The sequence below is a fragment of the Holophagales bacterium genome, assembly GCA_016719485.1.
GTDB lineage: Bacteria > Acidobacteriota > Thermoanaerobaculia > UBA5066 > UBA5066 > UBA5066.
The window spans coordinates 1-48,164 of record JADJZB010000024.1; the positions used below are offsets into that span (position 1 = coordinate 1).

The following is a 48,164-nucleotide window of genomic DNA, read 5'->3' on the forward strand; positions in this document are numbered from 1 at the left end:
GCGTCCGTCGCGCAGACGCCGCCTCCGTCACGCGCGGGTCGGCGAGCACCTTCTTCACCGCCTCGAACTGGTCCTTCACCGGTCCTGGACGACGAGGGCCTGACCTGCGGGAGGATCGGCAGCCGGTCGCGCCTCCAGCTCTGCCACGCCAGGGATGCATCTGCCCCGGCTCCCGGCGAGCGCGACGAGATGCCCGATCGCCCAGGTCACGTGCTCCGCTCCACGAGGCACCCCGCCCCCCGCTTCGTCGCGCCGAGCACGGCCGCCACGTCCCGGGCGACGGACGGCTTCTCGGCGACGACGGCGACGAACGCGGGTCTCCGCATACCCGGCGGAGTATGGGTCAGGCGCCGCAGTGCCGGCGGGAGCTGCCCGCGGGAGCTTTCGCGGCCTGGACGGACTCGGGGGCCGCCTCCGGACCGCGCGTCACGGCGTCACGGCTTCACCTCGTCTCCCTGCGAAATGGCGATGCCGGACGCCCACGTCCGGGGATATTCTCGGCAGGCGGAGGGAAGTGTCATGGCCCGACTCGTCATCCTCGGGGCCGGGATCGCGGGGCAGACGGCGGCCCTGCACGCCCGGCGCAAGCTCGGCCGCGACCACGAGGTCGTCGTCGTCTCTCCCAACAGCAAGTGGAACTGGATCCCCTCGAACATCTGGGTCGGCGTGGGGGTGATGACGCCCGAGCAGGTCACCTTTCCGCTGCGTCCCGTGTACGAGAAGACCGGGATCGCCTTCGTGCAGGGCAGGGCCGTCAGCGTTCACCCCGAAGGGGACGGCGACGCCGGCAGGCCCTACGTGAGGGTCGAGCTCACCGAGGCCGGGAAAGCGGGCCAGGAGGAGCGGGTCCCCTACGACTGGCTCGTCAACGCCACCGGCCCCAAGCTCAACTTCGCCGCCACGCCGGGCCTGGCCCCAGAGGAACAGCGTCTCCGTCTGCACCTTCGACCACGCCGCGCACGCCGTCGAAGGCGTTCGACGAATCGGTCGCCCGGATGAAGGCGGGGAGAAGCGCAGACGCTCCTCGTCGGCACCCGGCCACGGCAACTGCACCTGCCAGGGGCGGCGTTCGAGTACATCTTCAACGTCGAGTTCGAGCTCCGCCGGCGCGGCGTCCGCGACAAGGCCCGGGTCGTCTGGATCTCGAACGAGCACGAGCTGGGCGACTTCGGGATGGGCGGCATGTTCATCCGGCGGGGCGGCTACGTCACCCACAGCCGCGTCTTCACCGAGTCGCTCTACACCGAGCGCGGCATCGAGTGGATCACCCGCGCCGGCGTGAAGGAGGTCGCTCCGGGCGAGGCCTCGTACGAGACCCTCGACGGCGACGAACGCTCGCTGAAGTTCGACTTCGCGATGCTCCTTCCGCCGTTCTCCGGCGTCGGGCTCAAAGCGTTCGACAGCTCGGGCGCCGACATCACTCCGACCGTCTTCGCCCCGAGCGGCTTCATGCTCGTCGACGGCGACTACGCGAAGAAGCCCTACGAGGAGTGGTCCCCCGACGACTGGCCCCGGACCTACCAGTCTCCGAAGTACCCGAACGTCTTCGCCGTCGGCATCGCCTTCGCGCCGCCGCACGCCATCTCCAAGCCGATGACGAGCCCGAAGGGGACGCCCATCTTCCCCACGCCCCCCCGCACGGGAATGCCCACCGGGGTCATGGCCCGAGAGGTCGCCTTCAACATCGTCGACATGATCAAGGGAACCGCCACGACCCCGACGCGCCAGGCGTCTCTCGCCCACATGGGCGCGGCCTGCATCGCCTCGGCCGGCGCGGGTGTCTTCCGCGGGACCGCCGTCTCTATGACGCTCTTCCCCATCGTCCCCGATTTCAGGAAGTACCCCGACACCGGGCGCGACCTCGGCTGGACCTTCGGCGAGATCGGCCTCGCCGGGCACTGGATCAAGCACCTCCTCCACTTCGGTTCTCTACAAGGCCAAGGCGAACCCCTCTGGGCGATGGTGCCGGAATGAGCGCGACGAAGCCCCCCGCCGATTCGAGGACCCCCTTCGAGCAGACCTACTACCCGCCCGTCCCGACCGCGTTCACGAAGAGGATGCGGACGAACCTCCTCTGGCAGCTCTTCCGGTTCGCCGTCATCAACGTGAAGATCCTGAGGATGGTCCGCAAGCACTGACGGCCCGGGCCAGGGCACTCCTACACCGGCACCGTCCAGGCATCCCCGACGCGATGTGGCGGCCGGCGATCTCCGCGGGCTCTGGCTGGGCGAAGTAGAAGCCTTGCGCGAGATCGCACTTCATCTCGCGCAACGCGCGCGCGCTGTCGCGTTCCTCGATGCCCTCCGCCACGACGCCGAGGTCGAGGCTGTGCGCGAGCTGCACGGTCGACTGCACGATCGCACGGCTCCGCGACCCGGTCGTCATGTCGGCGATGAAGGAGCGGTCGATCTTGAGGACGTCCACCGGCAGGCGCTTCAGGTAGGAGAGCGAGGAGTACCCGGTGCCGAAGTCGTCGATGGCGAGCCGCGCCCCCGACGCCGTGATGCGGGCGAGGGCCGTCATTGCCGTCTCCGGGTCGGCCATGATCGCCGTCTCGGTCAGCTCGAACTCCACGACAGCCGGGTCGACGCCCGCTTCCCGAACGATTCCCGCGATCGCGTCGGGGCAGCTCCGGTCGAGGAGGTTCCGCATGGAGAGGTTGATCGCCATCGTCAGGCGCGGCAGATGCCGGTTCCAGAACGTCAGCTGCTCGAGGGCGTTCTTCACCACCCAGCTGGTCAGAGGCAACATCACGTCCGTCGCCTCTGCGAACGGCACGAACCTCCCCGGCGCGAGGAGTCCCAGCCGCGGGTGCCGCCACCTGACGAGCGCCTCGAACCCCTCGATGAAGCCGTACTGCAGCGCCACCTTCGGCTGGAAGTGAAGGACGAGCTCCCCCTCGCGGATCGCTCGTCCCAGGTCCGACAGCATGGCGAGGCGCTCCGGCGTGTGCTCGTACAGCTCGCGTGCATAGCAGGCCACGCTTCCGGGGGCCCTTTTGGCCCTGTGGAGCGCCACGTCCGCGCTGCGGAGGAGCTCGTGGCTGTCGCACCCCTGCTCGGGGGAAAGAGCGACGCCGGCGCTCGCTCCGATCTCGAGCCCCATGCCGCCCACCCGGAGAGGCTGCGAGAGGGCCCTGATGATGCGGCGCGCCGCGGCGTCGACCTCGGCCAGGCTCCCGGCCCCCGGAACCACGATGCCGAACTCGTCGCCCCCCAGGCGGAAGACGTCGTTCCGCAGGCCGTCGGTGCCGTGGACGAGTCGCGAGACGACCTGGACGAGAAGCTCGTCTCCCACGGTATGGCCGAGGGTGTCGTTGATCTCGCGAAAGCGGTCGAGGTCGAGCAGGATGAGCCCGACCTGAGAGCTTCCTTCGCCCCTCTCCGCGAGGCGCGTGAACCTCCTGTGGAACCCGGCCCGGTTCGGGAGCCCGGTGAGCAGGTCGTGGAAGGCGAGGTGCTCGAGATCGGCGACGAGCCGGGCGTTCGCCAGCGCGAGGGAGACGGCACGGGCGATCCCGTGGAACGTGTCGACCTCGAGCGGGCGGAGCTCGCGGTGGGCCGGGAAGATGAGGTTCACGGTGCCGAGAGGCGAGCCCCCGTGGGAGAGCGGGATACAGAGGCCGGTCGAGAGACCCCGTTCCGCGAGCGCCGTCACGACCGGATGGGCATGGCCCTCGTCGATGGTCCCCTGCCGCACCGTCACGATCCGTCGTTCCCGCACCGCGAGCCCGCTCGCGCTCCCCAGCAGCGGCAGCACGGCTCCCAGCTGCATCTCCCGCTCGTTGAACCCGTGCCCCTTCACCATCCGCAGGGGCCCCTCTTCACCTTCGAGGAGGTAGAAGGCCACGAGCGGCGCCTGGCTGTGGCGGGCCAGCAGGTCCACGGTCTCCGCCGCGATCGCCTCCACGTCGAGCCGCCTCTGGAGCCGCCAGGTGAGCTCGTTCACGAGCTGCAGCGCCTCGTTGCGCGCCTCGAGATCGGCCTTCGCCGCGATCAGGTCGCCGAGGATCCCTCCGATCGGCGTCGCGTCACGCTCCCCGCCCTTCTCGCCCTCATCGGTGGTGGGCCTGTACATCGAGCCCTCCCCCCGCGAGCCGACGGTTTCCGGCTCCAAGGCGCCGCGTCCGTCCGGCCAGCTCTCCCGCTTCTCGCTGGAATCATATCGCCGCGACCGGCCGGCCCCTTTCTTCTGCCCCGGCCGGCGCCTCGCCTCAGCCTTCGCGGCGCAACACCACGAGCGTCTTGTCGTCGGCCGGATGCGAGCCCGCCTCGAACGCGGTGACTCCGGCGAGGATCCCGGCCGCCAGCTCGGGGGCCGGCAGCGCCGCGAGCGACGTCGCGAGCGACGAGAGGCGCTCGCCCCCGAATTCCTCGTCGTCCGGCGCGGTGGCCTCGGTCAGGCCGTCCGTGTAGAAGACGATCGAAGCACCCGGCGCCAGGACAACCTTCGCCTCCCTCCACACCCCGTTCGGGAGGAGACCGACCGGAACACCCGTGCTCCCGAGGGTGTCACCTGGCCGTCGCACAACATCAGCGGCGGGTTGTGCCCCGCGTTGACGTAGCGCAGGCGCCCCGTCGCCGGGCTGTAGCAGCCGAAGAAGAACGTGACGTACTTCCGTCCCCCCGCCAGCTCGCGGATCAGCGTGTCGAGGCGCGCCGTCAGCCGGACGGGGCTCTCGTCGAGCGGCGCGGCGACGCGAAGGGCCGCCTGCAGGCTGGACATGACGAGGGCCGCCGCCACGCCCTTCCCCGAGACGTCGGCGATGGCGAGGCCGAGGTCGCCGGACGGAAGCTCGAGGAAGTCGTACGCGTCGCCGCTCACCTCGAAGCAGGGCACGCTCGTCGCGGCGATCTCGGTCCCGGGAATCCCCCGCGGCGGCTCCGGCAGGAGGCGCTTCTGGATCTCCTTCCCGAGCGCGAGCTCCCGCTGCATCCGGTCCTTCTCGAGGAGGCTCAGGTGCAGCGTAGCGTTCTCCATCCCGATGGCGACGTGCCCGGAGACGAGCTCGAGGAACTCGAGGTCCGATGCGCCGAACCCGCCCTCGCGCTTGTTCAGGAGCTGGAGGACGCCGACGATGCGCCCGCCGCGGTTCCGGATCGGAACGCAGAGGATCGACCGCGTCCGGAAGCCCGACCGGCGGTCCACCGACGCGTCGAACCGCGGGTCCGCCCACGCGTCGGCCACGACGATCGTCTCTCCGGTCGCCGCGACGGTCCCGGCGATCCCCTTCCCCATCGGGAGTCGGATCTCGGAGACGTCGCCCTCCATCGGGATCCGGGCCCAGATCTCCTGCGTCGCCTCGTCGACGAAGAAGAGCGTCCCCGCTCGACGCCGAGCTTCTCCCTGGCCAGCGTCACGATCGTGGAGAAGAGGACCGTCGGCTCGATCGAGGAGTTGATCAGCTTCGACGCCTCGACGAGGACGCGGAGCCGCTCGAGCTCGAGGCGATCGGCGGCCGCGGAGGCCCTCGTCACGGCTTGGGGATCCGGATCCTGCTGACCATCAGCGAGCCCGAGATTGCGAAAACGAGGACCAGGGGATGAAGGTCGAAGCCGCCCGGCTGGACGACGCCGAACCAGAGGTCCTGCCCCACGGCGCCGGACCTCGCGGCGAACGCCAGGAGCAGGACGAGGAGGATGGAGGTGGGGATCGGCGTCCCTTCGAAGTACTTCACCTTGCCCGTTCCCTCGGACAGGGCCTCGGCGGTGACGTTGTACCGGGCGAGGCGCGAGACGCCGCAGGCGACGAAGCAGACCAGGACGATGCGGTCGTAGAGCCCCTGCATGCCACAGCCGTACGCGATGATCGCGGGGGCCACGCCGAAGGAGATGACGTCGGCGAGCGAGTCGAGCTCCTGGCCCATGGGCGACGACGTCTGCCGCCACCGGGCGATGCGGCCGTCGAGGACGTCGAATACCAGTGCGGCGAAGACGAGCGCGCTGGCCCAATAGACGTGCCGGACGTCGGCCGTTTCCAGGTAGGTCATGACGGAGAAGATCGCGCCGACGCCGCAGACGGCATTCGCGAGCGTGAACCAGTCCGCCAGGTGGAACTCCCGGATCATCGAGAAGTGCTTGCGCGGTGTCGCGGTCGTCATCGAAGGCATCCCCCGTCCCCGCCGGCCTGCGGTCGCAGGCCCGGCGAGGATAAGGGATTCGGAACGCATCCCCGGCCGGGCTGTTCGGCCCGGTTGTTCGTCGCGCCTCAGCCCGGCAGGTGGAGGTCGATGATCTCGGGCGGGACGAGAGCGCCGATGAGAGGCGCGAAGAGGCCGATGAGAAAGAGGACCAGCCCAGCCCCGGCGGCGGCGGCGAGGCCGAGCAGCGTCGGGATTCGCGAGAGGCGGGCCCGTTCGTAGTTGTTCACGCGGGCGACGAGGTTGTCTGCGACGACGGGCACGTCGGCCGTCTTCTGCTTGAGGACGAGCCGGCCCTCCCCCGCCGCCTTCAGGATCGGCTCGTTGGCGACGAAGACCTCGACACGGTCGGACACGGTGGCAAGGGTCGGTGACACGGCCGCAGCGGTCCAGTAGGCGTCGGCCGGCTGTTCCCAGAGATGCAGGACGCCGTAGCAGGCGCCTCCGCAGAGGAGCAGCCCGACGAGGATGGCGAACGAGCGGAAATGGTTACGCTTCACGATGCACCTCCCGAGGTGTCCGGCTCGGCCGGTGGGAGGGCCTGTTCGCCCGGGAGCCGAGGGGAGCCGGCGAGACCATCGGCGACCGCGGCGGACAAGGCTGCCGGAGAGGATGTCGGCGGCTCCGGCGGCACTTGGGATTGTAAGCCTTTCCGGGCTCCTCAGAACCGTATCGAGACTCCTCCGATGGCGTACGCGAACCAGGCGAAGCTGTACACCTCGTCGTTGTCGGCGCCTCCCTCGAGCGTGCGCGCGCCGACGAAGAGGTCGACCTTCGGAGAGACTTTCGCCTCCCGGCGGAGGGCGACGTCTTCGGCGCGGCCCTGGCTGGCCGCGGCGGCGTCGACGTCGAGGTCGAGCGCGAGGGCGTCGGTCATCTGCCAGCGGACGCCGCCGTAGAGGAGCGGCACGAAGCCGGTATTCGTCTTCGCGTTCCGAAGGCCCGATCCGTCCAGCTCGATCTTCGCGTCGCGGATCTTGGCGGTGAGTCCCGCGCGAAAGGAGACGGGGCCGGAATGCTTGAAGCGGTAGACGTACGAGAGGCGATAGGAGTCGAAGACGTAGGTGACGTCGAGCGGCTGGCCACCGGGGAAGGTGGTTCCGTTGAAATCGACGGGGGTGTCGGGCGTGAGGGAGGCCGTCGTGCGAAGGGGCGCTGCCAGGAGCCGGATGGAGCTGCGCCGGGAGATGTCGGCCCAGAGCGTGCCGCGGAAAGCGGCGAAGGGGCCGTCGGTCGCGTCGTCGAGGGAGAGGCGTGTGCCGGTGTCTCCCGGGACGGCGAAGTCGTTGCGCAGCTGCCAGGCGGCTCCCCCTTCGAGCTCGAGGCGGAAGCGGTCCTCGGCCGCGGCGGGGGCGGCGGCGATTGAGCCGGCGACGAGGAGCACGGAGACGGCGAGGACGGCGTTTCGGTTCACGCCCCCTTTTCCGCCGGGCGAACGGTTTCGGATTCCGGGTCGGGGCCGGCGCCGCTTGCGCCTTCCGGGGCGTTACGGCAGCGGCACGTCCTTCAGGACGAAGCGGTAGCGGCGCAGGTACCGCGGGTCGCTCGCGGCGGCCGCCGGATCGCCGCCCGGAACGAAGAGCTCGATCTCGCCCGAGACCTCGCGGAGGGAGGTCGCCGAGCGCGCGGCGAGCTTCAGCGGGACCGGGAGGACGACGGGCGCTTCGGGGTCCTCGGCCTTCAACGGCCGTGCCGCCACCGAGGCGGCGTTCTCGAGGACGAGGTTCGCGCCGAGGTCGTCGACGGCGGTGAGGACGACGACGCGGGCCCGCTCCACCTCGCTCCGTTTTGCGCCGACGAGCTCGATGTCGATCTCGCAGAGCGCGGTGCCGGCGCTGCCCCGCACGCGGTCCTCGCGGATCCGGACGAACTCCATCTTCAGCGGGGGCACGGGAAGCGGCGTGGGCAAAGGCGTGGATACGACGGTCGGCGAGGGTCGGGGCGACACGAGCGCGCGGGCTTTCTCCGGGAGGCCGCAGCCGGCCGTGGACGCTGCGACGGCGGCGAGGAGGAGGGCGAGCACGACGCGGACCGGACAGGACGTCATGGCGGCGGAACCTCGGCAAGCCCGCATCACGGGAGGGGAACGCCCTTCAGCGCGAACGGCACGGAGACGACGGACTTCTTCGTCGGAGTGGGGCGCCTGGGATCGCGCTTCGGCATCCAGAGATCGACCGTGCCCGTGACGGTCACGGCCGTGGCGCCGCGGGCCGGGTTCGCGAGGTGAATCCAGAGGCCCTCTCCCGCCGGGTTCTCTTCCCAGGAAGCGGTCGCGAGCTCCTCCGGAAGGAGGTCGCGCCCCGTGTCGTCCGCTGCCGCGGTCACGCGGATGCGGTAGGCCTTCGCGTCCGCGAGCCCTTCTCCGTCGAGCCTCGGCATGAGCGTGAGCCGTCCGCTCGTGTCGTTGGCGGCGGTGCGCGTGCGCGCGTCGGAGACGGAGTCGACGACGATGCGGAACGTCTCCTCTGCGGCGAGGGGCGGGCCCGGGGCGGCGAGAGCGACGAGGACGAGGAGGGAGAAGAGGGCGCGCGCCGCAACGGCGGGGCCCGCAAGGACTGAGCGCCGGGAACGATTCATCGGCACCTCGGTGGGCATCGGCGAAAGTCTACGATGCCCTCGTCACTCCCGCGAACCGCCGCTCCTTCCGGCCCGAGCGGGCGCACACTCCGGCCACAGTCCGATGCCGTTCGCCGATCGCGGAACCCACCACCTCTCGTACGAGACGCTCGGGCGCGCCAACGCGCCGCCGCTGCTCCTCGTCATGGGGATGAGCTTCTCGGCGCGGGCATGGGGGCCGCTGCCGGAGCGGCTGGCGCAGGAGTTCCGCGTCGTCGTCTTCGACAACCGCGGGGCGGCGGGTCGACGGCGCCGCTGCGGCCGTTCGGGATGGGCGACCTCGCCGACGACGCCGCGGCGGTGATGGAAGCCGCCGGAGCCCGGCCCGCCTCCGTCTTCGGGATCTCGATGGGCGGGATGATCGCGCTCGAGCTGGCGCTCCGGCACCCGGGCCACGTGAGTGCGCTCGCGCTCGGCGCGACGTTCGCGGGATACAGGGAGAGCCGGAAGGCGCCGCTTTCCGTGATGGCAGAGCTGATTGCCGGAGGAGCGCTGTCGCGGATGGGCTCGCACCGGCTCATCGCCGGCGCCCTCGTCTCGAAGGAGCTGGCCGGAAGCGACCTGGCGCGATTCGGGGCATGGGTCGAGGCCACAGGCCGTGTGAGCCCGCGCGTCCTCGCGCAGCAGCTGGCCGCGGTGACGGTCTGGGACGCGACGACCCGGCTCGGGGAGATCCGCGTCCCGACGCTCGCCCTCACGGGAGACGCCGACCAGCTCGTGCCGGTGGAGAACTCGCGCCGGATCGTCGAAGCGATCCCCGGCGCGCGGCTCGTCCTCCTCCCCGGGGCCGGGCACTGCTTTCCCCTCGAGCGGTTCGAGGAGACGGCGCGCGAGGTGACAGGGTTCTTCCGCGGGGCCGCCTCCCGCACTCCCTGATTGCGGCGCTCCGCGCTCCCGAGCAAACTTGCCCGATGGACGAGATCGAGATCGGCGAGGCGACGGCGGACGAACGGGAGTGGTGCGCGCGGCTGATGGCCGCGAGCGAGCCGTGGATCACGCTGAGGCGCGGGCTCGACGTCCTCCTTCCCGCGGCTCTCGACCCCGGCTACCTCGTCCTCGTGGCGCGGCGGGGCGGAGCGCCGTGCGGGTTCATCCGGATTCACCCGCGCGGCGTGGCCGGGTCGCCGTACGTCGCGAGCGTGGCCGTGGCGGAAGAGGAACGCGGGCGCGGCGTGGGCAAGGCGCTCCTCGATGCGACCGAAGCCCGCTACCCGAAGGCGCGCTACGTCTTCCTTTGCGTGTCGTCGTTCAACACCCGTGCCCGCGCGCTGTACGAAAAGCATGGGTACCGCCTGGTGGGCGAGCTGCCCGACTACGTCGTCGACGGGTACTCCGGAGCTGCTGATGGGCAAGAGGCTCGCGTGAAGAAGGGTAGGGCAAACGGGGTCAGTTCCGTCTTCCGTGTTTCAACACGGAGAACGGATCATACCCCGCATGCCGTGAAACCGTCAGGCCGGCTACGGCTTGATCTCCTTCACCGCCCCGTAGAGCTCGAGCTGGGAGCGGACCTCCTTGGCGTCGCCGACGACGACAACGGTCTGGGTGCTCGAGAGGAAGTGCTTCCTGCCCGCGGCCTGCACGCCCTCGGCCGTGACGGCGTTCACCTTCGGCACGAAGTCGGCGAGGGCCTCGGGCGGGAGGCCGTTGACCCAGTTGCGGGCGAGGGTTCCCGCGACCGCGCCCTGGAGCTGGTTGCGGATGAGGTAGAGCCCGCCCTGGTAGCGCTTCGCCCCCGCGAGCTCGTCGGCCGTCGGCTTCGTGGCGGCCATCCGGTCGAGCTCGTAGAAGACCTCGAGGAGCGTCGCCGCGGTGACGTCGTTGCGGACGTCGGCCTGCATCTCGAGAAGGCTCCCGGCGCGGCGCGTAGAGAAGTCGCCCGAGGGGGAATAGGTGTAGCCCTTCTCCTCGCGGATGTTCTTGACGAGGCGGCTGCCGAAGGCGTCGGCGTAGACGGTGTTCGCGACGAGGACGTCGTACCAGTCGGCATCCGAGACGGCCGGGCCGGGCCGGCCGGAGACGACGGTCGACTGGACCGATCCGGGACGGTCGACGAGAAGGAACTCGCGGCCTCGGGCGGGAGGCGACGCAGGCACTGGCGGCAGCGGGGCGCCGGCGCTCTTCCACGCCCCGAAGGCGCGGACGATGGAGGCCTTCACGACGGATTCGTCGAGGTCTCCCGCGACGACGAGGAGCGCCTGGTCGGGGCGGAAGCGGCGCGCGTGCTCGGCACCCAGGAGCGCGGGCGTCGTCTTCGCGATGGTCTCGCGGGTCGCCGTCACGACGTGGTACGGGTGGCTGCCGTAGACGGCCTTCGCGAAGGCCTTCGACGCGAGGAAATCGGGAGTCGCTTCGGCGGCTTCCAGCTCCTGCAGGGCGTTCTCCTTCGCAAGCTCGACCTCGGCCGGTGGGAAGGCGGGGGCGAGCGCGACCGCGGCGAGGAGGTCGAGGAGACGGGGGGTGCCGGTCGCGAGGGCGCTGGCGCGCAGGGTGATGGCGTCGGCGCCCGCCGAGACGCCGAGGTCGCCTCCGAGGCCCTGCAGCTCCTCGGCGATCTGGCGCGAGGTCTTCTTCGCCGTCCCTTCCTTGAGCGTGACGGCGAGGAGGTCCGAGATGCCCTCCATCCCGGCGGGGTCGACGGCCGAGCCGCCGCGGACGGCGAGGACGGCCGAGACCTTCGGGAAGCCGGGGCGCTTCACGAGCCAGACCGTCAGGCCGTTCGGAAGGGTCGACTTCGAGATGGCGGGAACGGGGAGCGGCCGGTCGGCGCCGTAGCCGGGAAAGTCCTTCGGGAGCGGCGGCGGCTCGGCGCCGAAGGCGGCGGGGGCGAGGAGGGCGGCGGCGAGGACGAGGACGACGTTCTGCTTCTTCACGGCGTTCTCCTCACTTCCCCGCCGGCGCGGCCTCGGACGGTTTCGCCGGCGCGGGCCGCCGGTCGACGACGGTGCGGTTGGCGGCCGTGAGGTACGTGGAGGCGACGCGGGCGAGGTCGGCGCTCGTGACCGCGGCGATCCGTCCGGGGAGGTCGTTCACGGTGGCCGCGTTGCCGTCGAAGAGCTGCGCGAGGCAGAGGACGACGGAGCGGTCGAGCGGCAGCTCGAGCTGGCCGTAGAGGTCGGAGACCATCTTCGTCTTCGTCCGTTCGAGCTCGGCGGCGCCGACCGAGCCCTTCGCGATGGCGGCGATCTCGGCGTCGATGGCGGCGACGACCTCCTTCGCGGTGGTGTCGGGCTTGTAGAGGCCGAAGAGGGAGAGGAGCGTGGGCCCCTCGTACGTGAAGGCGTCGTCGAGAGGCCAGTTGTGGCCTCCCTCGATGCCGAGCAGGAGCTCCCTGCCCTTGACGAGCCCCTGGTAGAGGCGCGAGGCCTCGCCCCCGGCGAGGAGGTTCCCCAGGACGGCCGCAGGGATGTCGTCCTTCGTGCCGCGGGCGGGCATCTTCCAGCCGACCGCGACGGCCGGGACGTTCGCGAGGGCGTCGGTCTGCGAGAGGGTCCGTTCCTTCGTGTTCGCCTTCTCGCTCACGTCGGGCTTCGGGGGCGCCGGGCGGGCCGGGAGAGCGCCGAAGTACTTCTCGACCTTCGCGAAGGCCTCGTCGGGCGTGATGTCGCCGACGATCGCCAGGACGGCGTTGTTCGGGCCGTAGTAGCTCTCGAAGAAGCCCTTCACGTCGGCGACCCTGGCGGCGTCGAGGTCGGCGAAGGATCCGTAGCCGTCGTGGGCGTTCTCCCACCGGTCGAAGGCGGTGCCGGCGACGTCGGTCCAGAAGAAGAGGCCGTAGGGCCTGTTCTGGACGTTGACGCGGATCTCCTCCTTGACGACCTCCTTCTGGTTCGCGAGGTTCTTCTCGGAGAAGTCGAGCGTCTTCATCCGGTCGGCCTCGAGCCAGAGGACCGCCTCGAGCGCCGAGACCGGGGCGCTGACGATGTAGTTCGTGTAGTCGTAGCGGGTCGACCCGTTGTTGATCCCGCCGCCCCCCTCGATGACCCTGTCGTACGTCCCCTTCGGGGCGTTCGGCGTCCCCTGGAACATCATGTGCTCGAAGAGGTGGGCGAAGCCGGTTCGCCCCTTCGGCTCGAGGCGGAACCCGATCCGGTAGGCGATGCAGAGGCCGAAGGTCGGGGTGGAGTGGTCTTCCGAGACGACGACGGTGAGGCCGTTCGGGAGGGTCCTCACGGCCGTCGGAATGCGCCACCCGCGCCTTTCGGCGGGGGCCGGAGCGGCGGAAGGGCGGCGGGAGCGGAGAGGGCGAGGGCCAGGGAGACGCCTGCGGCGGCCCGGGAGAGGCTGCGGGAACGGGGGCTCATCGTTCCTCCTTGCATGAGGTGGGCACGTTAGACGACTACGGGCCGGAGCGCGCGAGGTTTCCGGGAAGCGGGAATCCCCTGCGTGGTAGGTTTGAGCCACTCGGAGGACGCTCGATGAATGCCCGATTCGACCTCGCGGTCGTCGCGGCGGGGATGGTCGCGTACGGCGTGGCCGTCGTGACGGCGGCCCTGCTCGTCTTCGTCGTCTACCGCGCGAACGCCTTCATCACCCGGGAGGTGGACGAGGAGGGGCTGCTCCGGGGCGGGCACCGCTCCATCGCCATCTCCCTCGGCGCGATTCTCCTGAGCCAGGCCGTGCTCCTGCGCCACGCGGTGAACCCGGTGATGGTGATGGTGCGCGAGCTTTTCCTCGAGCCGCCGACGGTCCGCGAGGCGATGGTCACCGCACTGCGCTGCGGGGGGGTCGTGGCGCTGCTGACGCTCGTGGCGTTCGGGTCGACGGCGCTCGCGGCGTTCCTCTTCACGCGCATGACCCGCGGGCTCGACGAGCACGGCGAGATCCGCCGCGACAACGTGGCGGTCGCGATCTTCCACGCCTTCGTCCTCCTCGCGATCACCGCCGTCCTGAACGAAGGGATGGAAGACCTCGCGCGGTCCCTCGTCCCCTTCGGCTCGCGCGGCGTCCTGACGCTGCCTTGAGCCGGAGCCCCTCGCGTCCGGGCCGCGGCTGCGGCTGTTTCGCCGGCCTCGCGGTCCTCGTGATGGCCTGGCTGGTGGCGGGCGGGCTCTCCCTTCTCGAAAGACCCCGCGAGATGGCCGAAACCGACGCGCCCGGCCCGGCGCCCGACCCCGAAACGCTGCCCGAGAGCTGGAAGTCGAACCCGGGGGCGCTGCGCGAGTTCTCCCGCGCAGAGACGGATCGGCGTTACCGCCTGACGTTCGGGTTCATCGACTACCACGGCCGCACGCACCGCGTCTCCTGCCTCGTGGACCGCGAGGCCCACGCGGCCGAGCGGGCCGGGTTCGGGTACGAGCCCGAGGCCGTGTACGCGGAGCTGAACGCCGAGCTCGCCCGGCTCGTGGACGCGGAGGTCGCCGCCCGCCGCCTCGGCTCCTGGTTCCGGATCGAGTTCTACGGCGCCGGCGGCCACCGCTGGTCGTGGAACCTTCCCGCGGGGCTGGAGGAGACCGAAAGGGCGCGTGCGCTTGCGGGCATCGAGGAACTGAAGGCGTGGCTCGACCGCGAGCTCCCGGCCACGACGACCGGATCCACGCGGCGATCTACAAGCGACGCGGACTGCTCCTGAAGGAGAGAACCCTGTCGATCGACTACGAGCGGCTGATCCGCGACGGAACCGCGCCGCTCTCCGACTGCTACCGCGCGCTCGCCGCTTCGGGCCGCGGCTCGAACGTGAGGCAGTTCATGGGCCTCCTTCTCGCCTTCTACCAGGAGCTCGGCTACGAGATACCCCCGGACGAGGAGGAGGGCCGGCAGACCCTGGGGCTGAGGGTCCCGACGGACGTCCTCGTATCGGGCCGCGGCGACTGCGACTCCAAGGCCGTCGCGTTCGCCTCGATGTGGCGGCGCCTCCCCTCGCACCTCGTCTTCATCGTCGTCCCGGGCCACGCCCTCGTCGGCGTGGAGGCCACGGCGCTGCCGGGCGAGCAGACGGTGCGCGTGGGGAACCGGACGTTCGTCCTCTGCGAGGTCGCCGGGCCCGGCAAGCTCGCCCCGGGGCGAGATCGACGTGAAAGGGCAGCTTCGAGTACGTCCTCATCGAGCCCGCCTGACCCTCCCCCTCCGTCCACCCTCTCTGCTACCATCCCGCCGCGCGCGGCGCGGCCGCGCGGTTCTTTGAGCAACTGGCAGCCCTGCGCTTCGGGCTGCCGGCATGAAGAGTGGCGGAGAGAGCACCGGCTCGACGACCCGCCCGCCAGACCGTAGTCCCTGCGGTGGCAAGGCCGGCCCGATCTCCCGATCGGGACCCATGCGCGATCGAGGCGTGGACGACTTCAGGCGAAAGGACGGCGCAAATGAGCACCGAAAGCCTCGACTTCCTGCTGACCTCAGAATCCGTGACCGAGGGCCACCCCGACAAGGTGTGCGACCTCATCGCCGACGCGATCCTGGACGCGAACATCGGGCCCGACCCGTACGCCCGGGTCGCCTGCGAGGTGCTCTGCAAGGGAGGCCGCGTCGTCCTCGCCGGGGAGATCACCTCGAAGGCCGGCCTGAAGAGGCGCACCGTACGAGGAGATCGTCCGCGAGGCGATCGAGAGGATCGGCTACGTCGACCCGTCCGAGCCGTTCCACGCCAGCGGCGTGAAGGTCCTGAACTTCCTCACGCGCCAGTCGAAGGAGATCGGCGGCGCCGTGACGAAGGCGACCGACGCGAAGAAGAAGGACCAGGGCGCCGGCGACCAGGGAATCATGTTCGGCTACGCGACCAACGAGACGCCCGAGCTGCTCCCGCTGCCGATCGTCCTCGCCCACCGCCTCACGCTCGGCCTCGCCGAGGCGCGGCGCGCCGGCGACGTGCCGTGGCTCCGCCCCGACGGCAAGTCGCAGGTGACGATCGCCTACGAGGGAGGCAATCCGGCCCGCGTGGAGACGGTCCTCATCTCGACCTCGCACCCCGAGGGCGTCTGGCGCGAGGAGATCGAGGCGTGGGTCGCGACGAAGCTCGCGCCGAAGGCGCTCGACGGCTGGATGCGCCCCGGAATCCGCTTCCACGCGAATCCGTCCGGCTCCTTCGTCCTCGGCGGCCCCTCGGCCGACGCGGGCGTGACGGGCCGCAAGATCATCGTCGACAGCTACGGCGGCGCGGCCCGCCACGGCGGCGGCGCCTGGAGCGGCAAGGACCCCTCGAAGGTCGACCGCAGCGGCGCCTACTTCTGCCGCTGGGCCGCCCGGCAGGTCGTGAAGCAGGGCATCGCCCGGCGCGCCGAGATCCAGGTCTCGTACGCGATCGGCGAAGCGAAGCCGATGTCGGTGGCGGTGGAGACCTTCGGCACCGGAGACGCGAAGGCCGCCGCGGCGCTCGTCTCGTCGTTCGACTTCCGTCCCGCCGCGATCTGCGAACGGCTGAACCTGCGGCGCCCCATCTACCGCTCGACGACGAACTACGGCCACTTCGGCAAGCCCGGCCTCCCCTGGGAGGAATAGGAACCGGCGAGCCCGGAGGAAAGACCGGGAGACCGGGAGACCGGGAGGAGACCGGCCACCGGGACGGGGGCCGGACGCGAATCGCGGAGCAGGGAGGGGCGTCCCACGGCGCCTCCTCCGCGCGCGACCCGCATCGGTCCGCCGCGCCCGGGGGGGCGCCGCCGGCGGCCTGCTCGCGGAACCGTGCGGGCCCCGCAGGTGCTCGGACGGCGCTCGCGGGACACCCCTCCCGCCCGCTCAGGACCCCGGGGCAAAGCAACGGGCAGGCCAAAGGGGTCAGGTCTTGATTTTCTATTTTAGCTCCGGGCAGAGGAGCGTCGCTGGACAGGGACCTCCCGTTGCCTGCGCAGAGTGTAGAGCGTAGACCAGACCCCCCCGGCCCCCCCTCATCGGGGCCCCTGCGGGGCTCAAAGCTCGCCGGCCGCGGGAGGGGCGGTGCGTCTCGCGAGCCGCCCCCGAGCACCGCCGGGGACCCGCTCGAGTTCGCGAGGACCGGGCGGGGATCAGGCCCGCGCGCGTGTCTGACGAGCGAAGCGAGGAGTTCGCGCGGGCCCCCCGCCCGGCCGCAGCGAGCTCGGAAGCGGGTCGGCGGAGCGCAGCAGGCGGCCGTGAGACGTACCGCCCCGCACGCGGCCCCCCGAGGAATCGACGAGATGGTGAAGCTGGACTCTCCCGGTCTCCCGGTCTCTCTCGGTCTCCCGGTCTCTCCGGGGCTACCCCTTCTTCGCCGGGTCGAGGAAGAGGTTGACGGCGGTGGCGCGGGCGACGATCTCTCCGCCGCTCTCGCGGGTGAGGGTCGCCTCGACGTAGGCCTGGCTGCGGCCGTGCTTCACGACGACGGCCTCGCAGAGGAGCGGCTCGCCGGGGCGGGCGGCGCGCAGGTACGAGACGTTCAGGCTGACGGTGGTGAACCCGCGACCTTCCGAGATGGAGTAGATCGCGGGGCCCATCGTGTCGTCGAAGAACGCGGCGAGGATCCCGCCCTGGACCGCGCCGAGCGGGTTCGTCATCTCTTCCGTCGGACGGAAGCGGCAACGGACCCGGCCCGAACCCTGCTCGAGCAGCTCGGCGTTGAGGTACTCGTAGGTCGGCGGCGGGATCCTCGGCGCCGTCATCTCACCAGCCCTTCGGGACGCCCTTCGTCTGCTCGTCGAGCCACTTCTGGAGCGGCGCGAAGTAGTCGAGGATCGCGGTGGCGTCCATCTGCCTCTGGCCGGTCACGGCCTCGAGGGCGTCGGGCCACGGCTTGCTCTGCCCCATCTCGAGCATCTTGATCAGCCGGGCTCCCGCTTCCTTGTTCCCGTAGATCGAGCAGGTGTGGATCGGCGTGGTGCAGCCGGCCGTCTTCGCGAGAGCGCGGTGCATCTGGAACTGGAGCACGTGCGCGAGGAAGTAGCGCGAGTAGGGAGTGCCCGAGGCGATGTGGTACTTGGCGGCCGGGTCGAAGTCGGCCTCGGTGCGCGCCACCGGCGGGGTGACGCCCTGGTACTTCAGCTTCAGGTCCCACCACGCCTGGTTCCAGCGCGCCTCGGGGACCTCGCCCGAGAAGGCCTGCCAGCGCCACTTGTCGATGAGGAGGCCGAACGGGAGGAACGCGATCTTCTCGAGCGCCATGTTCAGGAGGTAACCGACGTCCTTGCCGGGAGGAGGCGTCTTCGGGAGGAGACCGAGCTTGACGAGGTACTCCGGAGTGAGCGAGAGGGCGACCGTGTCGCCGATCGCCTCGTGGAAGCCGTCGTTGGCGCTGTCGCGAAAGAGGACGGGCTGGCGGTTGTAGGCGCGCTGGTAGACGTTGTGCCCGAGCTCGTGGTGGACGGTGGCGAAGTCCTCCGCGTTGATCTCGATGCACATCTTCAGCCGCAGGTCGTCGACCCAGTCGATGCACCAGGCGCTCGCGTGGCAGACGACCTCGCGGTCGCGCGGGCGGGTGAAGAGGGAACGCTCCCAGAAGGACTTCGGGAGGGGCGCCATCCCGAGCGACGTGAAGAAGCCCTCGCCGTAGCGAACCATCTGCTTCGCGTCGGTCTTCTTCTCGACGAGGATCTTCGTGAGGTCGTAGCCCGGGTCGGCGTCCTTCGGGGCGAGGATCGGGTAGAGGCTGCCCCACTGCTGGGCCCACATGTTCCCGAGGAGGTGCGCCGGGATCGGCCCCTTCTCGGGGACGACGTCCTTGCCGTAGGTCTCGCGCAGCTTCATCCGGACGTACGCGTGGAGCGAGGTGTAGAGGGGCTTCACCTGCTCCCAGAGGCGGTCGAGCTCCTTCGCGTAGGCGTCCGGCGGCATGTCGTACTTCGACCGCCACATGGCGCCCATGTCGGCGAAGCCGAGCTCCTTCGCCCCGGCGTTGCCGAGCTCGACGTAGCGGACGTAGTCCTTGCGCAGCGGGGCGGCGATGGAGTGCCAGCCGGCCCAGAGCGCGGCCAGCTCCTTCGGGTCGCGGCTCGTCGCCATCCGGCGCGAGATTTCCTCGAGGTCGAGCGGCTCTCCTCCGGGAGGCGTCCACTTGCCGCGACCGTAGGCCGCCTCCATGCCGGCGGCGATGCGGGCCAGCTCCTCGCTCTTCTTCGGGTCGGCGGGGGCGGCGAGCGTGAGCGAGAGCTTGAGGAGCGCGAGCTTGCGGGCGACGTCGGCGTCGAGGGCGAGGCCGTCGAAGCGGGTCGCCTCCTTGGCGAGGCCGGCGGCCAGCTCCATCCGGCGCTGGTTTCCCTCGGCGGCGATGAGCTCGGTGTCCTCGGTGATGAAGTTCGAGGCGACCCAGTTCGCGCGCTCGGCGGCGATCGAGGCGGCGAGGAGCTTCTCTTCGGCCTTCTCGACGAAGGCCTTCGCGTCGGCGGCGGTCGGAGCCTCTGCGGTCGCGGTCATCGGGACGAACGCGAGGGACAGGGCGAGGAGGGGAAGGAGGCGGGTTTTCTGCATGACTCGGTCACTCCGACCGGGGATCATCCCACGGGGCCGTCCTCCTGCTAACGTCGGGGAAACGCTTCCCGCGGGGAGGTCCGCCGATGGAACTTCGTGCCCTCGTCCCGGTCGCCGCCTTCTCCCTCCTCGCCCTGCAGGCCCGGGCCGGAGAGCCGCAGGCTCCGCTTGCGGCCTTCATCCGGGAGGCGTACACGAAGCACGAGCACCTCGTCCCGATGCGCGACGGGACCAGGCTCTTCACCGCGGTCTACGTCCCGAAGGACGCGGGGCCGGCGAAGCGCTACCCGATCCTGATGATCCGGACGCCCTATTCCGTCGCGCCCTACGGAATCGACGCCTACCCCGACTCGCTCGGACCCTCGGAGGCCGCGGCGCGGGAGAAGTTCATCTTCGCGCTCCAGGACGTCCGCGGCCGGATGATGTCCGAGGGGACGTTCGTCGACGTGCGGCCATTCCGCCCCGAGGAAGGAGCCGAAGGAGTTCGACGAGTCGAGCGACGCGTTCGACACGATCGACTGGCTCGTGAAGAACGTGGCCCACAACAACGGGAAGGTCGGCGTCTGGGGGATCTCCTACCCCGGCTTCTACGCCGCGATGGCCGCGATCGACGCGCACCCGGCCCTCGTCGCCGTCTCGCCGCAGGCCCCCATCGCCGACTGGTTCGAGGGGGACGACTTCCACCACAACGGGGCGTTCTTCCTCGCGGCTTCGTTCAATTTCTACAACCGGTTCGGCCAGACCCGCCCCGAGCCGACGACGAAGTGGCCACCGCGGTTCGACCACGGGACGTTCGACGGCTACCGCTTCTTCCTCGACGCGGGCCCCGTGAAGAACCTGGGCGTTCACATGAAGGACGTCCGCTTCTGGGACGACCTGATGGCCCACGAGGCGTACGACGGCTTCTGGAAGGCGCGGAACACGAGGCCGCACCTCAAGGGGATCCGGCCCGCGGTCCTGACCGTCGGGGGCTGGTACGACGCCGAGGACGCCTTCGGCGCGCTCGAGACGTACGGGGCGATCGAGCGGCAGAGCCCCGGCGCGAGCAACCGCCTCGTCATGGGCCCGTGGTGGCACGGCGGATGGGCGCGCAGCGACGGAGATGCGCACGGGCGCGTCACGTTCGGGCAGAAGACGTCGCTGAGATACCGCGAGGAGATCGAGCTCCCGTTCTTCCTGCACCACCTCAAGGGCGCCGCGGACCCGAAGCTTCCCGAGGCGACCGTATTCGAGACGGGCCGCAACCGCTGGCGCGCCTTCGACACCTGGCCGCCGAAGGACGTGACGCCGACGGCGTACCGGCTGGGCTCCGGAGGAAGGCTCTCGACGGAGGCGCCGGCGGCCGGGACGTCGGCCGTCGCCGAGTGGGTGAGCGACCCCGCGAAGCCCGTCCCGTACCTCGAGTCGATCGACATCGGGATGAACGCCGACTACATGACGGCCGACCAGCGCTTCGCCGCGCGGCGGCCCGACGTCGCCGTCTGGCAGACGCCCCCGCTCGACGGCGACGTCACCGTCGCCGGTCCGATCGGCGTCCACCTCTCCGTCTCGACGACGGGGACCGACGCCGACTGGGTCGTGAAGCTGATCGACGTCTGGCCCGACGACGTGCCGGTCGAGCCCTGGGAGTGGACCCTCCGCAACGCGTGGGACGAGAAGCCGGCCCGCTCGAAGCTGGGAGGGAACCAGCAGCTCGTGCGGGGCGAGCCGTTCCGCGGCCGATTCCGCAAGAGCCTCGAGGCGCCCGAGCCGTTCACGCCGGGGAAGGTGGAGACGGTGGCTTTCACCATGCCCGACGTCCTGCACACGTTCCGGCGCGGGCACCGGATCATGGTCCAGGTGCAGAGCAGCTGGTTCCCGCTCGTCGACCGGAACCCGCAGACGTTCGTGAACATCCGCGAGGCGACGGAAGCCGACTTCCGGCCGGCCACGCAGCGCATCCACCAGGGAACCGCCTCCCCCTCCCACCTCGTCCTGCCGGTCCTTCCGGACGAGAGGCCCTGAGACGATCGCTACCCCGGCAGCTCCCAGATCGTGATCGACCCGCCCACGAGGGCGATCCTCCTGCCGCGCGCCTTCAGCGCCTTCAGGAGCTCGTCCACCTGGCGCGCCGCGGCCTCGCCCTCGAACTCCCTCGTGAACCGGGTACCGAGCGTCTCCATCATGTGCGAGACGGCGTAGCGCCCCGGCGCGATGCTCTTCTCGGGGTCGAGCAGGCGGGCCGTCCGGGAGTAGTAGTTCGTGGCGACGCCCCCGAAGGCGACGATCGTCGTCGTCTCCTCCCAGCCGCGCTCCTGCAGGTAGACGTGCAGCCGGTAGAGGTCCTGACCCCAGTCGACGTTCGAGTCGGAGAACCACGCGCGCCCGCCCGCGGCGCCCCCGGCGAGGCCGTTGAAGTACGCGATGGGCGAGGGGCCCGCGGACAGGAGTGAAGCCCCGGCGGAACCGACGAGGACGGCGGCCGCCGCCGCGCGGAGCCCGGGCCTGCCGGCGAGGCCCCGGCCGAAGACGACGGTCCCCGCGAAGACGAGGAGCGTCCAGACCGGCAGGACGTGGCGGGCTCCGATGTTGAACGTCGAGCGCGTCGCGACCACGAGAAGCACGGCCGAAAGGCCGAGCGCAACGAGGACGGCGAGCGCATGGCTCGCGGCCGGCAGGGGCCCGCCGCTGCGGATCCGGAGGATGCCGAGCGGGAGCGCGCACACGAGGATCGCCAGGAACGCCGGCGTCGACTTCAGGAGGAGGACCGCGGGGAAGTAGAGGGGGAAACCCCGCTCCGAGACTTCGCCGCGGAAGAAGTTCGCGCCGCGCCCTCTCTCGCTCAGGAGCGCGACCCCCCGGGCCCCGGCCACGTAGTGCCCGAGCGGCGGGGCGATCCTCGCGAGGGCCGCGTAGCGCTCGACCTCGTCCGGACGCGCGGGGCGCCCCTGGAGGTACGAACGGATCGAGGCCTCCGCGAGCTCGGGCGACATGCGCCGCAGGACCGCACCGTACACGCCCTGGACGACGAGCGCCGCGATGCCGAGGGCGAGGAGGGCGCCGATGGCGCGGTCGCGCGTGACGACCCGGGACCGTCCCGGGACTTCGGACTCCTCGCGCCGACGGAGGAAGCCGGAGAGTCCGGCGGCGACGACGACCGGGACGAGGAGGACCGTCGAGAACTTCGTGACGAGGGCGAGGCCGAGCGCGAGGCCGAGGACGAGCCAGCGCCAGAGGGTCGTACCCGCCGCCGCCCGCGCGCAAAGGGCCGTGACGAGGAGGAACGCGAGCGCCGCGCCGACGTCGGTGTGGACGTAGGCCGCGTGCGCGACGAAAGTCGGGTCGAAGGCGACGAGTCCCGTCGCGAGGAGGGCCGCGACGGGACCGGCGTGCGGCCGGACGCAGAGGTGCATCGCGACGACGAGGGCGGCGAGAAGCCATGGAAACGGGCGGCGTCCCGCGGCGACGATCGCGTGGGCGGGAGCCCGGTTGCCGTAGAGCCACTGCGAATAGCCACCGAACGGCGAGGAGGTGCACGGGGTGATCTCGCAAGGGGTTCGCAGGCCGAGCGGCCGCAGTGCGAACGCTCCCGCCAGCTTCAGGAGCGGCGGGTGCTCGGGGTTGAGCCAGCCGAAGCCGTCTTCGAGCGCCTCCGCTCCCGAGAAGAGGTGGATGGCCTCGTCGGACGTCGGGGAGTCGTCTCGCTGATGGGACCAGACGGCCAGCAAGGAGACGACGGCCAGAGCCGTCACCGCGAGCGCCTCGAGGAGGAGCCGCAGGGCGCGTCCGCCACGCGGGCGGCGGGGCGGTGTCAGGGAGGCGTCCACTCGTGGAAGAGGCCGAGCTGGGCGAGAGCCAGCTTCCAGTAGTCCGGCAGCACCCCGTTGAGAGGGATCGCGCCCCAGCAGTAGACGAATCCCATGACGACCGGGATCGCGAAGAGCCACTTCGCCTCCCGCGTCTCCCAGATGTCGTGGAATCCGACGACGAGCGCGAACGGGGCCATGACGAGCCAGTAACGCGGCCACTCCTCGGTGGAGACGTTGACGTGGAGGAGGAACTGGAGCGCCGAGTAGACGAAGATCGTCTCGAGCTTCCGGATGCGCGAGATGCCGATGCCGTAGACGAACGCCAGGAGGATGAAGTACTCGACCTGGTGGATCGCCCCGAGCTCGAAGAGGCGCGGCATGAAACCGAACGGGCGGAAGGAGCCGGCCTTGTCGCCGTGCCCCGCCAGGTACTGGAAGAAGTTCCCGGTCTGGCTCCAGCAGAAGAGGAAGTAGCCGGACAGGACGGCCGGCGGCAGGAGGAGCCACGGGAGCGAGCGCCACTGCTTCCGCTGCAGGAGGATCAGGCCGAAAGCCGCCGCGATGAGGAGGCCGGGAACCCGCGTGATCGTCGCGAGCGCCGCCATGACCGAGGCCCACCCGACCCTGTCCTTCTCGAAGAGGGTGATCGCCGCGAGCGTGAAGAGGAGGTACGTGGCCTCCGTCGAGCCGGTGCTCCGGAAGTAGAGCCAGCGCGGCGGGAAGAAGAGGAAGACGGTGGCCAGGAACAGGGGTTGCGGGAGGTGCCAGGTATCCCTGCAAAGCCGGTAGAAGAGGATGGCGGCCCCGGCGCTGCAGAGCATCGAGACGAAGAGCATCGCGTGCTGGTAGCCGAGGAAGGAGAAGAGACGGATGAGAGCGGGATAGCCCGGGAGGTGGACGAGGTAGTACGACTTGACGTAGACGTATCCGAGGAGCGCGTAGCCGTCGGGGATCTGGTAGCCGGTCCTGGCGACCGTCAGGTAGTTCGGCCCGTCCCAGGCCCGGTAGACCGTCCCCATCGCATTCCAGAACGGAAGGTAGACGAGGAGCGAACCCCCGACGGTGAGGAAGACGAGGAGGATCTCGGCGCGGTAGCGCTGGAAGAGGGCCTTCATGGAGGCCGCACCGGGAATGCCGGGCGCCGCCTGAATCACCGGACGCCTCCGCCGTTCTCAGACGTCCAGAGAGTCGGCTTCACGTGCACGCTCCGTGATGAAGCGGTATCGGGCTCCCGGGTCCTTTCCCATGAGGTCGGTGAACGTCCGCTCGGCTTCGAGGACGTCGGGAACGGTCACCTTCAGCGCGCGCCGGCGGCGCGGGTCGAGGGTCGTCGCCTTCAGCTGCTCGGGCATCATCTCGCCGAGGCCCTTGAAGCGCATCACCTCGGGCTTCACGTTCTTCGGGAGCTTCGCGAAGACGGCGTCGCGCTCGCGCTCGTCGAGCGCCCAGTACGTCTCCTTCCCTGCGTCGATCCGGTAGAGCGGCGGCTGGGCGAGGTAGACGTGCCCTTCGAGGATCAGCTTCGGGAGGTGCCTCCAGAAGAAGGTGAGGAGGAGCGTCGAGATGTGGTGGCCGTCGGCGTCGGCGTCCATCAGGAGAAAGACCTTGCCGTACCGGAGCTTCGAAATGTCGAAGTCGCCGCCGCTGCCGCAGCCGAGGGCCGAGACGATGTCGGTGAGCTCCTTGTTTCCCGCCACCTTCGCCGAGTTCGCCTGCTCGGCGTTGAGCACCTTGCCGCGAAGCGGGAGGATCGCCTGCGTCTGGCGGTCGCGCCCCTGCTTGGCCGAGCCGCCGGCCGAGTCCCCCTCGACGATGAAGAGCTCCGACTCGGCGGGGTCGGTCGAGGAGCAGTCGGCGAGCTTGCCGGGGAGGTTCAGGCGGTGCGAGATCGCCGTCTTGCGCGTGACCTGCTGGGCCGCGGCGCGCGAGGCCTCGCGGGCCTTCGTCGCCATGACGATCCGGCCGACGATCTGCTCGGCGACGGAGGGATTCTCGTTCAGCCAGTTCTCGAGGGCCGGCCGCACCGCGCCGTCGACCTGCGCGGCGACCTCGGGGTTGTTGAGCCGCTCCTTCGTCTGCCCCTGGAACTGCGGCTCGAGGACGTAGACGGAGAGGAGCGCCACGAGCCCTTCGCGGATGTCCTCCGCCGAAGGGGTGACCCCCTTTGGGAGGAGCGCGTGCGTGCCGAGGTGATTCCGGACGGCCTTGACGATGCCCGCCTTCAGGCCGCTCTCCTGCGTCCCGCCCGAGGAGGTCGGGATGCCGTTGACCCAGGAGCGGAAGTGCTCGTCGGTCGACTCGGTCCACTGCAGGGAGAGCTCGAGGCGCGGTTCGGCGTCGCGGACGAGGACGAAGCCGCTGGCGTGGGTCGGGGTCTTCGCCCGCTCGGCGACGACCTTCAGCAGGTAGTCGGCGAGACCGCCGTCGTGGGCGAACTCCTCGCGGACGGCGGGCTTCTGCGTCTCGTCGACGAAGACGACGCGCAGGCCGCGGTGGAGGTAGGTCTTCGCCTCGAGCCGGTCGCGGATCTCGTCCGCGTCGAAGGAGAGCTTCCCGAAGATCTCCGCGTCGGGGCGGAAACGGACGGTCGTCCCGCTGCCGCGCACCTTCTCCGTGGAGACCTTCGTCAGCCTCGAGGTCGCCTTCCCCTGCCCGTACGTCTGCCGCCACTCGTTGCCGTCGCGGCGGACGTGGACCGTCATCTCGGACGAAAGGCCGCAGACGACCGACGACCCGACGCCGTGGAGGCCGCCGGAGTGGACGTAGTTGCCCTGCTCGAACTTCCCTCCCGCGTGGAGCGTCGTCAGGATCAGCTCGAGGGCGGGCTTCTTGTACTTCGGGTGGACGTCGACCGGGATGCCACGGCCGTTGTCCGAGATCTCCACCTCGCGCCCGTCGGCGAAGAGGCGGACCTCGATCCGCGTGGCGTAGCCGTTGATGACCTCGTCGACGGCGTTGTCGACGATCTCCCAGACGAGGTGGTGAAGCCCCCTGGAATCGACCCCGCCGATGTACATGCCAGGGCGCTTGCGAACCGGCTCGAGCCCCTCGAGGACGGTGATGTCGGCGGCGGTGTAGGTGGTGGAGGCCATGCGGGCATCCGACGGTACCGACCGCCGACCGGCCCGTCAAATGAGGCGCCTCCGGCCGAGCGCGGCCGGGCGCAGGCCCGCGGCTTCCCTTCGAGGCCCTGTAACCTCCCGGCGTGCCTCCTGCCGTCGACGTTCTCGCCCGCGTCTTCGCGCTCTACGTCCATGTCCTCGAGAGGACGGGGGCGGCGGCCCGGCTCGCCGCGCTTCCCGTCCCGATCCCGGCGGACGCGCGACCTCTCGCGGCTCTCGTCGCCGTGGCGACGGCGGTCCTTCTCCTCTACGCCGCCCTCGCTTCCGGAGGCGACACGCTCGTCCGGTCCTTCCGCGCCGCGGTGCTCCTTTCTGCCTGCTCGCTCCCGCTCGCCGCGCTCCGGCTCGTCTCAGGTCCCGGAGGGCCGGCGCTCGGCGGCGCGGCGATCGTCCTCGTCGTCCTCGGGTCGGTGGTGCACCGCTCTCTCGCGTCCCGCCGCTCCGAGGGAACCGCCTCACGGAGCGTCTCGCGCGTTCGCCTCCTCCTCGAGGGGTTCGGCCTCGCGCTCTCCGGCGTTTCGCTCACCCTCGTCCTCTCGGGCCGCGTCCTCCCCGCGCGCCTCGCGTTCTGGTCGCTCTTTCTCCTGCGCCTCTCGATCGCCGACCTGATCGACCCGTCCCGCCTCGCCGCGGGGACGGGTCTGACCCGTTCTGCCGCGCGCGACGTGAGGACGGCGATGGGGAGGAGCGCCCGTCCGCCCCGTCCCGCCCGGCGGCTGCGTCGTGCGCTGAGCGGTGCGATGAAGGCGACACTCCTGGCGCTCTGGCTGGCCCTCCCGCTCGCCGCGGCCCTCGCCCCGGGCGAGGTGGCGGCGGGCTCGTGGCCGCCCGAGGCCCTCCACCTGCGCTGGTATCCGCCGGCCGCGCTGGCGCTCACGGCGCTCCTCCTCCTCGGTCAGGCGTTGCGTGCCCTGAGGGACCATCGTCTCCTGGAGGCCGCGCGCGGTGCGGCGGTCGGCCTCGGTACGGCGGCGTGGCTCTTCCTCGTGTTCCACGACCCGGCGTTCGATGCCCAGCGGCACGCGCTTGGGGGCCTCGTCCTGGCAGAGACCGTGGCAGGGTTCCTCTTCGGCGCGGCCGCGCGCGGGCGCTGAGCCGACGGAGAGCGACTCGCCGGCCGGGTCGCGTCGGACGTAGACTGAACCGCTCCACCTCACAGCGCGGAGGCTTCCCCGATGGAGCCGGTCTCAGGACAGAAGCTGGGACGCTACACGCTGACGCGACGGCTCGGTGCCGGCGGGATGGCCGAGGTGTGGGAGGCGACCGACGAGCTGCTGAAGCGGCGGGTCGCCGTCAAGATCGTCCGCGGGGCGCTCGCGGAGTCTCCCGAGTTCTCGAGCCGTTTCCTGCGCGAGGCGCGCCTCGCGGCGCAGCTCCAGAACTCGGGCATCGTCGCGGTCTTCGACGTGGGCCTCGAGCGGGACGCGCTCTTCGTCGTGATGCCCGTCCTCTCCGGCGGCTCCCTGTCCGACCGGCTCGTGCACCCCGTCGACGACGGCACCGCCGTCGCGTGGCTGAGAACTCTCGCCTCGGCGCTCGACTACGCCCACGGCAAGGGGATCGTCCACCGCGACGTGAAGCCGCTGAACGTCCTGTTCGACGAAGAAGGCTCGCCGCACCTTTCGGACTTCGGCCTCGCCAAGGGGCTCGACGAGGCGACCCAGCTCACCCACACGGGAATGATCCTCGGGACACCTCTCTACATGTCGCCCGAGCAGGCGATGGGGACGGCGGCCGGCCCCGCGGCGGACCAGTACTCCCTCGGCATCGTCGCTTACCGCATCCTCGCAGGGCGCCTGCCGTACGAGAAGGAGCCGACCCCCGTCCTCCTCCGCCGGACCGCGTTCGAGGAGATGCCTCCGCCGTCGCAGTTCCGCCGCGGCCTTCCTCCCGAGGTGGATGCGGTCTTCACCCGCGTCCTCGCCAAGACTCCGGAAAGGCGGTTTGCCTCGTGTACCGCGTTCGTGGAGGCGCTCGCCCGGTCCCTGCGACTCCGGGGCGGCTCTCTCACGGCCCGGCTGGAGCCCGAGGAGACGAAACCCGAGCCGGTGCACCTGATGCCCGCAGCCGGTTCCGGCCCGCCGCTGCGGCCGGCGGCTGAGCGGCGCACGCCTCCGGCCCTGCCGCCGCCGACCCCGACGCCGACACCGTCGGCAAAGAGCGGAAGGCGCATCCCCGCCGGGCTCGTCCTCCTCGGCACCCTCTTCGTGGCGCTTCTCGGCGTGTCGCTCTGGATCATCCTGCGGCCCGCCGACCGTCCGGCGTCTCCCGCGTCTTCCGCCGCTACGGCGACGGCCCCGCAGGCGCCGCCGGATGCCTCCGCGAAAGACCCGACGCCGACCGCCACCCCCGGTGCCCCGTCGCCCTCTCCCTCGTCCGCGCCGGCCCCCGTCGAGACCCCGTTCTCCATCGCCATCCCGATCGAGCGCCCCACGGCGCCGCCTCGGCCGACGTCGACGCGGACACCGGTGACGGTCCCGTCGCCGACTCCCGTCCCGCCACCGGCTCCCACGCCGACGCCCACGCCGTCCCCCCGCCCCAGCCCGACCGCCACGCCGCGCCCCTCGCCGCCGCCGCCTCTCCCGACGTGGACCGCGGCCCCGGCCCCCGGCCGCCCTTCGCCCGCCGCCGAGCGGCCCGTGGTCGCCGCGGACCCGCTCGCCGCGATTCCGCGCCGTCCGTACCCGGCCGACATGCGCGTGAGAGACGCGTGGGTCGAGGTCAAGAAGAGCGGCACGACGCTCTTCTTCCAGTTCACGCGGAGCCTCGAGGGGAGCGGGGAGAGTGTCGGCCACTTCGGGACGCTCGTCGTGACGACCCGCGGCAACGCCCCGCTCGTCCCCGGTGCGCGGAGCCCCCTGCCTCTCCTCTGCCGCGGCCTCGACTCGCGGCGGGCGTCGTGCGCCGTCCCTCCCCCGACGGAGCCCCACGCACACCTCGCAGTCCGGCTCGGCGAAGGGGACCGGGTCGCCGTCCGGGCCGTCCTCTCCGGCTTCTCCTTCTCCGCCACCCTTCGAATCGAAGACTGAGGAGGTCCCATGCGCCGTCGCGCAGCCCTCGCCCTCGCGCTCCTTCTCGTGACGCCGTCGCTCTCCTGCAAGATCTACCTGCCGTTCCGCTTCCAGCTCGCGCCGCGGCTCGTCGAGGAGGCCGGCCGGCTGCGCGGTACGACTCCCGGCCCGATCGCGCTCCGCTGGCAGCCGGCGGACTTCCCCACGCGGGTCGACGTCCAGGGGGCGTCCGGCTTCATCGGCGGCGCGTCGCGCACGCGCATCCCGACGGGGGTCGCGATCTCGACGAAGGTCCGCGATTTCCTCGACGCCGCCGCGGGCGTCGAGGAGGGAGCCCGGCGCGTCGTGACGATCCACGTGGTCGAGGCGAAGGCGTCCTTCGAGTACGGCGGGCGGAAGAGGTCCGGGATCGACCGCGCGCGCTGCACCCTCAAGGTCGAGGTGGAAGACGGGAAGGCCCGCTGGAGCGAGGCGTACTTCGCTTCCGACGAGCCGGCGGGCGAGCCCCCGACCCAGACGGAGGTCCTCGACGGGGTCTACGACGAGGTCTCGGCGGCCCTCGCCCGCGACGTCGTGCGGCGGCTCGCCGAGGCCCCTGCGCCCTGACCGGTCGCCGCCGTCAGCCTTCCGCCAGCCGGGCGGCCACCGCGGTGGCCATCCGCTTCCCCTCGTCCGCGTCGAGCCGGCCGCTCGGCCAGTCGATGCCGAGCCCGTGCCCGGCGTCGGGCCTCGGGATGACGTGGAAGTGGACGTGCGGCACTGCCTGGTGTGCGGCGGCGCCGTTGTTCTGGAGGACGTTGTAGTCGCGCGTGCCGGTCGCGGCCATCACGGCGCGGGCGATGCGCGGAAGGACCCGTCCTATGGCCGCCGCCGACTCCTCGGAAAGCGCGTCGAGCGTGGCCGCCGGCTCCTTCGGGACGACGAGCGTGTGACCTGGCGCGAGGGGCGCGATGTCGAGGAACGCGAAGACCATCACGTCCTCGTAGACCCGGTGGCTCGGGATCTCTCCCCGGATGATCCGCGTGAAGATCGTCTCGCTCACGGCTTGCCTCCGGCCTTCTCCTGGCCGCCCTTCGACGGGGACATCTCGACGAGCCATATGTTCCCGGTCGTCTCGGCGAGCTCGTAGTAGATGGCGTCGCCGGTCGGCGACCAGGCGGGGTAGCGGACGTAGGTATTGAGGCGGCGATTCGCCGTCACCGTGCGATCCGTCTTCCCGTCGCGGGAGACCCATCCCACGTTCCAGACGCCGTCGCGCAGGCCGGCGAAGGCGATCTTCGAGCCGTCCGGCGAGAACGAGTAGGGCCAGCTCTGCCCCGGCCCGCGGGTCAGCTGGACCGGCGTCCCGCCGGTGGCGGGAACCGTGAAGACGTGGACGTCCTCTTCGCGCTTGGCCTCGAAGGCGAGCGTCGTGCCGTCGGGAGCCCAGCACGGGAACGCGGCGAGCTCGGTGTCGGAGGTGATCTGCCGCGGCGTCCCCGCCGGGAGCTCGGCGACCCAGACGTTCAGCGTCGTCCCTCCGCGGTTGGAGTGGAACGCGACCTTCGTGCCGTCCGGCGAGATGCGCATCGCGTCGTGCCCCGGGCCGAAGTCGGCGACCACGTCCTCCCGCCCCGTCGCGAGGTCGAGGGAGAAGAAGGCGCGGTGGCCGCGCCGGAGCGACATGAACCCGAGCCGGCGGTCTCCGCCGAACCAGTGCGGGTAGTCGTCGTCGGAGGGATCGGTCGTCCGCTGAACGCCGTCTCCGCCGTCGGCGCCGACGATCCAGATGTCCTGGTTCGCGCCGGGCCTCCAGCGGCTGAGCGCGATCTGCTTGCCGTCGTTCGAGACGGCCGGACGGGAGTTCCGCCCCGTCTCGCGCGTCACGGCCGACTCCGGGCCGCTGGCCTCTCCCCGCGCGTCGAGAGGCACCTTCCAGATGTTGCTGGCCATCGTGAGGCCGGCGTAGGCGAGCTTGGTGCCGTCGCGCGAGACCGCCAGCTGCTTGACCCAGCCGAGCCCCGCGACACCGAACGTCGCGATCTCCTCCGGAGCGCCGAGGGCCTTCCCCGTCTGTGTCGCGACCTTGCGCCGGTAGACTCCGACGCTCCAGTTTTCCGACCAGCACGGGAAGAGGACGGCGCCGCCGTCAGCCCCCCATACCGGGTCGTAGCACTGCCCGTTCCCTTCGCTCACCTTCGCCGGCCCCGTGCCGTCCACGCCGACGGTCCAGATCTCGGAGGACGTGCGGTTGTAGCTGGCGAAGGCGATCCGCTTGCCGTCGGGCGACCAGGCCGCCGCGCCGTGCCCGCCGCTCGGGCGCCCCACCTGCGTCAGGGGGCGCGGCGGCGAACCGTCGAGGGGGGCGATCCAGAGGACGGAGGGGGGGAGCGCGCCGAGCGAGTTCGCCGCGAAGTCGACCACCGACCCCGACTCGAAGACGAGGGCCTTGCCGTCGGGCGAGAACGAGGGACGCGAGCCGAACGTCGTCAGCTGGCGCGGCACGCCACCGAGGGCGGGCACGAGCCACACGCCGCCGACGCTCTTGACGTGGTAGGCGATCGTCTCGCCGTCGGGCGACCAGGCCGGAGTGAGGTTCTGCCGGCCGTCCGTCGTGAGCTGGATCTCACGGCTTCCCGATGCCAGGGGCCGGCGGTAGATCTCGAACCGGCCCGACCGGTCGGACGCGTAGGCCAGGGCTCTGCCGTCGGGCGAGAAGGCGGGAAAGACGTCGAGGCCGGCGGACGAGGTCAGCTGGACCGGTCTGAGGGGCGGCCCCTCCCCGGAAGACCCCGGCTCCCCGCCCCGACCGAACCAGAGGAACGACGCACCGGCGACGGCCGCGAGGAGGCACGCCCCCACGGCGAAGAGCGCGAGCCGCCGGCGGCTCCCGGGGGCCGGCACCGCCGAGGGGGGCGCCGACATCGTCGGGAACCGCGCGGACGCGGTGCGGGCGGGTGCGGGCTCGCCGAGCTCCCAGCCCCCGGTGGCCAGCACCGCCTCGATCGCGGCGGCCATCTCGCGCATCGAGGCGAATCGCTGGGCCGGGTCCTTTGCGAGGGCCCGGTCCGCGACTTCGGCGAACCCCCGGACGACGCCGCTTCCGAAGCCGGGAATCGGCGGGTGCCCGAGGTGGAGGATGGCGTACATGACGTCGACCGGCGTCTCCCCTTCGAAGGGGAGCTTTCCCGCCAGGAGCTCGTAGAAGACGATGCCGAGGGAGAAGATGTCGCTGCGCGCGTCGACCTTCTTCCCGCTCGCCTGCTCGGGGGACATGTACTGCGCCGTGCCGACGACGAGACCGTCGGTCGTGAGCGACGGCTGGCTCCGTCGCCGGTCCTCCGGTACGGACTGGACTTTCGCGAGGCCGAAGTCGAGAACGCGGATTCTTCCGTCCCGGCCAACCATCAGGTTCGACGGCTTGATGTCGCGGTGGAGGACCCCCGCCTCGTGGGCGGCGACCAGTCCCTCCGCGGCCTGTGCGATCCAGCGCGCCGCCCTGGGCGCGGCGACCGGGCCCGAGAGGAGCACGTCCTCGAGCGTCTCGCCCTCGACGAACTCCTGGACGAGATACGGGACCCGCTCGTGCTCGCCGACGTCGTAGACGTGGACGAGGTTCGGGTGCGAGAGGGAGGCCATGATCCGCCCCTCGTTCTCGAATCGCGTGCGCCGGTCGGGCGTGGCGACGAGGTCTCCGGGCAGGGTCTTCAGCGCGACGATCCGGCCGAGCGACGTGTCTTCCGCGCGGTAGACCTCTCCCATCGCACCGCTCCCGACAGAGGAGAGGATCCTGTACCGGCCCACGAGGGTACCGGGCGCAAGAGGACGTGAGGCTTCCGCGTTCATCGGCCTTCCAGAGATGCTCCATCGCCCTCGCAGGGGCACACTTCGAGATCTCCGTCGATCTTACTCTGGCGTCACGGTGACGGAGCGCGCCCTATACTCGCCAGCCGAGGCTCCGATGGACCACGACGACAGGGCGCACCCCCGATGGCCCCGGCCCTCCCGGCGGACGGCCCTCACCCTGCTCATCTCGGTGCTTCTCCTCTCCCCTTCCTGCCGCCGCCTGCAGCACGCCGCTCCGGAGCCCGAGCCGAGACCGGTGACGGCGCGGGGCGACCTCGCAGCGGACGAGAAGGCGACGATCGCCCTCTTTCGCGAGGCGAGCCCCTCGGTCGTCTTCATCACGAGCCTCGCCCGCAGCCGGGCCGGCCTCTTCCGGATGGCCGAGATTCCCCGGGGCGAAGGTTCGGGCTTCGTCTGGGACGCGGCCGGCCACGTCGTCACGAACTTCCACGTCATCCAGGGGGCCTCCTCCGCCCGCGTGACCCTCTCCGACGGCTCGACCTGGACGGCTTCGTTCGTTGGAGCCGCTCCCGACCGTGACCTCGCCGTGCTGCGCGTCTTCCCGACCGGCAAGGTGCTCACGCCGATCCTCGTCGGCACCTCGAAAGACCTCCTCGTCGGGCAGAAGGTCTTCGCCATCGGCAACCCGTTCGGCCTCGACCAGTCGCTCTCGACCGGTGTCGTGAGCGCCCTCGGGCGATCGATCGAGTCGGTGACGGGACGGCAGATCGAGGGCGTCATCCAGACCGACGCCGCCATCAACCCCGGGAACTCGGGGGGACCGCTGCTCGACAGCGCGGGCCGCCTCATCGGCGTGAACACGGCCATCGCGTCGACGAGCGGGTCGAGCGCCGGCATCGGCTTCGCGGTCCCGGTCGATACCGTGAACCAGATCGTCCCGCAGCTGATCCAGCACGGGCGCGTCATCCGCCCGCAGCTCGGCGTCACGCTGGCCGACGACGCCGTCGCCGCCCGTCTCGGCATCGAGGGCGCGCTCGTCCTGTCGGTGGCGCCCGGGACGGGCGCCGCAGCGGCAGGGCTGCGCGGGACGACGCGCGACGAGACCGGAGCGCTCGTCCTCGGCGACATCGTGACCCGGGCGGCAGCGCGGGAGGTCAGGTCGGCCGACGACCTGATCACCGCCCTCGAGGAGAGGAAACCCGGGGAGACGCTCGTCCTGCTCGTCCTGCGCGACGGCGAGGCCCGGAGCGTCGCCGTCACTCTCTCCGCGGCTCCCTGAAGCGGCGCCTCAGGCGGGCACGTCCGCCGGAAGACGGATCTCGAACGTCGAGCCGGTTCCGGGATCACTCTCCACGGTGACCCGCCCCCCCATCAGCTCGCAGAGCTGCCGGGTGATGGCGAGACCGAGGCCCGTGCCGCCCTCCCGCCGCGCCGTCGAGAGGTCGGCCTGCGAGAAGGGCTCGAAGATGTTCGCGAGCTCGTCCGGGTGAATGCCGATCCCGGTGTCCGTGACGCGGAACGAGACCCACGACCGGCCCTCGTCGACGAACCGGCGGACCTCCAGCTCGACCGTCCCGTCCTGCGTGAACCGGCAGGCGTTGGAAAGGAGGTTGAAGAGGCACTGGCGCACCTTCCGCGGGTCCGACGTCATCGTGTCCTCTTTCCCCGCGGGGCACCGGACGACCAGCGCGTTGCGGTTCTTCGCCAGGAGCGGCCTGACGATCGCGGTCGTCTCCTCGACGAGGAGAGCCAGTGGGAAGGTCGCGAGCTCGAGGTCGAGGCGCCCCGCCTCGACCTTGGCCAGGTCGAGAACCGAGCTGACGAGCTCGAGCTGGTGGAGGGCCGCGGTGCGGACGCGCTCGAGGTCCCTCGCGAGGGCCGGCCGGCCTTCCTCCGACGCCTCCTCCGAGAGCATCTCCGAGTAGCCGATGATCGCGTTCAGCGGCGTCCGCAGCTCGTGCGAGACGTTCGCCAGAAAACGGCTCTTCGTCCGGCTCGCCTCCTCGGCCTCGGCGGTGGCGCGCTCGGCGACCTCGCGGTGCCGCTCGGCATCGGCCCTCGCCTCCTCGGCCTTCGCGAGCGCCTCCTCGGCCCGAACCTTTTCCTCGGAGAGGCTGCGGGTCCGCTGCTCCACGAGGACGAGCAGCTCGGACTCCCGCGCGCGGTGCCGCGCCACGCGCCACCGCACGACTCCCCACGCCGCGGCCGTCGCGAGGACGGCCAGCGCGACCCAGAACCACCACGTCTCCCACACGCGCGCGGCCTTCCGGAAAGAGAGCGCCGTCACGTTCTCGCCCCACTCGCCCGCCGCGTCGGCCGCCGAGACACGAAAGACGTAGCTGCCGCTCGGCAGGTTCGTGTAGTAGGCGACACGGCGCGTCCCGACGTCGACCGCCAGGTTCTCGAGCCCGTCGAGCCGGATGCGGAAGCGGACCCTGTCGGGAGAGACGAGCGTGAGGGCGGTGTAGTGGATCTCGACCCGCCCGGTGCCGGGCGGAAGGACGAGGGGAGAGCGGAGGTCGGCCGGACGACCGTCGACGAAGACGTCCTCGATCGCGACCCGCGGGGTGCGGCCCGAGGCCCGAATCCGCGCCGGGTCAAGGACGGCGACGCCCCGGAACGTCGGGAACCAGAGACGCCCGTCCGCGCCCACGAAGCCCGCGGGCTGCTGGCCGCCCGCCGCGCTCGCGTTGCGCATCCCGTCGGATGTCCCGAAGGCCACGGACCGCAGGCTCGCGGCCCGGCCGTCGGCCACGGCGTCGAGCTCCTCGCGGGACACCCGGAAGACCCCCTTGTTGCAGGTCATCCAGAAGGAGCCCTTCCCGTCGTCGAGGATCACCTGGACGAGGTCGTCGAAGAGCCCGTCGCGCGTCGTGACCTGCGCGACCTTCCCGCCGCGGATGCGGTTCAGGCCGCCGCCTGAGGTGCCGGCCCAGACGGTTCCGTCCGGTTCGGCCCTCAGCGCGATGACGCGGTTGCTCGAGAGCCCGTTCTCCGTCGTGAAGACCCGGACCCCGTCCTCGGCCAGCCGCGTCACGCCGCCCCCGGACGAGGCGAGCCAGATCGCGCCGTCGCTCCCCTCGGCGATCGCGACGAAGCGCTCCGTCGGAAGCCCGTCGGCGACGGTGAATATCCTCAGGCTGCCGTTCGGGGCCACGCGCGTCAGCCCTCCTCCGATCGTCGCGATCCAGACGTTCCCGCCGCGGTCCTCGAGGAACGCTCGCACGTCGTGGTGCGGGAGGCCCTCTGCGGGACCGAGGAGCGTGAAGCGCCCGCCCGCGAACCGCGCGGCCCCTCCCAGGTTCGTCCCGACCCAGAGGGTCCCGTTCCGGTCCTCCATGAGCGCCGAGACGTGGTCGCTCGGCAGGCCGTCGGCCTCTCGAAACGAGGTGACACGGCCCTCCTTCAGCCGGTTCAGGCCTCCCCCCGCGGTGGCGATCCAGACCGAGCCGTCGCGCCCCTCGCAGAGCGCGCGCACGTTGTCGTTCGTCAGCCCCTCGCGCGTCGTGTAGGTCAGGAATTTCCCGTCGCGGAGCCGGTTGAGGCCGCCGACCCACGTGCCGATCCAGAGGCTCCCCTCGTCGTCCGTGGTGACGGCCCAGACCTGGTCGTTCGAGAGGCCCTCGCGCGTCCCGATGACTTCCGCGACGCCGTCCTTCAGCCGGCCGACCCCGGCACCCCACGTCCCGAACCAGACCGTTCCTCCCGCGTCGACGTGGACCGAGGTGACCTGGTTGGAGGGAAAGCCGGTCTTCTCCCGGTACGGCGTCGTGACGTCGCCCTTGACGAGGGTGAGGCCCCCTCCGGACGTGGCGACCCAGACGCCGCCGTCCGTGTCGGGCGCCAGGCCCCGGACCAGGCCCGATCCGAGGACCTCCTCGCCGACGACCCGTTCGACGCGTCCGCTCCGAACGACCGCCGCCCCCTTGCCCGTCGTCCCGACCCAGAGGGCACCGGACGGATCGAACGCGAGCACCCGTACGTGCCCGATCGGAAGGCCCTCTCCAATCCCGATCCGCTGCACGACCCGGCCGCCCGAGAGCCGTTGGACTCCGTTCCCGTCTCCGCCGATCCAGGCGTCCCCCGCCGCGTCGAACACGATCGACCAGACGACGAGGCTGCCGAGGCCCTCGGCGCTGCCGATCGACGCGAACGTTCCGTCGCGGCGGCGGCAGAGGATCCCGCCGCCGTTCGTGCCCGCCCAGAGCGTCCCGTCGGGCCCCTCGGCGAGGGAGATGATCGAGTTGTGCTTCAGCTCGGGCGTGCTGCGCCGGTCGTAGGTCGTGAAGCGCGCCCCGTCGAACCGGACGAGCCCTTCCTGGGTGCCGACCCAGAGATAGCCGTCCCGGCCGCGCAGGACCGCCTGGACCGTGTTCTGCGGCAGCCCCTGTTCCTGCTGCCAGACGTCGAGGCCGTACTGGGAAAGGCGCTTGCCGGGCTCCAGCCCCTCCGCGACGCCCGCTGCGAGGAGCACGACCGCGAGGAGGCCGAGGGCCGTCGTCCTTCGAAACACGCGCGGATCATAGGCGGGCACTCCTGCCTTCCGGCCCGCCGGCACGGATCAGCCGCGGCAGCGATCGAGGAAGGCGCGCAGCTTCGGGAGGAACTCCTCGGGGTGCTCGAGCGGGGCCAGGTGGGCTCCCGGCAGCGTCAGGAGCTCGACCCACGGCGCGTTCACCGCAGCATCCACCATCTGCTCGGAGGCCGACGGCGGCGTCAGCTCGTCGTCGTCGCCGACGGCAGCCAGGAACGGAACGGCCAGCGTCCCGAGGACGTCGAAACGGTCGACCCTTCCGGCCATCCCCCGCTGGTCCGCGGCCGCCGTCGCCGGCGGCGTCGCGAGGAACATGGTCCGGACCAGCTGCTCGAGCGCGCCCCCGCGCGACTCGGGGACGAGGAACTGCGGGAGCATCTTCGAAAGGAGGGGCTCCATGCCGTCCTTCTCGATCGCGGCGGCCGAGTCCGCGCGCTTCGCCTTCCCGGCGTCGTCGTCGGCGTTTGCACGCGAGTCGCAGAGGACGAGGCCCCGCAGCCGCGCACGCAGGCTGGCGTCGAGCCGCGCGAGGAGCTCGAGCGCGACGTAGCCCCCATCGAGAGCCCCATCACGACGAACGGCTCGTCGCCGGGCAGCTCTTCGAGGACGTCCCGGGCGAGAAGGGACATCGCGTGGACGGGTTCGGCCGTTCTGCCCGAACCGCCTCGACCACGGAAGTCGGGCGCCGTCACGGCGACACCCGCCCCGAGCTGGCCCGCCGCGGCGGCCGCCTTCACGAGGCCCCACATGCGGCCGTCGAGAGGAAACGCGTGGAGGGCGAGGAGGCGGAGGGACGAGGGCTGCTCTCGGGTCATTCCGGGAGGATAGACCTGCTCGATCCGGCAGCCGTCACGCCGGGCCGGACCTCACTCACCCGGCTGAGGCAGCCTGTAGACGAGACCGGTGTCGCTCCCTTCGGGATGGCTGTCGCGCAGCGCGAGCGCTCTCAGGGCGGGCTCGTCCGCGAGCCACGTGTCGAACTCGCTCTTGCCGGTCACGACCCAGCCGCCCGGGTTCTTCCCGAGCCACGCCAGGAGGGCCTCGGGCGTCTTCACCCACTCGACCCTGCGGTCGAGGACGACGAGGGCGTAGCACCGGAACCGGTTGCTCGCGTAGGCCAGGGGCTCGCCGGCCGACACGTGCGGGCGCAGCCTCTCGTAGAGCGGACGGGCGGTCTTGCGTACGTTCAAGGCAGGGAAGCCCTTCGCCCCGAGCGCCGCCTCCGCGAGCCAGAGCCCGGCGGCGAGCGCGAACGCCGCCCCCGCGATCTCCCGCCGCCGCCGGGCGAGGACGACGAGCGCCACGACGGCTCCGAGGCCGAGCGGTACGGCGATCCACGGGACGAGGTGCGCGTCGGAGGGCACCTTCCTCGCCGCGACCGGGTAGAGGGCGGCGGCCGCCAGGACGAGAACGATCGCGAGGACCGCCAGGATTGCCCGCACGGCCCGCCGGGCCCGATGCGCCGCATCGTCCTCCGCCTCTCTCATGCGCGCCACGAAGAGCGCGAGGACGGCGGCGACGAACGGGTAGAGGAAGAGGAGGTACTTGCCCTGCTTCGATCGCGAGATGGAGAGGAGGACGAAGACGGCTCCGACGGCCCGGAGCACCGACGCGAGACGCGGGTTCGCGGCGAGCTCTCCCCCGCCTCCAGAGGACGACGATGGCCACGACCGCGGGGAGGGTCCAGGGGAAGAAGTCGACCCAGACCTTCTCGACCGCGTAGTACCAGAAGGGGTGGATGTGGTCCCAGGCCGCGGCGAACCGCACGAGGTTGTGCCGGATGAGGAGCTCGTACGCGTAGTCCCACCCGAAGCGGCGGATGGCGAGGACGTACCAGGGGGCCGCGACGAGCGCCACGACGATCGCGGCACGCACGGGGTAGAGAACCCGAACAGGACGCAGCGAGCGGGTCGCGGCGACCGACACTCCCGCCACGAGGACGGAGATCGCGATCGCGAGCGGCCCCTTCGTCAGGACGGCGAGGCCGAGGAGGACGTGCCCGCCGAACGCCAGCCAGGGCCGCGGCGCGTCGTCGTTCTCGAGCCGGAGCTGGACCAGGAGAGCCCCGGCGAGGAGCCCCGAGAAGAGGGCGTCCATCTGGAGGAACTGCGCCTGCCAGAAGGTGAGCGGCGCGACGGCGATCGCCGCCCCGGCGAGCCACCGGTCGCGCGGGGCCCCGAGCCAGGCCGCGGCCTTCACGGCGACGAGGACGAGGAGGATCGTCCCGACGAGCGAGGGAACGCGGCTTCCGAACGGCGTGAGGTCGCCCCGGTGAACGGCGTCGTCGCGGCGGCCGCCCAGTAGGTCAGGATCGGCTTCTCGGGGAAGGGGACGCCGTTCTGGTAGGGAACCACGTAGTCGCCGCGCTGCACCATCTCGCGCGTGTGCTGGGCGTAGTCGGGTTCGTCGGGCCGCCAGTAGTCGCGTCCCCACGCGGCGATCGCCGCAGGCATCAGGGCGGCCACGACGAAGAGCGCCAGCAGGACGAAGGGCGCGGGCTTTCTGAGCGGGATGGTCATTGGCCGTCCGGATGGTAGAGCAGACGGCGAGCCGGCGCATCCCGACGGCCTGTCCCGGCGCCACCGGCCGTTTCGGATCACGTGGCAGGCCGACGCCCGTGAATCGTTCGAGATCCCGGGGTTAAGCTCGTCGTGCGCTCACCTTGGATCGAAGGAGGTTTCGCAATGAGGAAACCGTGGGTCGCGGCCGTCCTGCTCGCATGCACCTCCAGCCTACTCTTCGCGTGCAAGGCTCGCGAGGAAGCCCCGCCCGCCGGGCAGGAGACGGCACCTCCTCCTTCCGAGGCCGCTGCGGACGCCGCCCCGCAGGTCGCAGCGCCCTCCGAGCCGGCTCCTGTCGACGCTGCGCCCCAGCCGGCGGCAAGCCCGGAGGCCGCCGCGCGGCCCGGCGCGCCGGGCGTCCGCCCCGGAGCGCCCCGCCGAGACCGGCCGAGACCGGTCCGAGGACGCCGACGGCGGGCCAGGCACCGAAGGCTGCAGAGCCGCCGCGGCCCCTGCCCCCCTCCCGCTACCCCGGCCCCGACTCCCCCACCTGCAGCCCCCAGGCGGCCCTGCGGCGGCGGCTCCTGCGGCGGCCAGGCCGGCTCCCGGAATCGCCGACCCGGGCGGCGAAGTCGCGGTGACACCGGGGAAAGCCGGCCTCGCGCGCATCGGGGCCGAGAAGTGCAAGCTCTGCCACAAGCTGCAGTACACCTCCTGGGCCGACTCGGGCCACGCCAGGCGCAAGCCCGCCCTGGACTGCGAGAGCTGCCACGGCCCCGGAAGCGAGTACAAGTCGCTGGCGGTGATGAAGGATCCGGCGAAGGCGAAGGCGGCCGGACTCGTCGAGCCGGGCGCGGCCTTCTGCGGAAAGTGCCACACGGGAGCGGGATCCCGCTCTCCTCGCGAAGGTCCACGCGCACAAGGCCGCCCCGTAGCACTCCGGCGCCGCCCGGACGGTCGGTCCCCGGGTCCCTCCGCCGCTCGACGAAAAAAGGCCGCCCGAAGGCGGCCTGATCTCGTGGGTGGTGCGCCCGCCGCGATTCGAACGCGGGACCTTTAGATCCGGAGTCTAACGCTCTATCCGGGCTGAGCTACGGGCGCGTATGCGAAAGAGCGGTGAAATTGGGGTGAGAGACGGGGATCGAACCCGCGACCACCGGAACCACAATCCGGCGCTCTACCGACTGAGCTACTCTCACCGCGCTCATTCGGACGGCGGGAGGATATCAGAAAAGCACTGGCCCGCCAGCCTCGCCGGGATGGCATCCTTCCACGCCATGACATCCACCGACGGTGCAACGCCTTCCACGGCTCCTCCGAGGGCGCCCTGTCGAACCGCATCCTCCTCGGCCTCCTCCTCGGCGCGGTCTGCGGCATCGGCGCGAACCTCTACCTGGTGCCGCGCGTCCCCGACGCCGTGGAGGCCGCGAACCGGTGGGTCTTCGTGCCGGTCGGGCAGATCTTTCTCCGGATGCTCTTCATGGTCGTCATCCCGCTCGTCTTCAGCTCCCTGGCGCTCGGCGTTGCGAGCCTCGGGGACCTGAAGCGGCTCGGCCGGGTGGGTGGCCGGACGATGGGCTACTTCTTCACCGTCACCGCGTTCTCGGTGGCGATCGGTCTCGTCCTCGTCAACGTCCTGAAGCCCGGCGAGGGGCTCCCGGCCGGGACGCGCGAGAGGCTCCTGGAGACCTATCGCGGCGAGGCGGCCTCGAAGATGGAGTCCGCCGGCAAGGCCGAGTTCGGGCCTTCGCTCCTCGTCAACATCGTGCCGCGCAACCCCGTCGACGCAGCGGCGAGGGGCGACATGCTCCCGGTCATCTTCTTCGCCCTCCTCTTCGGCATCGGCGTCACGAAGCTCGCGCCCGAGAAGAACGGGCTCTGGATGAAGCTCCTCGAGGGGCTCGCCGACGTCACCGTGGTCATCATCGGCATGGCCCTGAAGATCGCGCCGTTCGGCGTCTTCGGCCTCATCTTCTCGGTCACCTCGCGCTTCGGCTTCGACATCCTCCGGCAACTCCTGTTCTTCGTCGGGACGGTCCTGTTCGGTCTGACGCTCCTCATCCTGGGCGTCTATCCGGTCCTCCTGAAGTTCTTCGCGGCGTCTCGCCGTGGGCCTTCCTGAAGAAGATGCGCCCGTGATGATCACGGCCTTCTCGACGAGCTCTTCGGCGGCGACGCTCCCCGACCACGATCCAGGTCTCCGAGCGCGACCTCGGCGTGCCGCCCCAGATCGCCGGCTTCGTCCTCCCGCTCGGCGCCACGATGAACATGAACGGGACGGCTCTCTTCGAGGGGATCACCTGCGTCTTCCTCGCCAGGTCTTCGGGGTCCACCTCTCGCTCGGGCAGCAGCTCTTCGTGATCCTCCTCGCCGTCCTCACGGCGGTCGGCGCCGCGGGCGTACCGGGCGGCTCCATCCCGCTCCTCGTCCTCGTCCTCACCTCCGTCGGGGTCCCCGCAGAAGGAATCGCGGTCATCATCGGCGTCGACCGCCTCCTCGACATGGCCCGCACCGTCCCGAACGTCGTCGGCGACGCCTCCTGCGCCGTCTACGTCGCGAAGAAGGGAAGGCTTCGCCCTCAAGATCTAGAGGCGCAAGCCTGGGGCTGGTCTGTAGCTACACTCTACGAGCAAGCCGTAGAATGAAAATCAAGACCTGACCCCATCCTCCGCCGCCCTTGCAGGCAAGCCGGAAAGAAAAAGGACCCCCGTCCTCCGCCGAGGAGGTGGAGGGTGACTTCCTGGACGTGGGCGGTCTCGGCGGAGGGAACGACGAGGCCGTGATCCACTTTGCGGCCTCGGCGGCGCCACTGGGAACCGGTGACGAGGATCGTGACCAGGCCTCGCGCGCGGGCGGCCTCCGAGAGCCTTCACGACGTTCGGGCTGGTGCCCGAGGTGGAGAGGCCGAGCGCGACGTCTCCGGGCCGGCCGAGCGCCTCGACCTGCCGGGCGAAGACGTAGTCGTACGCGTAGTCGTTTGCACAGGCGGTGAGGATCGCTCCGTCGCACGTCAGGGCGATCGACGGAAGGCCCGGCCGGTCTTCCTTGCAGCGGACGACGAGCTCGGCGGCGAAATGCTGCGCCTGCGTGGCGCTCCCGCCGTTTCCGAAGGCGAGGACCTTGTTTCCCGTACGGATCGCCACCGCGACGGCGGCGCACGCCGCCTCGAGCGCGGGCGTCATCGAGCCGCGCGCCGCCAGCGGTCGCCGCGAGGGCCGAAAGGTGCGCGTCGATCACGAGGTCTCCTTCATCTTCGTCATCCCTCATCGGGAGGTCCGTCGAGCGGCCGGGAAGGAGCGGACGAGCGCGACCTCGCCGCCGTAGGAGCGGACGAAGGCGGCGCCGACGACGCCTTCCTCGGTGTAGTCGCCCCCTTTGACGAGGACCTGGGGCCGGATCTCTCCGATGAGCGCCTCGGGCGTGTCTTCCTCGAAGAGGACGACGAAATCGACGGCGTCGAGGCCGCCGAGGACCTGCGCCCGGTCCGTCTCCGGCAGGATCGGCCGCTCGGGCCCTTTGAGGCGCTTCACCGGCGTCGCTGTTGAGGCCAACGACGAGGACGTCGCCGAGCTTCTTCGCGGCACCGAGGAGGGTGACGTGCCCGGGGTGGAGGAGGTCGAAGCAGCCGTTCGTGAAGACGACCCGCTTGTGCGCCCGCCGGAGCATCTGCGCGACGGCTGCGACGTGGCCGCGTTCGAGGAGCTTCTCGGCCGGCGAGGAGGTGAGGCCGTCGAGGAGGTCTGCCCAGCGGACCGAAGGCCGTTCCCGTCCGGCCGACGACGACGCCGGCGGCGCGGTTGGCGACCTCGGCCGCGTCGGCGAGAGGGAGGCCCTGCACCGAGCGCGACGCCGGAGCGTGGCGAGGACGGTGTCGCCGGCGCCGGTGACGTCGAAGACCTCCGTGCGCGCGCCACGATGCGATGGGGCTCGCCCCCTTCGGCAGGAGGAGCATTCCTTCCTCCGAAAGCTTGACGAGGATCGCGTCGAGGCCGAGGTCGTCCTCAGGCGCGAGGCGAGCCGCGCCACCGTCCTGAGGTCGCGGGCGCTCTCCCCGTCACCGTCTCGAGCTCCTTGCGGTTCGGCGTGATGCAGGTGGCGCCGCGGTAGCGGAATAGTCCTGCCCTTCGGGTCGACGAGCGCGGGAACCTTTGCCGAGGCGGCGCGCCTCCCCGAGGAGCGGCCACGACGCGCGGCGTGAGGGTTCCCTTCGAGTAGTCGGAGAGGAGCAGGACCTCAGCCGACGCGAGCGCCGCGAGGCCCGCGGCGACGAGCTCCTCTTCGGCCGCCGCCGAGAGGACGGCGGGGAGCTCCTGGTCGACGCGCAGGAGCTGGCGCCCGTCGGCCACCATCCGCCGCTTGACGGGCGTCGTCCGGAGCGGGTCGACGACGACGCGTCCCTCGCCCCCCGGGAGGGATCCGAGGTGGCGGCGGAGCCATTCCCCTTCCTCCTCGGGACCCACGGCCCCGAGCGCCACCGTCCGCGCGCCGAGCGCCGCGAGGTTCTCGACGACGTTTCCGGCGCCACCCGCGCGGCGGGACATCGACGAGAGCGCCAGGAGCGGAACGGGCGCCTCGGGTGCGACCCGCGAGACGTCCCCGAACCACGTCTCGTCGAGCATCAGGTCGCCCGCGACGACCGCCTTCACCGCTCGGCGCGGCGGCGGCGAGCGCCGCCAGCTCGCGCGGGGCATCCCCCTGGGGGGCGGGGGGCCGCGGCGGGTCCCCGGCGGTCGCCGCCGGCCGCCGGGGTCATCGTCCGCTCCTCGAGGTCGGGGGTCATTTCCCTCCTCCAGCCCCAGGACGAGAGCCTGCGCCAGGAGCGGCAGGAGGATCTCGTGGTGGCCGGTGATCGCGGACGAGGCGCCGCCCGAGAGGACCGGGCGCTTCAGGACGTTCTCGTGCGGGCGGTAGTGTCGAATCATGTCGAGGTCGACGGTCGTGAAGTCCTCACGTCGTTCCCTGGTTGCGGGCCATCGAAAGGCCTTCAGGAAGACCTCCGGCATGATGACGGCCGAGCCGGCGTTGATCCAGACCCCGCCGCCGCCGAGTCCGGCGATGACCCGCCGGATCGTCGTGAAGTCGCGGACCGACATCTCGCCGACGAGCGCGCCGTCCATGCCCGGGTGCTGGACGAGCGTGTCCGTTCCGAGCGCGACGTGGACGGTGAGAGGGACGTCCGCCTTCGCCGCCGCGGCGAAGAGGAGAGGTGGCGGTACTGGGAGGCGCCCCGGAGGATCGCCTCGCCGAGCGCGCGGCCGTAGCCGACGCCCTTCTTCCGCCCGGCGCGCAGCGCGCGGAAGATCCCCTCCCCCGTCTCGCGGCTCATCCCGAACTCGCCTGTCTCGAGGACGGCGCCGACGTCCTCGGAGGTCTTCCCGTGGAAGGCGACCTCGAAGTCGTGAATGCCGCTGGCGCCGTTCGTGGCGAGAGCGGTCACGGAACCCGCGCTCGACGAGGTCGATCAGACCGGCCCCAGCCCCGTCTTCAGGACGTGGGCCCCGAAGGCGAGGACGACCGGCTTGCCCTTCCCCTTCGCGGCGTGAATGGCGGCGGCGACCTTCCGGAGCGACTCGGCGGCGAGGATCTTCGGCAGGCCGTTCCAGAAGTCCTCGAAGGAGCCGCTCGTCGACGGAGGCGCCGCGAAGTCGGCGGTCTTCACCTTGAACGATCGTGTCGCGATGGGGTAGGTCGTCACGGTCTGGCGCGGGGAGCCTCCGGAGGCCGTCGGCGAGCCCCCCGGCGAGGATCACGCGCGCCCCGCCCTTCTCCCGTACCGCCGCGCGCTGCTCGCGCCCGTGCCCGGAGAGGAGGTGGACGGCGAAGGCGCCGAGCGCAAGGCCCGCGCCGACGTCGTCCCACTTGTCCCCGACGACGGCGGACCGCGCAGCCGACAGGGAGTGCCGGCGAAGCGCCCGCCTGTGGAGGAGGGTCCTCCGGCTGCGGCAGCGGCAGGCGACCCGCGTACTCCTTCACCTTTCCTCGGGTGGTGCGGGCAGACGAGCCAGCCGGCGATCGGGACGCCGCGGGCGACCAACCTCCTCGCCACCTCGGCGTTCACCGCGTTCACCTCGCCCAGCGGGTCAGCCCGCGTGCGACGCCCGACTGGTTCGTCACGACGAAGAGTTTCGTCCCTTCCGCCACGAAACGCGCCAACAACTCGGACGCGCCCGGCGCGAGGCGGACGCCCTTCGGGTCGGCGAGGAAGCCCCGCTCGGCGATGAGGGTCCCGTCGCGGTCGAGGAAGAGAGCGTCGAGAAGCGGGCGGCGCCTCACTTTCGCGCCGGTGGCCTTCCGGATCGCCTCCGTGAACGAGGCCTCGGTCTGCAGGCCCAGAGGCGGGTTGCGATCCTCCCATCGCGCCCATAGACCACGGTGTAGGGCAGCGATCCGTCCCACGTCGGGTCGACGGTATCGATGAAATCCTGCGGGTCGCGCGTCTTCGCCAGCCAGGAGACGAACGGGACCTTCTTTTCCCTGAGAAACTTCGGCACCTGCGTCGGCCCCGGGCTTCAGGAGCTCACCGGTTCGGCGGCGGGGCGGCGCCTCGAGGAGGAGCGCCGCGAGGGAGAAGCTGGCGAGGACGGCGGCGGCCGCCCTCCTCGCGCACGCGGGGTCCGCGGAGCTCCACCAGACGGGCTTGATCGAGCAGCCGAAGGCCTCGTCTCCGGCCGCGGGAACGGCTTGCCCGCGAGGATCGCCCGAGAGCGCGTTCCTGAGGTCGGGCGACTTCACGTTCTTCGGTCCTCGTGCGTCCGCCGATCGGCCCCGGTAGTGAGCGTCCCCTTCGGGTCGAGGACGCAGATCCGGAGTCTTCTGCGGCGGCGTAGGAGGTCGGCGACTCCTGTTCCCGCTTGTCCTCCAGGACCGGGAACGCGAAGCCGTCCTTCTTCGCGTCCTCGGCGACTCGGCCGCGGGCCTCCGTCTTGACGGGCTGTTGATCGTGACGAAAGTGACGCCCCTGCCGGCGCAATTCTTCCCACAGACCGCGACGCGCCCTGGTAGCCGATGGCGTAGGGGCACTCTCGTCGCGTCGAAAACGACGACGACCGCCTTGTTCTGCGCCAGCAGATCCTTGAGGGCGATGAGGTGCCGCCGGCGGCCGGCGGAGGGTGAAGTCAGGGGCGGCGCCGACCTTCGGCGCCCGGGCTTCTTCTGCCGGCGCGGGGGTCGCGAGGGCGAGCGTCGTTGCTGCGGCGAGGGCGGCGAGAAGCGAGGCGGGGTCTCCTGCGGTCGTCCCCTGGAAGGCCTCTCGGAGGCCGCCTGAGACTCGAAACGGAAACGCCGAGGACGGCATCCCGCTCACGCTCACCCGGGAGGACGTCGTTCGTCATGCGCCTGGAGGAAGCGCCGTCGAGACCCTGTGCCGCCGGGCCACGCTCTCGCACGATTTTCTCGTTGCCCGGAGGGGGAGACGACGACGCGCGGCGTGGACCGGGAGAAGAGGTAGACCGTCGGCAGGAGCGCTGCTGTCCCCGACGTTCAGGTCGGCCCCGAGACTGTTCGGGATGCACGCCTCGGCGACCGCGACGCCGAGGCCGCCGCTGTCCGGAGACGTCGTGCGCCGAGGAGAGGAGCCTGTCGGTCGCCAGGTCGCTCAGGAGGTCGACGAGGGAGCGGACGCCGAGGAGGCTCGAGACGGGGGCAGGGGCCTCCGCCGCGGCTGAGGAGGGTGGCGAGGTATTGCGCCGGCCCCAGCTCGTCGCGGGTTTCGCCGGAAGAGGGCGAGACGACGTCATGCCGCTGTTGGCGAAGGGTGCGGCACCGCACGCGAGACGTCCTCGAGGAGACCGACCATCCTGACGGTCGGCGTCGGGAGGATCGACCGCCGTCGGTCCCGTTGTAGAGCGAGATGTTCCCCGAGACGACGGGCACCGAGGGCGCGGCAGGCGAGGAGAGCCTTTCGCCGCCGCGGCGAGCTGGCCCAGGATCTCGGGCCGCTCGGGGCTGGAAGTTGAGACAGTCCGTGATGGCGAGCGGCCGCGCGCCTGGTGCAGGCGACGTTCAGGGCCTCCCTGGCCACGGCGCGCGCGGCGCCGCGCATCGGGTCCGCGAAGCAGTAGCGCGGGTTGACGTCGGCCGTCAGCGCCAGCCCCCTTCGTTCCCCTTCACGCGCAGTGGACGGCCGCGTCTCCCGGCAGTCCTATCACCGTGTTCGTCCTTACGCTCCGGTCGTACTGGCGCCAGATCCAGGCCTTGCTGCAGAGGTTCGAGAGGCGAGGAGTGATGAGAAGGGCGGTCCTCTTCGTCGGGCGATAGGCAGCCGACCATGCCTCGATCGGCGCGAGCGGCCTGGCGAGCGTCCATGCCGGCGGTAGACCGGCGC

Annotated in this window: 39 protein-coding genes, 2 tRNA genes and 6 pseudogenes; 18 read left to right on the plus strand and 29 right to left on the minus strand. The window is 71.3% G+C overall.

Translation table 11 applies throughout. The features are described from left to right. The first annotated feature begins 519 nt into the window (after positions 1-519). Together IPN03_17060 and IPN03_17065 are read left to right on the plus strand one after the other, a co-directional pair. Positions 520-1,974, plus strand: a pseudogene (locus tag IPN03_17060) (FAD-dependent oxidoreductase). Continuing rightward, entirely contained in the window at positions 1,971-2,138 is a 168-nt protein-coding gene (locus IPN03_17065; GenBank protein ID MBK9375382.1) for a hypothetical protein, read from the plus strand. Before IPN03_17060 ends, IPN03_17065 begins: the two are co-directional and overlap by 4 nt. On the opposite strand, the gene IPN03_17070 is transcribed toward IPN03_17065, so the two are convergent. From IPN03_17070 to IPN03_17105, 8 genes and pseudogenes are all read right to left on the minus strand, one after another. Further along, positions 2,101-4,077 carry an EAL domain-containing protein gene (locus IPN03_17070; protein ID MBK9375383.1) on the minus strand — a complete coding sequence of 659 codons (1,977 nt, stop codon included), beginning with the start codon at positions 4,075-4,077 and terminating at the stop codon, positions 2,101-2,103. The genes IPN03_17065 and IPN03_17070 overlap by 38 nt on opposite strands. Positions 4,078-4,213: 136 nt before the next feature. Continuing rightward, complete coding sequence (locus tag IPN03_17075) at positions 4,214-4,528, minus strand: serine/threonine-protein phosphatase (protein MBK9375384.1); 315 nt, start codon at positions 4,526-4,528, stop codon at positions 4,214-4,216. 443 nt (positions 4,529-4,971) lie between these two features. Then, positions 4,972-5,289: pseudogene (locus tag IPN03_17080) on the minus strand (GAF domain-containing protein). Between the two features lie 184 nt (positions 5,290-5,473). Beyond that, the gene (gene pssA, locus IPN03_17085; protein ID MBK9375385.1) at positions 5,474-6,100 is read right to left on the minus strand and encodes a CDP-diacylglycerol--serine O-phosphatidyltransferase; all 627 of its coding nucleotides are present in this window, start codon (positions 6,098-6,100) and stop codon (positions 5,474-5,476) included. A gap of 107 nt (positions 6,101-6,207) precedes the next feature. Beyond that, a complete protein-coding gene (locus IPN03_17090) occupies positions 6,208-6,639 on the minus strand; it encodes a hypothetical protein (GenBank protein ID MBK9375386.1) in 432 nt (143 codons plus the stop codon). A gap of 161 nt (positions 6,640-6,800) precedes the next feature. Further along, positions 6,801-7,553, minus strand: coding sequence for a hypothetical protein (locus tag IPN03_17095; protein ID MBK9375387.1), 753 nt, complete (start codon positions 7,551-7,553; stop codon positions 6,801-6,803). Between the two features lie 72 nt (positions 7,554-7,625). Then, a complete protein-coding gene (locus IPN03_17100) occupies positions 7,626-8,186 on the minus strand; it encodes a hypothetical protein (protein ID MBK9375388.1) in 561 nt (186 codons plus the stop codon). Between the two features lie 26 nt (positions 8,187-8,212). After that, entirely contained in the window at positions 8,213-8,734 is a 522-nt protein-coding gene (locus IPN03_17105; protein ID MBK9375389.1) for a hypothetical protein, read from the minus strand. 85 nt (positions 8,735-8,819) lie between these two features. Between IPN03_17105 and IPN03_17110 the strand changes: the two genes are divergently transcribed. The 3 genes and pseudogenes from IPN03_17110 to IPN03_17120 all read left to right on the plus strand — a co-directional run bounded on the left by IPN03_17110 (position 8,820) and on the right by IPN03_17120 (position 10,059). Continuing rightward, complete coding sequence (locus IPN03_17110) at positions 8,820-9,059, plus strand: hypothetical protein (protein MBK9375390.1); 240 nt, start codon at positions 8,820-8,822, stop codon at positions 9,057-9,059. Beyond that, positions 9,026-9,631, plus strand: a complete 606-nt coding sequence (locus IPN03_17115) for an alpha/beta fold hydrolase (GenBank protein MBK9375391.1) — start codon at positions 9,026-9,028, stop codon at positions 9,629-9,631. The genes IPN03_17110 and IPN03_17115 overlap by 34 nt, the downstream gene beginning before the upstream one ends. A gap of 35 nt (positions 9,632-9,666) precedes the next feature. After that, positions 9,667-10,059 (plus strand): annotated as a pseudogene (locus IPN03_17120) (GNAT family N-acetyltransferase). Positions 10,060-10,212: 153 nt separating this feature from the next. On the opposite strand, the gene IPN03_17125 reads toward IPN03_17120, so the two are convergent. Together IPN03_17125 and IPN03_17130 are read right to left on the minus strand one after the other, a co-directional pair. Then, positions 10,213-11,625 carry an insulinase family protein gene (locus IPN03_17125; GenBank protein MBK9375392.1) on the minus strand — a complete coding sequence of 471 codons (1,413 nt, stop codon included), beginning with the start codon at positions 11,623-11,625 and terminating at the stop codon, positions 10,213-10,215. A gap of 10 nt (positions 11,626-11,635) precedes the next feature. Further along, positions 11,636-12,937 (minus strand): insulinase family protein, encoded by a 1,302-nt coding sequence (locus tag IPN03_17130; protein MBK9375393.1) that lies wholly within the window; start codon positions 12,935-12,937, stop codon positions 11,636-11,638. Between the two features lie 233 nt (positions 12,938-13,170). Here IPN03_17130 and IPN03_17135 point away from each other — a divergent pair, with 233 nt between their 5' ends. The 4 genes and pseudogenes from IPN03_17135 (at position 13,171) to IPN03_17150 (ending at position 16,183) form a co-directional block, all read left to right on the plus strand. Further along, the gene (locus IPN03_17135; GenBank protein MBK9375394.1) at positions 13,171-13,716 is read left to right on the plus strand and encodes a DUF350 domain-containing protein; all 546 of its coding nucleotides are present in this window, start codon (positions 13,171-13,173) and stop codon (positions 13,714-13,716) included. Further along, a complete protein-coding gene (locus IPN03_17140) occupies positions 13,713-14,324 on the plus strand; it encodes a hypothetical protein (protein MBK9375395.1) in 612 nt (203 codons plus the stop codon). The genes IPN03_17135 and IPN03_17140 overlap by 4 nt, the downstream gene beginning before the upstream one ends. After that, positions 14,249-14,962, plus strand: a complete 714-nt coding sequence (locus IPN03_17145) for a hypothetical protein (protein MBK9375396.1) — start codon at positions 14,249-14,251, stop codon at positions 14,960-14,962. The genes IPN03_17140 and IPN03_17145 overlap by 76 nt, the downstream gene beginning before the upstream one ends. 89 nt (positions 14,963-15,051) lie before the next feature. Further along, positions 15,052-16,183: pseudogene (locus IPN03_17150) on the plus strand (methionine adenosyltransferase). A gap of 713 nt (positions 16,184-16,896) precedes the next feature. Here IPN03_17150 and IPN03_17155 read toward each other — a convergent pair. After that, positions 16,897-17,298, minus strand: a complete 402-nt coding sequence (locus tag IPN03_17155) for a PaaI family thioesterase (GenBank protein ID MBK9375397.1) — start codon at positions 17,296-17,298, stop codon at positions 16,897-16,899. Position 17,299: 1 nt separating this feature from the next. Then, positions 17,300-19,099 (minus strand): M2 family metallopeptidase, encoded by a 1,800-nt coding sequence (locus tag IPN03_17160; protein ID MBK9375398.1) that lies wholly within the window; start codon positions 19,097-19,099, stop codon positions 17,300-17,302. An 86-nt stretch (positions 19,100-19,185) separates the two neighbouring features. On the opposite strand from IPN03_17160, the pseudogene IPN03_17165 reads away from it, so the two are divergent. After that, a pseudogene (locus IPN03_17165) lies at positions 19,186-21,103 on the plus strand (CocE/NonD family hydrolase). Between the two features lie 8 nt (positions 21,104-21,111). Here the strand turns inward: IPN03_17165 and IPN03_17170 are convergent. From IPN03_17170 to IPN03_17180, 3 genes are read right to left on the minus strand one after another with little or no spacing between them, the layout of a single operon-like run. Next, entirely contained in the window at positions 21,112-22,905 is a 1,794-nt protein-coding gene (locus IPN03_17170; protein MBK9375399.1) for a glycosyltransferase family 39 protein, read from the minus strand. Beyond that, positions 22,890-24,041, minus strand: a complete 1,152-nt coding sequence (locus IPN03_17175) for a hypothetical protein (GenBank protein MBK9375400.1) — start codon at positions 24,039-24,041, stop codon at positions 22,890-22,892. The genes IPN03_17170 and IPN03_17175 overlap by 16 nt, the downstream gene beginning before the upstream one ends. Before the next feature lie 18 nt (positions 24,042-24,059). Continuing rightward, positions 24,060-25,979: a type IIA DNA topoisomerase subunit B gene (locus tag IPN03_17180; protein MBK9375401.1), complete on the minus strand. Its 1,920-nt coding sequence runs from the start codon at positions 25,977-25,979 to the stop codon at positions 24,060-24,062. A gap of 113 nt (positions 25,980-26,092) precedes the next feature. Here IPN03_17180 and IPN03_17185 point away from each other — a divergent pair, with 113 nt between their 5' ends. The 3 genes from IPN03_17185 to IPN03_17195 all read left to right on the plus strand — a co-directional run bounded on the left by IPN03_17185 (position 26,093) and on the right by IPN03_17195 (position 29,626). Then, a complete protein-coding gene (locus tag IPN03_17185) occupies positions 26,093-27,103 on the plus strand; it encodes a hypothetical protein (GenBank protein ID MBK9375402.1) in 1,011 nt (336 codons plus the stop codon). Between the two features lie 81 nt (positions 27,104-27,184). Then, complete coding sequence (locus tag IPN03_17190) at positions 27,185-29,038, plus strand: serine/threonine protein kinase (protein ID MBK9375403.1); 1,854 nt, start codon at positions 27,185-27,187, stop codon at positions 29,036-29,038. Between the two features lie 9 nt (positions 29,039-29,047). After that, on the plus strand, positions 29,048-29,626 hold the full coding sequence (locus IPN03_17195) for a hypothetical protein (GenBank protein ID MBK9375404.1): 579 nt from the start codon (positions 29,048-29,050) through the stop codon (positions 29,624-29,626). A 13-nt stretch (positions 29,627-29,639) separates the two neighbouring features. On the opposite strand, the gene IPN03_17200 is transcribed toward IPN03_17195, so the two are convergent. Both IPN03_17200 and IPN03_17205 read right to left on the minus strand, forming a co-directional pair. Beyond that, positions 29,640-30,119 carry an HIT family protein gene (locus IPN03_17200; GenBank protein MBK9375405.1) on the minus strand — a complete coding sequence of 160 codons (480 nt, stop codon included), beginning with the start codon at positions 30,117-30,119 and terminating at the stop codon, positions 29,640-29,642. After that, complete coding sequence (locus tag IPN03_17205) at positions 30,059-32,761, minus strand: PD40 domain-containing protein (GenBank protein ID MBK9375406.1); 2,703 nt, start codon at positions 32,759-32,761, stop codon at positions 30,059-30,061. The genes IPN03_17200 and IPN03_17205 overlap by 61 nt, the downstream gene beginning before the upstream one ends. Positions 32,762-32,960: 199 nt before the next feature. Here IPN03_17205 and IPN03_17210 point away from each other — a divergent pair, with 199 nt between their 5' ends. Then, entirely contained in the window at positions 32,961-34,085 is a 1,125-nt protein-coding gene (locus IPN03_17210) for a trypsin-like peptidase domain-containing protein (protein MBK9375407.1), read from the plus strand. Between the two features lie 9 nt (positions 34,086-34,094). Here IPN03_17210 and IPN03_17215 read toward each other — a convergent pair whose 3' ends face one another. The 4 genes from IPN03_17215 to IPN03_17230 form a co-directional block, all read right to left on the minus strand. Beyond that, positions 34,095-37,319, minus strand: coding sequence for a hypothetical protein (locus tag IPN03_17215; GenBank protein ID MBK9375408.1), 3,225 nt, complete (start codon positions 37,317-37,319; stop codon positions 34,095-34,097). A 203-nt stretch (positions 37,320-37,522) separates the two neighbouring features. Next, the gene (locus IPN03_17220; GenBank protein ID MBK9375409.1) at positions 37,523-38,155 is read right to left on the minus strand and encodes an alpha/beta hydrolase; all 633 of its coding nucleotides are present in this window, start codon (positions 38,153-38,155) and stop codon (positions 37,523-37,525) included. Positions 38,156-38,206: 51 nt separating this feature from the next. Further along, positions 38,207-38,947 carry a hypothetical protein gene (locus IPN03_17225; protein MBK9375410.1) on the minus strand — a complete coding sequence of 247 codons (741 nt, stop codon included), beginning with the start codon at positions 38,945-38,947 and terminating at the stop codon, positions 38,207-38,209. A gap of 588 nt (positions 38,948-39,535) precedes the next feature. Further along, complete coding sequence (locus tag IPN03_17230) at positions 39,536-39,859, minus strand: hypothetical protein (GenBank protein MBK9375411.1); 324 nt, start codon at positions 39,857-39,859, stop codon at positions 39,536-39,538. Between the two features lie 619 nt (positions 39,860-40,478). On the opposite strand from IPN03_17230, the gene IPN03_17235 reads away from it, so the two are divergent. Next, complete coding sequence (locus IPN03_17235; protein MBK9375412.1) at positions 40,479-40,901, plus strand: hypothetical protein; 423 nt, start codon at positions 40,479-40,481, stop codon at positions 40,899-40,901. Here IPN03_17235 and IPN03_17240 read toward each other — a convergent pair. Continuing rightward, positions 40,865-40,942: transfer RNA gene (locus IPN03_17240), tRNA-Arg, on the minus strand. The genes IPN03_17235 and IPN03_17240 overlap by 37 nt on opposite strands. A 22-nt stretch (positions 40,943-40,964) precedes the next feature. After that, a tRNA-His gene (locus IPN03_17245) sits at positions 40,965-41,040 on the minus strand. Between the two features lie 26 nt (positions 41,041-41,066). On the opposite strand from IPN03_17245, the gene IPN03_17250 reads away from it, so the two are divergent. The 3 genes from IPN03_17250 (at position 41,067) to IPN03_17260 (ending at position 42,486) form a co-directional block, all read left to right on the plus strand. Then, positions 41,067-41,963, plus strand: coding sequence for a cation:dicarboxylase symporter family transporter (locus IPN03_17250; GenBank protein MBK9375413.1), 897 nt, complete (start codon positions 41,067-41,069; stop codon positions 41,961-41,963). A 68-nt stretch (positions 41,964-42,031) separates the two neighbouring features. After that, on the plus strand, positions 42,032-42,202 hold the full coding sequence (locus tag IPN03_17255; GenBank protein ID MBK9375414.1) for a cation:dicarboxylase symporter family transporter: 171 nt from the start codon (positions 42,032-42,034) through the stop codon (positions 42,200-42,202). Then, a complete protein-coding gene (locus IPN03_17260) occupies positions 42,199-42,486 on the plus strand; it encodes a cation:dicarboxylase symporter family transporter (GenBank protein MBK9375415.1) in 288 nt (95 codons plus the stop codon). The genes IPN03_17255 and IPN03_17260 overlap by 4 nt, the downstream gene beginning before the upstream one ends. 3 nt (positions 42,487-42,489) lie before the next feature. On the opposite strand, the gene IPN03_17265 is transcribed toward IPN03_17260, so the two are convergent. From IPN03_17265 to IPN03_17290, 6 genes and pseudogenes are all read right to left on the minus strand, one after another. Then, the gene (locus tag IPN03_17265; GenBank protein ID MBK9375416.1) at positions 42,490-43,023 is read right to left on the minus strand and encodes an SIS domain-containing protein; all 534 of its coding nucleotides are present in this window, start codon (positions 43,021-43,023) and stop codon (positions 42,490-42,492) included. Between the two features lie 81 nt (positions 43,024-43,104). Next, positions 43,105-43,507, minus strand: a pseudogene (gene rfaE2, locus IPN03_17270) (D-glycero-beta-D-manno-heptose 1-phosphate adenylyltransferase). 335 nt (positions 43,508-43,842) lie between these two features. Then, positions 43,843-44,958: a hypothetical protein gene (locus tag IPN03_17275; protein MBK9375417.1), complete on the minus strand. Its 1,116-nt coding sequence runs from the start codon at positions 44,956-44,958 to the stop codon at positions 43,843-43,845. Positions 44,959-45,302: 344 nt separating this feature from the next. After that, a complete protein-coding gene (locus IPN03_17280; GenBank protein MBK9375418.1) occupies positions 45,303-45,536 on the minus strand; it encodes a hypothetical protein in 234 nt (77 codons plus the stop codon). Positions 45,537-45,904: 368 nt separating this feature from the next. Next, on the minus strand, positions 45,905-46,573 hold the full coding sequence (locus tag IPN03_17285) for a hypothetical protein (GenBank protein MBK9375419.1): 669 nt from the start codon (positions 46,571-46,573) through the stop codon (positions 45,905-45,907). A gap of 1,373 nt (positions 46,574-47,946) precedes the next feature. Then, positions 47,947-48,164: hypothetical protein (locus IPN03_17290; GenBank protein MBK9375420.1), on the minus strand; the 218-nt coding region annotated here is incomplete at its 5' end.

Coding starts and splice junctions, on each gene's coding strand:
- IPN03_17115 (MBK9375391.1), top strand. CDS start 9,026: ATGGGCGACCTCGCCGACGACGCCGCGGCGGTGATGGAAGCCGCCGGA.
- IPN03_17100 (MBK9375388.1), bottom strand. CDS start 8,186: ATGACGTCCTGTCCGGTCCGCGTCGTGCTCGCCCTCCTCCTCGCCGCC.
- pssA (MBK9375385.1), bottom strand. CDS start 6,100: ATGACGACCGCGACACCGCGCAAGCACTTCTCGATGATCCGGGAGTTC.
- IPN03_17070 (MBK9375383.1), bottom strand. CDS start 4,077: ATGTACAGGCCCACCACCGATGAGGGCGAGAAGGGCGGGGAGCGTGAC.
- IPN03_17155 (MBK9375397.1), bottom strand. CDS start 17,298: ATGACGGCGCCGAGGATCCCGCCGCCGACCTACGAGTACCTCAACGCC.
- IPN03_17275 (MBK9375417.1), bottom strand. CDS start 44,958: ATGGACGGCGCGCTCGTCGGCGAGATGTCGGTCCGCGACTTCACGACG.
- IPN03_17105 (MBK9375389.1), bottom strand. CDS start 8,734: ATGCCCACCGAGGTGCCGATGAATCGTTCCCGGCGCTCAGTCCTTGCG.
- IPN03_17180 (MBK9375401.1), bottom strand. CDS start 25,979: ATGGCCTCCACCACCTACACCGCCGCCGACATCACCGTCCTCGAGGGG.
- IPN03_17110 (MBK9375390.1), top strand. CDS start 8,820: ATGCCGTTCGCCGATCGCGGAACCCACCACCTCTCGTACGAGACGCTC.
- IPN03_17220 (MBK9375409.1), bottom strand. CDS start 38,155: ATGACCCGAGAGCAGCCCTCGTCCCTCCGCCTCCTCGCCCTCCACGCG.
- IPN03_17230 (MBK9375411.1), bottom strand. CDS start 39,859: ATGACCATCCCGCTCAGAAAGCCCGCGCCCTTCGTCCTGCTGGCGCTC.
- IPN03_17200 (MBK9375405.1), bottom strand. CDS start 30,119: ATGGCTCGTCGAGATGTCCCCGTCGAAGGGCGGCCAGGAGAAGGCCGG.
- IPN03_17135 (MBK9375394.1), top strand. CDS start 13,171: ATGAATGCCCGATTCGACCTCGCGGTCGTCGCGGCGGGGATGGTCGCG.
- IPN03_17065 (MBK9375382.1), top strand. CDS start 1,971: ATGAGCGCGACGAAGCCCCCCGCCGATTCGAGGACCCCCTTCGAGCAG.
- IPN03_17190 (MBK9375403.1), top strand. CDS start 27,185: ATGGAGCCGGTCTCAGGACAGAAGCTGGGACGCTACACGCTGACGCGA.
- IPN03_17210 (MBK9375407.1), top strand. CDS start 32,961: ATGGACCACGACGACAGGGCGCACCCCCGATGGCCCCGGCCCTCCCGG.
- IPN03_17195 (MBK9375404.1), top strand. CDS start 29,048: ATGCGCCGTCGCGCAGCCCTCGCCCTCGCGCTCCTTCTCGTGACGCCG.
- IPN03_17205 (MBK9375406.1), bottom strand. CDS start 32,761: ATGGGAGAGGTCTACCGCGCGGAAGACACGTCGCTCGGCCGGATCGTC.
- IPN03_17265 (MBK9375416.1), bottom strand. CDS start 43,023: ATGACGCCCGCGCTCGAGGCGGCGTGCGCCGCCGTCGCGGTGGCGATC.
- IPN03_17160 (MBK9375398.1), bottom strand. CDS start 19,099: ATGCAGAAAACCCGCCTCCTTCCCCTCCTCGCCCTGTCCCTCGCGTTC.